The sequence below is a fragment of the Pseudomonas sp. NFACC16-2 genome (assembly GCF_900119205.1).
Classification (GTDB): Bacteria; Pseudomonadota; Gammaproteobacteria; order Pseudomonadales; family Pseudomonadaceae; genus Aquipseudomonas; species Aquipseudomonas fluorescens_Q.
In genome coordinates this window covers 117815-174126 of the sequence record NZ_FPIX01000008.1, presented here as the reverse complement: position 1 = coordinate 174126, position 56312 = coordinate 117815, and the positions used below count along the sequence as shown (strand labels likewise).

Annotated in this window: 56 protein-coding genes, 2 tRNA genes and 3 pseudogenes (2 of these 61 running past the window's edge); 36 read left to right on the top strand and 25 right to left on the bottom strand. The window is 59.0% G+C overall.

The window, feature by feature from the left end; translation table 11 throughout:
• From hisF to BT116_RS09955, 6 genes are all read right to left on the bottom strand, one after another.
• Nucleotides 1-265, bottom strand: partial view of an imidazole glycerol phosphate synthase subunit HisF gene (hisF, locus tag BT116_RS09980; protein ID WP_003196830.1) — the beginning only. Its footprint begins 506 nt before the window's first position; the window shows 265 of its 771 coding nt (coding positions 1-265); its start codon is at nt 263-265; its stop codon lies beyond the left edge, outside the window.
• 9 nt (nt 266-274) lie between these two features.
• Nucleotides 275-1012, bottom strand: coding sequence for a 1-(5-phosphoribosyl)-5-[(5-phosphoribosylamino)methylideneamino]imidazole-4-carboxamide isomerase (hisA, locus tag BT116_RS09975; RefSeq protein ID WP_063323366.1), 738 nt, complete (start codon nt 1010-1012; stop codon nt 275-277).
• 42 nt (nt 1013-1054) lie between these two features.
• Nucleotides 1055-1309 (bottom strand): DUF2164 domain-containing protein, encoded by a 255-nt coding sequence (locus tag BT116_RS09970; RefSeq protein ID WP_003186749.1) that lies wholly within the window; start codon nt 1307-1309, stop codon nt 1055-1057.
• The gene (gene hisH / locus BT116_RS09965) at nt 1309-1947 is read right to left on the bottom strand and encodes an imidazole glycerol phosphate synthase subunit HisH (RefSeq protein WP_072342861.1); all 639 of its coding nucleotides are present in this window, start codon (nt 1945-1947) and stop codon (nt 1309-1311) included. Before hisH ends, BT116_RS09970 begins: the two co-directional genes overlap by 1 nt.
• The gene (hisB, locus tag BT116_RS09960; protein WP_003186751.1) at nt 1947-2540 is read right to left on the bottom strand and encodes an imidazoleglycerol-phosphate dehydratase HisB; all 594 of its coding nucleotides are present in this window, start codon (nt 2538-2540) and stop codon (nt 1947-1949) included. The genes hisH and hisB overlap by 1 nt, the downstream gene beginning before the upstream one ends.
• A 297-nt stretch (nt 2541-2837) precedes the next feature.
• Nucleotides 2838-4499 carry an OFA family MFS transporter gene (locus BT116_RS09955; protein WP_072342858.1) on the bottom strand — a complete coding sequence of 554 codons (1662 nt, stop codon included), beginning with the start codon at nt 4497-4499 and terminating at the stop codon, nt 2838-2840.
• A gap of 261 nt (nt 4500-4760) precedes the next feature.
• Here BT116_RS09955 and BT116_RS09950 point away from each other — a divergent pair, with 261 nt between their 5' ends.
• From BT116_RS09950 to BT116_RS09910, 9 genes and pseudogenes are all read left to right on the top strand, one after another.
• On the top strand, nt 4761-5159 hold the full coding sequence (locus BT116_RS09950; RefSeq protein ID WP_072342856.1) for an acetyl-CoA sensor PanZ family protein: 399 nt from the start codon (nt 4761-4763) through the stop codon (nt 5157-5159).
• Between the two features lie 118 nt (nt 5160-5277).
• Nucleotides 5278-7509, top strand: coding sequence for an AsmA family protein (locus tag BT116_RS09945; RefSeq protein ID WP_072342853.1), 2232 nt, complete (start codon nt 5278-5280; stop codon nt 7507-7509).
• Nucleotides 7506-8573, top strand: coding sequence for an A/G-specific adenine glycosylase (gene mutY, locus BT116_RS09940; RefSeq protein WP_072342851.1), 1068 nt, complete (start codon nt 7506-7508; stop codon nt 8571-8573). Before BT116_RS09945 ends, mutY begins: the two co-directional genes overlap by 4 nt.
• Entirely contained in the window at nt 8570-8842 is a 273-nt protein-coding gene (locus BT116_RS09935; protein WP_003196814.1) for an oxidative damage protection protein, read from the top strand. Before mutY ends, BT116_RS09935 begins: the two co-directional genes overlap by 4 nt.
• Before the next feature lie 102 nt (nt 8843-8944).
• Nucleotides 8945-9020, top strand: a tRNA-Phe gene (locus BT116_RS09930).
• Nucleotides 9021-9137: 117 nt separating this feature from the next.
• Complete coding sequence (locus BT116_RS09925; RefSeq protein WP_063323371.1) at nt 9138-9467, top strand: DHCW motif cupin fold protein; 330 nt, start codon at nt 9138-9140, stop codon at nt 9465-9467.
• Between the two features lie 61 nt (nt 9468-9528).
• The gene (locus tag BT116_RS09920; RefSeq protein WP_072342849.1) at nt 9529-9936 is read left to right on the top strand and encodes a hypothetical protein; all 408 of its coding nucleotides are present in this window, start codon (nt 9529-9531) and stop codon (nt 9934-9936) included.
• Between the two features lie 223 nt (nt 9937-10159).
• A pseudogene (locus tag BT116_RS09915) lies at nt 10160-11210 on the top strand (YhcG family protein).
• A gap of 177 nt (nt 11211-11387) precedes the next feature.
• Nucleotides 11388-11831, top strand: coding sequence for a hypothetical protein (locus tag BT116_RS09910; RefSeq protein ID WP_072342846.1), 444 nt, complete (start codon nt 11388-11390; stop codon nt 11829-11831).
• A gap of 9 nt (nt 11832-11840) precedes the next feature.
• On the opposite strand, the gene BT116_RS09905 is transcribed toward BT116_RS09910, so the two are convergent.
• Complete coding sequence (locus BT116_RS09905; protein WP_072342843.1) at nt 11841-12290, bottom strand: peptidase associated/transthyretin-like domain-containing protein; 450 nt, start codon at nt 12288-12290, stop codon at nt 11841-11843.
• 179 nt (nt 12291-12469) lie between these two features.
• On the opposite strand from BT116_RS09905, the gene vapB reads away from it, so the two are divergent.
• The 11 genes and pseudogenes from vapB to BT116_RS09850 all read left to right on the top strand — a co-directional run bounded on the left by vapB (nt 12470) and on the right by BT116_RS09850 (nt 20924).
• A complete protein-coding gene (gene vapB, locus BT116_RS09900) occupies nt 12470-12718 on the top strand; it encodes a type II toxin-antitoxin system VapB family antitoxin (RefSeq protein ID WP_072342878.1) in 249 nt (82 codons plus the stop codon).
• Nucleotides 12687-12929 (top strand): annotated as a pseudogene (locus BT116_RS09895) (PIN domain-containing protein); the annotation flags it as partial. The gene vapB and the pseudogene BT116_RS09895, both read left to right, overlap by 32 nt.
• 164 nt (nt 12930-13093) lie before the next feature.
• On the top strand, nt 13094-13594 hold the full coding sequence (locus tag BT116_RS09890; RefSeq protein ID WP_072342840.1) for a hypothetical protein: 501 nt from the start codon (nt 13094-13096) through the stop codon (nt 13592-13594).
• A gap of 301 nt (nt 13595-13895) precedes the next feature.
• Nucleotides 13896-14669, top strand: coding sequence for an ABC transporter ATP-binding protein (locus tag BT116_RS09885; RefSeq protein WP_014336086.1), 774 nt, complete (start codon nt 13896-13898; stop codon nt 14667-14669).
• A gap of 13 nt (nt 14670-14682) precedes the next feature.
• Nucleotides 14683-15438: an ABC transporter substrate-binding protein gene (locus tag BT116_RS09880; protein ID WP_072342838.1), complete on the top strand. Its 756-nt coding sequence runs from the start codon at nt 14683-14685 to the stop codon at nt 15436-15438.
• Nucleotides 15439-15516: 78 nt separating this feature from the next.
• The gene (locus tag BT116_RS09875) at nt 15517-16212 is read left to right on the top strand and encodes an ABC transporter permease (RefSeq protein ID WP_063323379.1); all 696 of its coding nucleotides are present in this window, start codon (nt 15517-15519) and stop codon (nt 16210-16212) included.
• A complete protein-coding gene (locus BT116_RS09870) occupies nt 16209-16898 on the top strand; it encodes an ABC transporter permease (protein WP_063323380.1) in 690 nt (229 codons plus the stop codon). Before BT116_RS09875 ends, BT116_RS09870 begins: the two co-directional genes overlap by 4 nt.
• Nucleotides 16879-18132, top strand: a complete 1254-nt coding sequence (locus tag BT116_RS09865; protein ID WP_072342835.1) for a methyltransferase — start codon at nt 16879-16881, stop codon at nt 18130-18132. Before BT116_RS09870 ends, BT116_RS09865 begins: the two co-directional genes overlap by 20 nt.
• A gap of 310 nt (nt 18133-18442) precedes the next feature.
• Nucleotides 18443-19267 carry an FkbM family methyltransferase gene (locus BT116_RS09860; protein WP_072342833.1) on the top strand — a complete coding sequence of 275 codons (825 nt, stop codon included), beginning with the start codon at nt 18443-18445 and terminating at the stop codon, nt 19265-19267.
• 75 nt (nt 19268-19342) lie between these two features.
• Nucleotides 19343-19418 (top strand) — tRNA-Thr (locus tag BT116_RS09855).
• A 183-nt stretch (nt 19419-19601) separates the two neighbouring features.
• The gene (locus tag BT116_RS09850) at nt 19602-20924 is read left to right on the top strand and encodes a tyrosine-type recombinase/integrase (protein WP_072342830.1); all 1323 of its coding nucleotides are present in this window, start codon (nt 19602-19604) and stop codon (nt 20922-20924) included.
• A gap of 9 nt (nt 20925-20933) precedes the next feature.
• Here BT116_RS09850 and BT116_RS09845 read toward each other — a convergent pair whose 3' ends face one another.
• Complete coding sequence (locus BT116_RS09845; protein ID WP_072342827.1) at nt 20934-22922, bottom strand: RNA-binding domain-containing protein; 1989 nt, start codon at nt 22920-22922, stop codon at nt 20934-20936.
• Nucleotides 22923-24062: 1140 nt separating this feature from the next.
• Here BT116_RS09845 and BT116_RS09830 point away from each other — a divergent pair.
• Nucleotides 24063-25043 carry an integrase domain-containing protein gene (locus BT116_RS09830; RefSeq protein ID WP_072342818.1) on the top strand — a complete coding sequence of 327 codons (981 nt, stop codon included), beginning with the start codon at nt 24063-24065 and terminating at the stop codon, nt 25041-25043.
• Nucleotides 25040-25321 carry a hypothetical protein gene (locus tag BT116_RS09825; protein WP_072342815.1) on the top strand — a complete coding sequence of 94 codons (282 nt, stop codon included), beginning with the start codon at nt 25040-25042 and terminating at the stop codon, nt 25319-25321. Before BT116_RS09830 ends, BT116_RS09825 begins: the two co-directional genes overlap by 4 nt.
• A gap of 25 nt (nt 25322-25346) precedes the next feature.
• Here BT116_RS09825 and BT116_RS09820 read toward each other — a convergent pair whose 3' ends face one another.
• Both BT116_RS09820 and BT116_RS09815 read right to left on the bottom strand, forming a co-directional pair.
• A complete protein-coding gene (locus BT116_RS09820; RefSeq protein WP_072342812.1) occupies nt 25347-26936 on the bottom strand; it encodes a DUF6119 family protein in 1590 nt (529 codons plus the stop codon).
• Nucleotides 26937-27474: 538 nt separating this feature from the next.
• Nucleotides 27475-28161 carry a hydrolase gene (locus tag BT116_RS09815; protein WP_042730239.1) on the bottom strand — a complete coding sequence of 229 codons (687 nt, stop codon included), beginning with the start codon at nt 28159-28161 and terminating at the stop codon, nt 27475-27477.
• Nucleotides 28162-28435: 274 nt separating this feature from the next.
• Between BT116_RS09815 and BT116_RS09810 the strand changes: the two genes are divergently transcribed.
• Nucleotides 28436-28897 carry a Rid family hydrolase gene (locus BT116_RS09810; protein ID WP_072342809.1) on the top strand — a complete coding sequence of 154 codons (462 nt, stop codon included), beginning with the start codon at nt 28436-28438 and terminating at the stop codon, nt 28895-28897.
• Between the two features lie 19 nt (nt 28898-28916).
• Here BT116_RS09810 and BT116_RS09805 read toward each other — a convergent pair whose 3' ends face one another.
• Nucleotides 28917-29876 carry a LysR family transcriptional regulator gene (locus BT116_RS09805; protein WP_371856166.1) on the bottom strand — a complete coding sequence of 320 codons (960 nt, stop codon included), beginning with the start codon at nt 29874-29876 and terminating at the stop codon, nt 28917-28919.
• Nucleotides 29877-30322: 446 nt separating this feature from the next.
• Here BT116_RS09805 and BT116_RS09800 point away from each other — a divergent pair.
• Nucleotides 30323-30601, top strand: a pseudogene (locus tag BT116_RS09800) (DUF3077 domain-containing protein).
• A gap of 264 nt (nt 30602-30865) precedes the next feature.
• Nucleotides 30866-32473 (top strand): methyl-accepting chemotaxis protein, encoded by a 1608-nt coding sequence (locus BT116_RS09795; protein ID WP_072342805.1) that lies wholly within the window; start codon nt 30866-30868, stop codon nt 32471-32473.
• A gap of 160 nt (nt 32474-32633) precedes the next feature.
• Here BT116_RS09795 and BT116_RS09790 read toward each other — a convergent pair whose 3' ends face one another.
• Complete coding sequence (locus BT116_RS09790; protein WP_072342802.1) at nt 32634-33311, bottom strand: RES family NAD+ phosphorylase; 678 nt, start codon at nt 33309-33311, stop codon at nt 32634-32636.
• Entirely contained in the window at nt 33311-33721 is a 411-nt protein-coding gene (locus BT116_RS09785) for an MbcA/ParS/Xre antitoxin family protein (RefSeq protein ID WP_072342799.1), read from the bottom strand. Before BT116_RS09785 ends, BT116_RS09790 begins: the two co-directional genes overlap by 1 nt.
• A gap of 346 nt (nt 33722-34067) precedes the next feature.
• Between BT116_RS09785 and BT116_RS09780 the strand changes: the two genes are divergently transcribed.
• Entirely contained in the window at nt 34068-34994 is a 927-nt protein-coding gene (locus tag BT116_RS09780) for a LysR family transcriptional regulator (RefSeq protein WP_072342796.1), read from the top strand.
• On the opposite strand, the gene BT116_RS09775 is transcribed toward BT116_RS09780, so the two are convergent.
• The 9 genes from BT116_RS09775 to BT116_RS09735 all read right to left on the bottom strand — a co-directional run bounded on the left by BT116_RS09775 (nt 34911) and on the right by BT116_RS09735 (nt 44630).
• On the bottom strand, nt 34911-35228 hold the full coding sequence (locus tag BT116_RS09775; RefSeq protein ID WP_063323390.1) for an AzlD domain-containing protein: 318 nt from the start codon (nt 35226-35228) through the stop codon (nt 34911-34913). The genes BT116_RS09780 and BT116_RS09775 overlap by 84 nt on opposite strands.
• On the bottom strand, nt 35207-35920 hold the full coding sequence (locus BT116_RS09770) for an AzlC family ABC transporter permease (protein WP_003196767.1): 714 nt from the start codon (nt 35918-35920) through the stop codon (nt 35207-35209). Before BT116_RS09770 ends, BT116_RS09775 begins: the two co-directional genes overlap by 22 nt.
• Complete coding sequence (locus BT116_RS09765) at nt 35917-36354, bottom strand: GNAT family N-acetyltransferase (protein WP_170845933.1); 438 nt, start codon at nt 36352-36354, stop codon at nt 35917-35919. The genes BT116_RS09770 and BT116_RS09765 overlap by 4 nt, the downstream gene beginning before the upstream one ends.
• 13 nt (nt 36355-36367) lie before the next feature.
• Nucleotides 36368-37114: a 2OG-Fe dioxygenase family protein gene (locus BT116_RS09760; RefSeq protein ID WP_003196764.1), complete on the bottom strand. Its 747-nt coding sequence runs from the start codon at nt 37112-37114 to the stop codon at nt 36368-36370.
• Between the two features lie 354 nt (nt 37115-37468).
• The gene (locus tag BT116_RS09755) at nt 37469-38755 is read right to left on the bottom strand and encodes an OprD family porin (protein WP_072342793.1); all 1287 of its coding nucleotides are present in this window, start codon (nt 38753-38755) and stop codon (nt 37469-37471) included.
• Between the two features lie 251 nt (nt 38756-39006).
• On the bottom strand, nt 39007-39678 hold the full coding sequence (locus BT116_RS09750) for a DsbA family protein (protein ID WP_072342791.1): 672 nt from the start codon (nt 39676-39678) through the stop codon (nt 39007-39009).
• Nucleotides 39679-39914: 236 nt separating this feature from the next.
• The gene (locus BT116_RS09745) at nt 39915-40115 is read right to left on the bottom strand and encodes a hypothetical protein (protein ID WP_072342788.1); all 201 of its coding nucleotides are present in this window, start codon (nt 40113-40115) and stop codon (nt 39915-39917) included.
• 242 nt (nt 40116-40357) lie between these two features.
• Nucleotides 40358-41464, bottom strand: a complete 1107-nt coding sequence (gene aguA / locus BT116_RS09740; protein ID WP_072342784.1) for an agmatine deiminase — start codon at nt 41462-41464, stop codon at nt 40358-40360.
• A 253-nt stretch (nt 41465-41717) separates the two neighbouring features.
• Complete coding sequence (locus BT116_RS09735; protein WP_072342781.1) at nt 41718-44630, bottom strand: aminotransferase; 2913 nt, start codon at nt 44628-44630, stop codon at nt 41718-41720.
• A 205-nt stretch (nt 44631-44835) separates the two neighbouring features.
• Between BT116_RS09735 and rfbB the strand changes: the two genes are divergently transcribed.
• The 7 genes from rfbB to BT116_RS09700 all read left to right on the top strand — a co-directional run bounded on the left by rfbB (nt 44836) and on the right by BT116_RS09700 (nt 51971).
• Nucleotides 44836-45918: a dTDP-glucose 4,6-dehydratase gene (gene rfbB / locus BT116_RS09730; protein WP_072342779.1), complete on the top strand. Its 1083-nt coding sequence runs from the start codon at nt 44836-44838 to the stop codon at nt 45916-45918.
• On the top strand, nt 45915-46790 hold the full coding sequence (gene rfbA, locus BT116_RS09725) for a glucose-1-phosphate thymidylyltransferase RfbA (protein ID WP_072342776.1): 876 nt from the start codon (nt 45915-45917) through the stop codon (nt 46788-46790). Before rfbB ends, rfbA begins: the two co-directional genes overlap by 4 nt.
• Complete coding sequence (gene rfbC / locus BT116_RS09720; protein WP_072342773.1) at nt 46787-47332, top strand: dTDP-4-dehydrorhamnose 3,5-epimerase; 546 nt, start codon at nt 46787-46789, stop codon at nt 47330-47332. The genes rfbA and rfbC overlap by 4 nt, the downstream gene beginning before the upstream one ends.
• The gene (rfbD, locus tag BT116_RS09715) at nt 47329-48210 is read left to right on the top strand and encodes a dTDP-4-dehydrorhamnose reductase (protein ID WP_072342770.1); all 882 of its coding nucleotides are present in this window, start codon (nt 47329-47331) and stop codon (nt 48208-48210) included. The genes rfbC and rfbD overlap by 4 nt, the downstream gene beginning before the upstream one ends.
• A 71-nt stretch (nt 48211-48281) precedes the next feature.
• A complete protein-coding gene (locus BT116_RS09710; RefSeq protein WP_072342767.1) occupies nt 48282-50090 on the top strand; it encodes a sensor histidine kinase in 1809 nt (602 codons plus the stop codon).
• A complete protein-coding gene (locus BT116_RS09705; RefSeq protein WP_072342764.1) occupies nt 50087-51478 on the top strand; it encodes a sigma-54-dependent transcriptional regulator in 1392 nt (463 codons plus the stop codon). Before BT116_RS09710 ends, BT116_RS09705 begins: the two co-directional genes overlap by 4 nt.
• 37 nt (nt 51479-51515) lie before the next feature.
• Nucleotides 51516-51971 carry a YiiD C-terminal domain-containing protein gene (locus BT116_RS09700; RefSeq protein WP_072342761.1) on the top strand — a complete coding sequence of 152 codons (456 nt, stop codon included), beginning with the start codon at nt 51516-51518 and terminating at the stop codon, nt 51969-51971.
• A 131-nt stretch (nt 51972-52102) separates the two neighbouring features.
• Here the strand turns inward: BT116_RS09700 and cysQ are convergent, their stop codons facing one another.
• Both cysQ and nudE read right to left on the bottom strand, forming a co-directional pair.
• A complete protein-coding gene (cysQ, locus tag BT116_RS09695; protein ID WP_072342758.1) occupies nt 52103-52930 on the bottom strand; it encodes a 3'(2'),5'-bisphosphate nucleotidase CysQ in 828 nt (275 codons plus the stop codon).
• Nucleotides 52927-53493, bottom strand: a complete 567-nt coding sequence (nudE, locus tag BT116_RS09690; protein ID WP_003196729.1) for an ADP compounds hydrolase NudE — start codon at nt 53491-53493, stop codon at nt 52927-52929. The genes cysQ and nudE overlap by 4 nt, the downstream gene beginning before the upstream one ends.
• Before the next feature lie 88 nt (nt 53494-53581).
• Here nudE and yrfG point away from each other — a divergent pair, with 88 nt between their 5' ends.
• Nucleotides 53582-54244, top strand: a complete 663-nt coding sequence (yrfG, locus tag BT116_RS09685) for a GMP/IMP nucleotidase (RefSeq protein WP_014336052.1) — start codon at nt 53582-53584, stop codon at nt 54242-54244.
• A gap of 105 nt (nt 54245-54349) precedes the next feature.
• On the opposite strand, the gene lysM is transcribed toward yrfG, so the two are convergent.
• Entirely contained in the window at nt 54350-54790 is a 441-nt protein-coding gene (gene lysM / locus BT116_RS09680) for a peptidoglycan-binding protein LysM (RefSeq protein WP_072342755.1), read from the bottom strand.
• 133 nt (nt 54791-54923) lie between these two features.
• On the opposite strand from lysM, the gene BT116_RS09675 reads away from it, so the two are divergent.
• A complete protein-coding gene (locus BT116_RS09675; protein ID WP_063323406.1) occupies nt 54924-55811 on the top strand; it encodes a LysR family transcriptional regulator in 888 nt (295 codons plus the stop codon).
• A 93-nt stretch (nt 55812-55904) separates the two neighbouring features.
• A protein-coding gene (fdhD, locus tag BT116_RS09670) for a formate dehydrogenase accessory sulfurtransferase FdhD (protein WP_072342752.1) crosses the window boundary here: on the top strand, nt 55905-56312 show its 5' portion. Its footprint extends 432 nt past the window's final position; only the first 408 of its 840 coding nucleotides appear in the window; the start codon lies at nt 55905-55907; its stop codon lies beyond the right edge, outside the window.

Here is a 56312-nt window from a genome sequence, read left to right as displayed (position 1 = left end):
CCTGCACGGTACGCACGCCACCGCCCACGGTCAGCGGGATGAACACCTGGCTGGCCATGCGCTCGACGGTATGGAGCGTGGTATCGCGGCCATCGACGCTGGCCGTGATGTCGAGGAAGGTGATCTCGTCCGCACCCTGTTCGTCGTAGCGACGGGCGATTTCCACCGGGTCGCCGGCATCACGGATGTTCTCGAACTTGACGCCCTTGACCACCCGGCCGTTGTCCACGTCCAGGCAAGGGATGATGCGTTTGGCCAGCGCCATGATGAGTCCTCAGCCTTTGTAGGAGTCGCAGAAGGCCTGGGCCTCGGCGACGTCCAGGGTGCCTTCGTAGATCGCGCGACCGGTGATCGCACCGATGATGCCCGGCGCCTTGGCGTCGAGCAGTGCCTTGATGTCACCCAGGTTGTGGATGCCACCGGAGGCGATCACCGGAATCCTGGTGGCGGCAGCCAGCGCGGCGGTGAACGGGACATTGCAGCCCTGCATCATGCCGTCCTTGGCGATGTCGGTGTAGACAATGGCAGATACGCCATCGGCCTCGAAACGCTTGGCCAGGTCGATCACCTGCACAGTGCTGACTTCAGCCCAGCCGTCGGTCGCGACGAAACCGTCTTTTGCGTCCAGGCCAACGATGACCTTGCCCGGGAAGGCGCGGCAGGCTTCGGCGACGAACTCAGGCTCCTTCACCGCCTTGGTGCCGATGATCACGTAGCTCACGCCGGCCTTGACGTAGTGCTCGATGGTTTCCAGCGAGCGAATGCCGCCGCCGATCTGGATCGGCAGGTTCGGATAACGCTTGGCGATGGCCGTGACCACTTCACCGTTGACCGGCTGCCCTTCGAAGGCGCCATTGAGGTCGACCAGATGCAGGCGACGGCAGCCGCCCTCCACCCACTTGGCGGCCATGCTCACCGGGTCATCGGAAAACACCGTGGAGTCTTCCATGCGGCCCTGACGCAGACGTACGCAAGCGCCGTCCTTGAGATCGATAGCGGGGATAATCAGCATCTGGCAAACCTTCAAATACGAATATTCAGCTTGGCTCGAAAATCAATTTTTCTCGAGCGCCCACAAGTCGCTTTCAATGCTTTCGAACCTTTCTTTAAGGTGCGTCTGCACATCGAAAATCGCCCTGTTGTAATAGTGCGGAGCAATTTCGCGGGTAAACAGGTCAAGAATCTCCGCCGCTTCGAACGAGCCCAGGTCCAGCTCGAAACGCTCCTCCATGAACCGCTGGATCTTGCGGTTCGCCTCACTCTCCTGCTCGGGCGTGAGGGTGAGGATCGGCGGTTTCTTGCGGGCCATTACCAGCGCCCGTCCCACGCTGCGAAGTTCTGCAACAGTTGCAGGCCATGGGTATGGCTCTTCTCGGGGTGGAACTGCACGGCGAAGCGCGAGCCATCGGCCAGGGCCGCGGCGAAATCGACGCCATAGTGACCGCTGCCCACCACCTGCCGCGCATTGCCGGCGGCGATGTAGTAGCTGTGCACGAAGTAGAAGCGCGCCAGATCCGGGATGTTGTGCCACAGCGGGTGATCCACCGTCTGTTTCACTTCGTTCCAGCCCATGTGCGGGACTTTCAGGTGCTCGCCGTCTTCATGCAGGTCCTTGCCGAAAAACTTCACCTGGCCTGGAAACATGGAGATGCAATCGACGCCGTCGTTCTCTTCGCTGCGCTCGAGCAAGGCTTGCATGCCCACGCAGATGCCAAGGAACGGACGGTCCTGGCTGACTTCGTGCACCAGCTTGTCGAAGCCCAGGCGACGAATCTCGGCCATGCAATCGCGAATCGCACCGACGCCGGGAAACACCACCCGGTCAGCTTCGCGAATCACGTCGGCATCGCTGGTGATCAGCACCTTGCCGGCACCCACGTGCTCGAGGGCCTTGGCCACCGAGTGCAGGTTGCCCATGCCGTAGTCGATAACCGCGACCGTCTGCATTACAGGACGCCCTTGGTGGAAGGCATCTGGCCGGCCATGCGGTCATCGAGCTCCACAGCCATGCGCAGGGCGCGGCCGAAAGCCTTGAACACGGTTTCGATCTGGTGGTGGGTGTTGTGCCCGCGCAGGTTGTCGATATGCAAGGTCACGTTGGCGTGGTTGACGAAGCCCTGGAAGAATTCCTGGAACAGGTCGACGTCGAAGCCGCCGACGGTGGCACGGGTGTACGGCACATGCATCTGCAGGCCCGGACGGCCGGAGAAGTCGATGACCACACGCGACAGCGCCTCATCGAGCGGCACGTAGGCATGGCCGTAGCGACGGATGCCTTTTTTGTCGCCGATGGCTTTGGTAAAGGCCTGGCCCAAGGTGATACCGACGTCTTCCACCGTGTGGTGGTCGTCGATATGCAGGTCGCCCTTGCTGACGATGTCCAGGTCGATCAGCCCGTGACGGGCGATCTGGTCCAGCATGTGCTCGAGAAAAGGCACGCCGATATCAAACCGGGCCTTTCCGGTGCCATCCAGGTTGATCGAGGCTTTGATCTGGGTTTCCAGAGTGTCGCGCTCGACAGACGCCTTACGTTCGGCCATCACCAGCTCCGCAAAATCATTGGGCGAAAAAGGCAGCCATTATAGGGGCGCGAGCGGCAAACAGAAACACGGGAGGTGATATCCCTGACGGGTTGTCTCCCGCGCTGTCGGCGATAGACATGTCCATACAAGCTTTCAACGTCACCCAAAAGCAAATGTGGGAGCGAGCTTGCTCGCGATAGCGGTGGATCAGCCGACCATGATGTCGACTGACATACCTTCATCGCGAGCAAGCTCGCTCCCACACAAATACGCTCCCACAAGGCTTGCCCTTACCGGATGGTCAGGGCAACGCTCTTAATGGAACAACACTGCCGTTTTCTGCAGGGTCACCCACACACCCCACGCCAACGGAATGCCCACCACCAGCCAGGCGGCGATTGCCAGGGGCTTGGTGCCCGGCGCGGCTTTCCACTCCAGCGAAGTGGTGCTGTCGGCGCCTTTGTCATGGCCCAGCGCCTGTTCGGCGGCCAGTTCTGCGTCGGTCATGAAGTACTTGTCGGCGACCGGGCGGACCAGCAGGTTGCACAGGAAGCCCAGCACCAGCAGGCCGGCGAGGATATACAAGGTGATGTCATAGGCCGCGGCACGTTCAACGCCGATGCTCAGCTGATATTCACGCAGGTAGTTCACCAGGACCGGACCCAGCACGCCCGCCGCCGCCCAGGCAGTCAGCAGACGACCGTGGATCGCGCCGACCATTTGCGTACCGAACAGGTCCGCCAGGTAGGCCGGCACAGTGGCGAAACCGCCGCCGTACATCGACAGGATGATGCAGAACGCTGCCACGAACAGCGCAACGCTGCCCAGGTGACCCAGGTTCGGGATCAGCGCGTACAGGGCAAAGCCCAAGGCGAAGAACACGAAATAGGTGTTTTTGCGACCCAGGTAATCCGAGAAGGATGCCCAGAAGAACCGACCGCCGATGTTGAACAGGCTCAGCAGACCGGTGAAACCAGCCGCGATGGCTGCGATCTGGCCCAGTTGCGCGGCATCCAGCTGACCGAAAGGCAGGTCATTGCCGAGCAATTTGCCGCCGAACACTTCCTGCAACAGTGGCGAAGCCATGCCGAGGATGCCGATACCGGCGGATACATTCAGGCACAGCACCAGCCATACCAGACGGAACTGCGGGGTTTTCCAGGCCACGTTCACGTGAACGTGGCGATGGGTGATCATCGCGTTCGCGGCTTTCTTCGGTGCCGGGGTCCAGCCTTCAGGCTTCCAACCGGTTGGCGGGACGCGGTACGACAAGGCACCACCGATCATGAACACGAAGTAGATCGCAGCCATGACCAGGAAGCTCTGCCATACGCCCACGCCTGCCGGCGAAGCGAAATGGTTCATCAGCGCAGCGGCCAGTGGAGCACCGACCATCGCACCACCGCCGAAGCCCATGATCGCCATGCCAGTGGCCATGCCGCGCTTGTCCGGGAACCACTTGATCAGGGTCGACACCGGGGAGATATAGCCCAGGCCCAGGCCGATACCGCCGATCACGCCGGAACCGATCCACATCAGCCAGATCTGGTGGGTATAGATACCCAACGCGGAAATCACCAGGCCGCCGCACCAGCACAATGCCGATACAACACCGGCCTTGCGCGGCCCGGCGTGTTCCAGCCAGCCGCCCCAGATAGCTGCCGAGCAACCCAGGAAGATGAAGAACAGGGTGTAGATCCAACCGAGCATCGAGATCGGCCAGTCACATTGGGACGAAAAGACTTGCGAGATGAAGCTCATATCCGGTGCACAGGCCACGGGCTTGGTGATCCCCAAGGCTTTGGACAGTGGCAGCCAGAACACCGAGAAGCCGTAGGCCATGCCGATGCAGAGGTGAATAGCCAGTGCGGCCGGTGGAACCAACCACCGGTTGAAACCGGGCTTGGCGATGATGCGCTCTTTGGAGAGGAACGCTGGCTGGTCGGCGATGCCGCCAGCCGTGATGCTCGTGCTCATTGTGTATCCCCCAGTTATTGGAATGGTCCGTCAGCCACGCGTCACCCTCAGCCTTCATTGCACGCAGGCATGGCTGTATTTTCTGGTGAAGCTCCATAGTGTGCGACATCAAGTCGCAGAAGGACGGACGAACGGGCAAAGGTTACCATTTGCTCGCGGCAGAAAAACCAAAGTGACATCACCTTTTTCGTGCCATCTGTCTTATCGCACGCCCGCTGGCTTTCTATAGGGGGCTAACGATTTATTTTTTCAGGAATTTCCATACCCATCGTTGTCGAGCTCATTACCGACGCCAGCTGTCAGGATCAACAGGACCTGCAGAAAATCTACCGGGATGCCCCGGCCTGGCTGTTCGACCCGTTTAGCGATGCCACACAACTGATCGAGCAATGCCTCGAGGAAGGCTCGCTGATCGCGGCACGCTCCAATGACCGACTGCTCGGCGCAGCACGCCTGCAACGGCACCAGAACGCCTGGCGCTTGTCCCACCTGTGCGTGCGAAACATTACCCGTCGCCGTGGCGTGGCTGAACGGCTGGTGAGCGAAGCTCGGCGAATGGCCGCACCAAGCGGTGCCGAGCTGCACTTGTTGGCCCCGACCGGGCATCTGCCGGCCCAGGCGTTGGCGGCCAAATTGAAATTGCCGCTGGACGAACGCTAGTTAAAGCCGAACACAAATCCCTGTGGCGAGGGAGTGAGACACGATCACCCAACGCGCCACTAATTCGGGGCGTTATACTCCCGGCTAAATTTTGAACTCAACCTACAAGGATTCGCCCATGAAAGCGTTCGGCAAAATCCTGGGTCTGGTACTTCTCGGGCTGTTGCTGATCATTGTGGCCCTGGGCTTTGCCCTGACCCACCTGTTCGATCCCAACGACTACAAAGAAGAGATCCGCCAGATAGCCCGCGACAAGGCCCACATCGAGCTGACCCTCAATGGCGACATCGGCTGGAGCCTGTTTCCGTGGCTGGGCCTTGAGTTGCACGATGCCAGCGTCGCGACCTTGGCCAGTCCGACCCAGCCTTTCGCTGACCTGCAGATGCTCGGCCTTTCGGTCCGGGTAATACCGCTGCTGCGCCGGGAAGTACAGATGAGCGATGTGCGGGTCGAAGGCCTGAACCTGCGGCTCAATCGTGACAAGAACGGGCACGGCAACTGGGAAGACATCGGCAAGGTGCCGGCCTCTGCGTCGACGGCGAACGCGCCGGCCCCCGTGCCATCCCAACAACCGACCCCGCCCGTCAGTACCCCGGCAGAAAAACCTGCCCAGCCGACCCGACTGGATATCGATAGCCTGACCGTGAACAACGCCCGGGTCGAATACACCGACGAGCAGACCGGCAAGCTGTTCACGGCCGAAAGCATCCAACTGAGCACCGGTCCGGTTCACGATTCCACCAACATTCCAGTCACCCTGACCGCATTCCTGTCCAGCAACCAGCCGGCCGTACGCGTACGCACCGAAGTGACGGGGGAACTGCGCTTCGAACGTGCCTTGAAGCGCTACAAGTTCGAAGACCTGAAACTGTCCGGCGAAGCCACCGGCGATCCCTTGCAGGGCAAGACCCTGAACTTCGCCGTCCAAGGCCAACTGTTCCTGGACAAAGCCGCAAACGTCGCCGAGTGGACCGGCATCAAGCTGTCGCTCAATCAACTGCGCGCCCTGGGTGAACTGAAGGTCAACGACCTCGACAAGACCCCGCAATTGAATGGCGGCGTGTCCATCGCCCAGTTCGACTTGGCGAAGTTCGTCGAAAGCATCGGCCAGAAACTCCCAGCCATGGCCGAAGGCAGCCTGAGCAAGGTCGAACTGTCCAGCCGCATTGCCGGTACGCCAACCAGTGTCGAGCTCAACGACATCAACCTGAAAGTGGACGACAGCAACTTCAGCGGTCGCATCGCCGTGGAGGACTTCGCCAAGCAGTCCCTGCGCGCGCAGCTCAAGGCCGACACGTTCAACGTCGACCGCTACCTGGCGCCAAAGTCCGCCGAAGCCGACAGTTCCAAGGCGGCCCGTGAGGCTGAAGTCAGCAACACCGAAGCCAGCGCCATGGCCGGTGCCGGCAGTACACCACTGCCAAGCGCCCCGACCCAGGGCGCCTGGAGTAACGATCGACTGTTTCCAGTGGAACGCCTGAGCAAGCTGGACCTCGATGCTGACCTGGCCTTCGGGCAACTGACCCTCGATAAACTGCCAATCCAGAACGCTGCGCTCAAGGCCACCGGCCGAGGCGGCCTGCTGACCCTGGAGAACCTGCGAGGCGACCTGTATAGCGGCAACTTCGAAACCAAGGGCACCCTGGACGTGCGCCAGCCTACGCCGCAACTGAGCCTGCAAACGCGCATCAATCGGGTCCCTGCCGAAAAGATCATCGAAAGCCAGGGCAAGAATCCGCCGGTCAAAGGCCTAGTCACCGTCAACAGCGCGATCACCGCCAGCGGCAATAGCCAGAAAGCCCTGATCGACAGCCTCAACGGCACCGCCGGGTTCGTCATCAACGATGGCGTGCTGCTCAATGCCAACCTCGAACAGCAATTGTGCAAAGGCATCGCTACCCTCAATCGCAAGAGCCTCAGCGGCGAACCCCGGGGCAAGGACACGCCGTTCCAGCAACTCAACGGCAATCTCACCTTCAACAATGGCGTTGCCAACAACCCGGACCTGAAAGTCCGCATCCCCGGCATGACCGTCAACGGCAACGGCGACATCGACCTGCGTGTACTGGGCATGGATTATCGCGTCGGCGTCATCGTCGAAGGCGACAAGAGCGATATGCCCGACCCGGCCTGCCAGGTCAACGAACGCTACGTCGACGTCGAATGGCCATTGCGCTGCCGCGGCCCACTGGAACTCGGCGCCAAGGCCTGCCGCCTGGACAACGACGGGCTGGGCAAGGTCGCGGCGAAACTGGCCGGCGACCGTCTCGGCGACAAGATCGATGAGAAGCTGGGCGATAAGGTCAGCCCCGAACTCAAAGATGCGCTCAAGGGGCTGTTCAAGCGATGAGAGCCGAACAGTTTTCCACCGCCGTACTGGACTGGTTCGACCGCCACGGGCGCCACGATTTGCCCTGGCAACAGGCCATCTCGCCCTATCGGGTGTGGGTTTCGGAAATCATGTTGCAGCAGACCCAGGTCAGTACGGTGCTCAACTACTTCGACCGGTTCATGGCCTCGCTGCCCACCGTTCAAGCCCTGGCCGCCGCGCCGGAGGACGAAGTGCTGCACCTGTGGACCGGGCTGGGCTATTACACCCGTGCACGCAACTTGCAGAAAACCGCGAAAATCGTCGTCGAGCAGTACGGCGGCGAATTTCCCCGTGACGTGGAAAAACTCACCGAGTTGCCGGGGATCGGCCTGTCCACCGCCGGCGCCATCGCCAGCATCAGCATGGGCCTGCGGGCACCGATCCTCGATGGCAACGTCAAGCGGGTACTGGCGCGCTTCACCGCCCAGGAAGGCTACCCAGGCGAACCCAAGGTGGCGAAACAGCTGTGGGCCACCGCCGAGCGCTTCACGCCGCAAGACCGGGTCAACGCCTACACCCAGGCGATGATGGACCTGGGCGCCACGCTCTGTACTCGCAGCAAGCCCAGTTGCCTGCTCTGTCCGCTGAAGCAAGGCTGCGAGGCCCACATGCTGGGCCTGGAAACCCGCTACCCGATTCCCAAGCCTCGCAAGGAAGTGCCCAAGAAGCGCACCTTGATGCCGATGCTGGCGAACAACGAAGGCGCAATCCTGCTTTACCGTCGCCCCTCCACGGGGCTGTGGGGCGGACTGTGGAGCCTGCCGGAACTCGACGACCTCGACGACCTGCAGCATCTGGCCCTGCAACACTCGCTGGAGTTGGGCAGCCAACAGGAAATGCCAAGCCTGGTGCACACCTTCAGCCACTTCCAGTTGGCGATCGAACCCTGGCTGGTCCGGGTCCGGGAAACCGGCCATCACGTGGCCGAGGCCGACTGGCTCTGGTATAACCTCGCCACCCCGCCGCGCCTGGGCCTTGCCGCCCCGGTCAAAACCTTGCTCGAACGCGCGGCCGCCGTAATGAACGCAGGAGAGTTGCAATGACCCGCACCATCATGTGCCGCAAGTACAAAGAAGAACTGGAAGGCCTGGAACGTGCACCGTTCCCGGGTGCCAAGGGCCAGGATATCTACGACCATGTCTCGGCCAAGGCCTGGGCCGACTGGCAGAAACACCAGACCCTGCTGATCAATGAAAAACGCCTGAACATGATGAACGCTGAAGATCGCAAATACCTTCAGGGCGAGATGGACAAGTACTTTTCCGGCGAAGATTACGCCAAGGCCGAAGGCTACGTACCGCCGTCCGAATAAGCTGTCCCGCGTGGGGGCGGATCGTAAGCGACGGTAATAATTAAATATTTTTTGAAAACGTGCTTGACGCCCCCCTGAAAAACCCGTTTAATGCGCCCCGTTGCCCAGATAGCTCAGTCGGTAGAGCAGGGGATTGAAAATCCCCGTGTCGGCGGTTCGATTCCGTCTCTGGGCACCAAATACCGAAAACCCCGATCAAGAAATTGATCGGGTTTTTTTATTGTCCGGGATTTCCTTTCTCCGCCTGATCGACTCGGCTACATTCGTCCACTCCCCCTCCAGCAAGCGAGTCGACATGGACATCACCGGCATCCCCTTTGGCACCACCGATTGGTCAACCATCGAACCCACCGAGCACAAAGGCGTCACCGGAACCGCTTATTGGCGCACCCAACAGTTCGGGAGCATCCGCGTGCGGATGGTGGAATATACGCCGGGGTACCTGGCCGACCATTGGTGCACCAAGGGCCACATCCTGTTTTGCCTCAAGGGCGAGCTCAATACTGAACTTGAAGATGGCCGGCAATTCTTGCTCAGGCCCGGCATGAGCTACCAGGTGGCCGACCAGGCCGAGCCTCATCGCTCCTCCACTTCATCGGGGGCTACGCTCTTCATAGTGGATTGAGATTCGAAGCGTCGGCGTTGAGGCTGTAGGATAGATGGCCTTATCCATCAGGAATCCGACCATGTCATCGGCGAACAAACAGCACAAGCGCAGCCAGCGCGCCAAGGCGAAAGCCAAGCAGAACCGCACTCAGCGTGCTGCTGCGCCGAACGATTTCCTCGACCCGAACGACGAGCGCATCGATCTTGAAACCGTGGACCTGACGGAGCTGTTCCAACTCATGAGTGCCGCCGAAAAGGTCAGCCAGAAGGCGATGTGCGAAGCGTTCCTGGCCCATCCACTGCTGGCGCTGGTTTTGGAACAGGAAGGCGAGGAAGAAGCGACCGACTTCATCATTACCGCATTGATCGAATACCGCCGTCTGACCACCGGCGTGGATGAACAGACCGCGCTGGACTGGGTGGAAAGCAAGCCATTCCAGGCCGATTATGTGGCCGCGTCCCAGGCGCTGGCCCAAGGCTCGATCTGACCGTCATCCCGCCAAGCGCTTTTGCGATGAAAGCGCCTGCGGTGGACGACAACCATCAGAGAAAGCTCCTACAAGCCAGGGTCAATCGACATAGGGCGGCGTCAAATCCGTCCTGCATGAATCAGCTTTTTTTCCTCCAGGCCAATCAGCCCGGTCCTGCATCATCAAAACTTCCTCTGGAGCATGCTTTGGGTCCGCCCCCTCTCAATGGCTGGACACATCGATGACTTCAATTTCACCTCAAGACGACCCGCAGCTCGCGCCACTGATCAGTGAACTCGGCCAATTGATCCAGCAGGCACGCCAGAAGGTCTTGCACGCCGTCGATACCCTGCAGGTGCAAACGTGCTGGCAGATCGGGCGACATATCATTGAGTTCGAGCAAGGAGGCGCCGAACGAGCGGCTTATGGAAAACGTCTGCTACCGTCGCTGGCGAAAGTGCTGACGGCGCGGTTTGGAAAGGGGTTTGATGCGTCTAATCTGCGCTATATGCGACTTTTTTTATCAAGCATTTCCAATGTGTGACGCACTGCGTCACGAATTGAGTTGGACCCACTATCGCCTGCTACTCCGTGTTGAAAATGACAACGCACGTCATTGGTACATGAACGAAGCCGCAACGCAAAACTGGTCCACCCGCGCCCTGGAACGCCAGATCGGCACTTTCTATTACGAACGCCTGCTGGCCAGCCGCGACAGGCCGGCGGTGGAGCAGGAGGCCCTCGTCAATCTCAAGGAACTGAACCTCGGCCCCAGGGATATCGTCAGGGATCCGGTGGTCCTGGAGTTCCTCGGGCTGCCCAATGCCGGCACTCTCCTGGAAACAGAACTGGAGCAGGCCCTGATTGACCAATTACAGGGATTCCTGCTTGAGTTGGGCAAGGGCTTCGCCTTCATCGCCCGCCAGCATCGCATCAGTACCGAAAGCAAAGACTTCTACCTCGACCTGGTCTTCTACAACTATCTGCTCAAGTGTTTTGTAATCGTCGACCTGAAACGTGGTGAGCTGAGCCATCAGGACATCGGGCAAATGGACATGTATGTGCGCCTCTACGACGACCTCAAGCGCGGCCCCGATGACAAACCCACCGTCGGCATCATTCTGTGCGCCCAGAAAGACGAATCGGTGGTGCGTTATTCCGTGCTGCAAGGTAACGAACAGCTATTCGCCAGCCAGTACCAGCTGGTACTGCCCACCGAGCAAGAGCTGAGCAGAGAACTGGATCGTGAACGCGCCCGACTTAAGGAAATGGCAACCGGGCCTGACGTCTGAGGGGAAGACAGTCGCTATCAGGATGGCGTTGCAAATTGGCAGGGGCATCATCCAGGCCCATGGCGGTAAACTGCACGCCGAAAGCCAGCCAGGCCAGGGCAGCGAATTCCGCTTTAGCGTGCCGAAAATCGACTGAGCCGGGCACTGTCCCCCTAACGAATTGGAAACCGAAGCCCAATGGCCTCACTGAACAAACAGCAAAAACGCGCCAAGCGCGCCAAAGACAAAGCCAAGCAGATCCGCATGAGCGGGCGCAAATCGATCCCGATGTATGGCGACCCGGCCCACGCCACCGCCCAGCCACCGGTCTACGTGCTGGAACTGTTCGCCAAGCTGCGCGAAGCCGAGGCGATAAGCCGCAGTGAGATGCTCGATACGCTGCTCGCGTCCCTGAGCGTGATGATCAGCGAACGCCCCCTGCTCGACCTGAAAAACGCCGAAAACGAAAGCATGGCCGCCACCAACCTGGCGGCCGACATGCTGGTGGACTACCGCATGTGGGTCGATGACATGGACCGCGAGACGGCGCAGCGCTGGCTCAGCACCCCGGAGTTCATCCAGGACTTCAGCGAGGCGCTGGACCGTTATCGCCAGTCGATGGAAGAACCGGCCAGCGAATAAACCAGCCGGTTATTCGTCACCGTTCCAATGGAACACCAGGTTGCGCGCGGCGCCGCTGCCGATGTCGGCGGTGTCGCGCCGCGCCTCACCGTTGCGTGTCGCCACCACGGTGTACTTGCCCGGCGGCAACTGTACGTAAACCAACGGTCCCGCCTCATCCAGCGTCAGCAGCACTTGCCCCGCCGCGTTCTGGACGACGACATGCACATCCGGGATGTACTTGTTTTCCGGGCCAACCGCGAACGTCATGTGCAAGTTGTAACCCTGGGCCTGCCCGATGGCCCGGGCTTCATCCTCGCCAATGCCACCGGACAAGTAGGTGATGCCGTTCTGTTGCTGCGGCTGGGCCTGCACGCCGGCACTGTCTATCGGGGCCAGGCTGGTGGCGTTGAGCATAATCGGGAACAACAGCATGCCGAGCAGAAGGAAGGGCAACAAAAAGTAATGGTTATGCTTCATGGCGAGGACTCCAGGTACTGGAAACAGCTCATGAGTTCTCTTTTGATTGTGGTTACACGCCAAGGTTTAGATCTATTGGCGATGAACGGAATCAGAAAACCATTCATCGCAACGCATATCCGGCTGACATATCCCCGCATGGTTCTATGCTTAGTTTGAATTTCCAAGAGGGACTGCACATCGAACAAGCCACCTTTTTCATGAGTAATTGCAGCCAGGCCGTCCGGCTACCCAAAGCAGTTGCGATGCCAAACGATGTAAAGCGTGTAGACGTGATTGCCATAGGCAGAGCACGCGTCATCACACCCGTTGGCGAAGCGTGGGATAGCGGGTTCGATGGAGACTCCGTGACAGCAGATTTTATGGCAGAGCGTGAACAGCCTGCCGATCAGGAGCGCGAGCCTGTCTGGGTTCTGTGCCCGGCTTGAAGTTTTTGATTATGAAGGCGCAGCGCATACCGGAATGATCCGAGCCGAGCTGGCAAAAATTGGCAAGCCGATCGGCCCCTACGACCAAATGATCGCAGGCCATGCCCGTTCTCGAGGGCTGATCGTAGTGACCAACAATCGAAGGGAATTTGATAGAGTCCCGGGCCTGCGCATCGAGGACCGGATCACAGCGACGACGCCAGGGTTATAACTTCGGGGGGCTTGAAGTTAAAATACCGCTCCATCAAGGCTCCTGTGGAAGTAGCTCGCGATGGGGCCATCAATCCTCATCTTTGTTGGCTTCTGCCATCGCGAGCAAGCTCGCTCCCACAGATTTCATGACTCTTTTTTCAACAAAATAACGGAACCACGCCCATGGCCTCCGCGAACAAGCAACAAAAACGCGCCAAGCGTGCAAAAACAAAAGCCAAGCAACTACGCGTCAGTCGTACAAAGCCTGCTGCCGTGGCGTTTGATCTTCCTGAGTACGACGATCCGTACTTCCTGGATGCCCTGCAAGACGAACTCGCAGAACGCCCAAGAGACTTCTTGTCGCTGTTTTATGAGATGCATGACGCCGAAGAAGAGTCGGGGCGCATTGACATGATGAGCAGGATGCTCGGATTAATCTTTGTGATGACGAGTGAACAGCCCGAGCTTCTGAATCGTGAAAATGCCGAAAACGAAACCGCGGCCGTCCAAAACCTGGTCGAAAATACCCTGATCGCTTATCGAATGTGGGCTGACGATATCGATCGGGAAGCAGCGGAGCTTTGGCTTCACAGCCCTGAAGTACAGGCGGATTTCGAAATTGCACGAGCCAGCTTCAAAGAGGCTCTCAAAATACTGTGGGATCTCGAGGACGCTCCCGAGTAACCCAACAGACTTTTGATCGCGGCAACGCTCATCCGATTAACCCTTCCAACCCCCGCCCAAAGCTGGCACCATCGCGCCTTTTTTTACGCGACTCCCCGGACTTTTCACCGGTAAACCAGGTTCAAACGGCCGTTCGGTTGTTGAAGGCGCGACAGTCTGCTGTGCCGATGCGACAACCTGCCGCACATCATTGGTTTACCCCCCGTAGCGCTGTTGGCTGCCATTCGGACGCATGCTAGCTTGGCCGCCTCGCCAAGGAAGGCAGCCAACAGCAAGGGAGCACATACCATGAGGACCGCACATGGCCCAGGCCACGCCCGCGCTTGAAATCCGCAATCTGCACAAACGCTACGGACAGTTGGAGGTGCTCAAAGGCGTCTCGCTGACCGCCCGCGACGGCGATGTGATCTCGATCCTCGGATCCTCCGGGTCCGGTAAATCCACATTCCTGCGCTGCATCAACCTGCTGGAAAACCCCAACCAGGGCCAGATCCTGGTGGCCGGCGAAGAGCTCAAGCTCAAGGCCGCGAAAAACGGTGAACTGGTCGCCGCCGACGGCAAACAGATCAACCGCCTGCGCAGCGAGATCGGTTTTGTCTTCCAGAACTTCAACCTTTGGCCGCACATGAGCGTGCTCGATAACATCATCGAAGCGCCGCGCCGGGTGCTTGGCCAAAGCAAGGCCGAAGCCGTCGAAGTGGCCGAAGCTCTGCTGGCCAAGGTCGGTATCGCCGACAAGCGCCACGCCTACCCGGCCGAACTGTCTGGCGGCCAGCAACAACGCGCGGCCATTGCTCGCACACTGGCGATGCAGCCCAAGGTGATTCTGTTCGACGAACCCACCTCCGCCCTTGACCCGGAAATGGTCCAGGAAGTACTTAGTGTGATCCGCGCCCTGGCCGAAGAAGGACGCACCATGCTGCTGGTCACCCATGAAATGGGCTTCGCCCGTCAGGTTTCCAGCGAAGTCGTGTTCCTTCATCAAGGCTTGGTCGAGGAGCAAGGATCGCCACAGCAGGTCTTCGAGAACCCGCTTTCGGCGCGCTGCAAACAATTCATGTCCAGCAACCGCTAACGGAGCAGTACACATGCAGAGCTACAAGAAATTCCTCCTGGCCGCAGCGGCCGGCCTGGTCTTCTCGGCCAGCGCCATGGCGGCCGAAAAAATGAAGATGGGCATCGAAGCGGCCTATCCGCCGTTCAACAACAAGGATGCCAGCGGCCAGGTCGTGGGGTTCGATAAAGACATCGGCGACGCCCTGTGCGCCAAGATGAAAGTCGAGTGTGAAGTGGTCACTTCCAACTGGGACGGCATCATTCCCGCCCTGATGGCCAAGAAGTTCGACTTCCTGATTTCTTCGCTGTCGGTCAACGACGAGCGCAAGCAAGCCGTGGACTTCACCGATCCTTACTACTCCAACAAACTGCAATTCATCGCACCGAAAAACGTCGACTTCAAAGTCGATAAAGAATCTCTCAAGGGCAAGGTCATCGGGGCACAGCGCTCTACCCTCGCCGGCACCTGGCTGGAAGACGAACTGGGCAGCGATATCACCGCCAAGCTCTACGACACCCAGGAAAACGCCTACCTGGACCTGACCTCCGGCCGCGTCGACGCGATCCTGGCCGACAAATACGTGAACTACGACTGGCTGAAAACCGAAGCTGGCCGTGCTTACGAATTCAAGGGGGACCCGGTGGTGGAAGGTGACAAGATCGCCATTGCGGTGCGCAAGGGTAACGACGAGCTGCGCAACAAGCTGAACGCCGCACTCAAGGAAATCCTTGCCGACGGGACCTATAAAAAGATCAACGACAAGTACTTCCCGTTCAGCATCTATTGATACTGACGTGCCTGGCCGGCGCAGCCGTCTGGCAGCGCCGGCCCTTAGCAAAGCCTGCCGCGATATGAATTCTTACCCATGATGATCGATCTCTACGGATTCGGCCCGGCGCTTGCCGCCGGCGCGCTGATGACCGTCAAATTGGCACTCACGGCCCTCTGCCTGGGGCTGGTGCTCGGCCTGCTCGGCGCCTTGGCCAAGACCTCGCCGTACAAGCCGCTGCAATGGCTAGGCGGCACCTATTCGACGCTGGTTCGCGGCATCCCGGAATTGCTCTGGGTGCTGCTGATCTATTTCGGCACCGTCAACCTGCTGCGTGCCCTGGGTGAGTATTTCGGCAACCCCGATCTCACCCTCGATGCCTTCGCCGCTGGTGTCATTGCCCTGGGCCTGTGTTTTGGCGCCTACGCCACGGAAGTGTTTCGCGGCGCGATCCTGGCGATCCCCAAAGGCCACCGTGAGGCCGGTGTCGCCCTGGGCCTGTCGAAGTGGCGGATCTTCACTCGGTTGATCATGCCGCAGATGTGGCGCATTGCCCTGCCCGGCCTGGGCAACCTGTTCATGATCCTGATGAAAGACACCGCGCTGGTCTCGGTGATCGGCCTGGAAGAAATCATGCGCCATGCGGAAATCGGCGTGACCGTGTCCAAGCAACCGTTCACTTTCTATATGGTCGCGGCGTTCATGTACCTGGGCCTGACGGTGCTCGCCATGATCGGCATGCACCTGCTGGAACGACGCGCCGCCCGTGGATTTACCAGGAGTACCCAATGAACTGGGACGTCATCATCAAGTGGCTGCCCAAGCTGGCCCAAGGCGCGACACTGACCCTGGAGCTGGTGGCCATCGCCGTGCTCGCCGGGCTGCTGCTGGCGATTCCACTGGGCATCGCGCGCTCTTCGCGCCTGTGGCAAGTGCGGGCATTGCCCTATGCCTACATCTTCTTTTTCCGTGGCACGCCGCTGTTGGTCCAGCTGTTTTTGGTCTACTACGGCCTGGCGCAGTTCGAAGCCGTGCGCAGCAGTGCAATGTGGCCGTACCTGCGGGACCCGTTCTGGTGCGCCACGGCCACCATGACCCTGCACACCGCTGCCTACATCGCCGAGATCCTGCGCGGTGCGATCCAGGCCATTCCCCGTGGCGAGATCGAAGCTGCACGGGCCCTGGGCATGTCGCGGCCCAAGGCGTTGTTCTACATCATGCTTCCCCGTGCCGCGCGCATCGGCCTGCCGGCCTACAGCAACGAAGTGATCCTGATGCTCAAGGCCAGCGCCCTGGCGAGTACCGTGACCTTGCTTGAACTCACCGGCATGGCCCGCACCATCATTGCCCGGACCTACCTGCCGGTGGAGATTTTCTTTGCGGCCGGCATGTTCTACCTGCTGATGTCCTACCTACTGGTGCAAGGCTTCAAGCAGCTGGAGCGCTGGTTGCGCGTCGATGCCTGCCAAGGGCGCTGACTGCGACGTGCTGACGGGCGAGGCTCTGCTCGCCCGCTTCACGGCGCTGGATACTTTTCTCACGGCGCACCAGGCACTGTGGAAACCGCGTCCGTTCACCCATCTGCAACTGCCTTGGGAAACGTCCCACCCGGAATTGTCCCGATGGCTACGCCAGCGCCCGCTGGAAGCTGCGGAAAACGACCATCATCAGCCGTGGTTGATGAAAGACGCGCCGGCGCCATTCCCGGAATTGGCCGCTATCTCCCGGGCATTGAGCGCTGTCGCAGAATTGCCGGCCAGCACGCTCGAAGCGCCAAGCCATCGCCTCAACGTCGACGTGCCCGGGCGCAAATGGCAGCAGATCGAAGCCTTCGCCAGCCGCCTGCACTTCACCACCCAACCGACCCATTGGCTCGATTGGTGCGCCGGCAAAGGCCACCTCGGTCGACGCCTGCTGCAGGCTGAACAGCAACTGACTTGCCTGGAGTATGACCCCGCACTGGTCGCCAGCGGCCAACAACTGAGCCTGCGCCATCACCTGCCCGCCACACACCTGCAACAAGATGTGCTGGCGGCGGACGCCACCCAGGCGCTCCATCCCGGACACACGCCAGTGGCCCTGCACGCCTGTGGCGACCTGCATGTGCGCTTGATACACCTGGCCAGCGCCGCTGGCTGTGCCCAACTGGCGATCGCGCCCTGCTGTTACAACCGCATCAGCAGCGAGCGTTATCAAGCGCTGTCCGACGCGGCCAAGGGCTCAGCCCTACAGCTGTCGCTCGACGATCTCAGCCTGCCGCTGACCGAAACCGTCACCGCTGGCGCGCGCGTCAGAAGACAACGGGACCAATCCATGGCCCGGCGCCTGGGCTTCGACCTGCTGCAACGGCACATCAGAGGGTGCGACGACTACCTGTCCACCCCCTCACTGCCCAGCGCCTGGCTGGAAAAATCCTTCGCCCAATACTGCACCGATCTGGCAACCCTGAAAGACTTATCCACAGTTGGTACGCCTGATTGGGTCGCCCTGGAAGCAGCGGGCCATCAACGCCTGGCCGAGGTGCGCAACCTGGAGTTGCTGCGAGGCCTTTTCCGACGACCGCTAGAGCTTTGGCTGGTACTGGACCGGGCGCTTTTCCTCACTCAAAAAGGCTACGACGTTCGCCTCGGCACCTTCTGCGAAACCCCGCTGACGCCGCGCAACCTGCTGTTGCTGGCAGAGCGTCGCCGAGACGAAACAGCCTGTGGATAACTCTGTTGATGAAATAAACTCGGATCCAAGAAATCCGTGATTTCCTGACCGAATCAGCATTGGTCATTTTTTGTTCATATGGATAAAAAACCATGAAAACAGGCATTTGCGATGAAACGCGAAAGCGGTCACAAAATCGCAAGATGCCTTGCGTCTCTTCCTGCCCGTTGTGCATAAGCGTCTAAGCAAAACGACATAACCGCCGAATTCAGTGCTGCTCCGCGCCAACAATTGCGTCCACCGCGCCCGTGCTATACAACAGCCAAACGTATCGTGATTGACACAACGCCGACACACTCAAGGACTGGCCGTGACGTTCATTTCCTACGCTCAAAACTTCGAAGACATACGGCTGTGGCGCGCCCTCAAATCGGTGGAAAACGGCTTTTACCTCGACGTCGGCGCCAACCATCCGACAGATGATTCAGTCACCCGAGCGTTTTACGACCGCGGCTGGCGCGGCATCAACATCGAACCCGTACCGGCCTACTACGACGCCCTCTGCCAACAACGCCCCCACGACATCAACCTGCAATGCGTGGCCGGCGAAAACGCCGAAAGCCTGACCTTCTACACCATCGCCAACACCGGCCTGTCCACGGTAGAAGCCAACGTCGCCCAACAACACCGCGACGCCGGCATGGACGTGGGCACCCAGACCGTCCAGTCCCGCACCCTGGCCTCCATCTGCGAGCAATACGCCCAGGATCGCCCCATCCACTTCCTGAAGATCGACGTCGAAGGCCACGAAGAAACCGTGCTGCGCGGCATGGACTTCGGCCGTTGGCGCCCCTGGATCATCCTCATCGAAACCCCATGGGCCCGCGACCAGACCTGGGAAACCCTGGTGACCGACGCCGGCTACCAGCCCATCCTGTTCGACGGCATCAACACCTACTACCTCGCCGAAGAACACCTGGCCCTCAAACCCGCCTTCGACATCCCCCCGTGCAACCTCGACGGCTTCCAACTCTGCAAAGGCCACAAATTCAGCCACCCCATCGACGACACCGACCAACAACTCAGCGCCGCCCTGCAACGCGCCGAACAGGCCGAATCCCAACTCCACGCCATGCAAAACAGCCGCACCTGGCGCGCCCTGAACAAACTGCGCAACCTGCTGCACCGCGCCTAAGCCGGACCTGCGCAAAAATAGTCAGAATTCAGGGGTTTACAGAACGCACCCAATCGCTATAATCGTCGCCCACACGCCGGTATAGCTCAGTTGGTAGAGCAACTGACTTGTAATCAGTAGGTCCCGGGTTCGACTCCTGGTGCCGGCACCATACAAGGTTCCAGAGAAGGCTTTCAAAATCTCTGAAACCCCCGAAAAACCCCCGAAAAACCCGCCTTCTGGCGGGTTTTTTCGTTTTGGCGTTCCATCGGTTTCCGTCAGAAACTGGTGGATTCCAACCGTTTTAAGGGTAGAGTTTGGGATACAGGTCACTTCGATAAAAGGGAGTACCCTTATGTCGCGCACCACAGCTCCGCTCTCCGACGCAGCTTGCCGCTTGGCAAAACCTACAGACCGCGCCTACAAGCTTTTCGACGGCGATGGCCTCTACCTCCTAGTCCAACCCAATGGCCGCAAAGGCTGGCGGCTCCGTTACGTCAAACCTGACGGACGGGAAGGACTGACCTCGTTCGGCAACTACCCCGTCATTGGCCTCGCCGATGCGCGCCGCAAGCGCTTGGAAGTCAAGCGAATGCTGGCGGATGGCGTTGATCCTATAGAGACCAAGCACCAAGCTAAGGCGGAAGCCGTAATCAAAGGCAGAACCTTTGAAAGCGTTGCGCTCGACTGGCATACGGAAATGTCGGCCAAGTGGGCACCTGGCCATTCCAAGACAGTGATGAGCCGCCTCAAAACCCACGTATTCCCGCTGATCGGCGCACGCGCCATTGTTGATCTCGACACCCATGACCTTATGCAGCCCTTGGAAGCGATCAAGAAGCGCGGAACGATAGACGTTGCTTTAAGGGTACAAAACTACCTTCAAAGCATCATGCGAGAGGCAAAACGCCTCCGGCTTATCACTGTAAACCCTGCTTACGACCTCGAAGGCTCGATCAAAGCCCCGCGGGTGGTACATCGCCCCGCTCTACCCTTATCGCGACTGCCGGAACTGCAGGAGCGGATCGACACCTATAAAGGCCGGGCACTTACTCGTCTGACGGTGATGCTGTCGCTGCATGTGTTTGTACGCTCCAGCGAGCTGCGTTTCGCACGCTGGAGCGAGTTCGACCTCAAACGCGGCACCTGGGAAATCCCAGACACTCGGCCAGCGCTGGAGGGAGTACCCTTTTCCACAAGGGGTACGAAGATGGCCGGGGACATCCACCTTGTACCCTTATCGCCGCAAGCGGTGACGCTACTCGAACAAATCCATACGCTCACAGGTAAATTCGCATTGGTCTTCGCAGGTGATGCCAAACCCTGGAAGCCCATGTCCGAAAACACGGTGAACAACGCGCTACGGACGATGGGATACGACACCAAAACCGATATCTGCGGACATGGGTTTCGTTCGATGGCCTGCAGCGCACTGATCGAGTCAGGACTGTGGTCCGAGACTGCCATTGAAAGGCAGATGAGCCACAAGGAACGCAACAACGTCCGAGCCGCTTACATCCACAAGGCCGAGTTCATCGAGGAGCGCAGGCTGATCATGAACTGGTGGAGCCGGTATCTAGAGGCCAACCAGCAGGAGCATGTCACTCCACACGAGTTTGCAAACCAGACCGGGACGAACGTCACGCGGCTCAAGGCGAAAAGCCGCTTGAGGGAGTAGGCCGTTAGCCTACTCCTCGTCCTGCCCACCAACGTACGCTTTGTACGCCTGCCTTTCATGAGTCGGTTTGGACGGAAATGCCAACTGAATCTGCCTACTTTTCACCATTCCATTCAGGTACTGCTGACGGAGGGCATCTGGACTGCGCTTTACCAAATTAGCCAACACGTTGAGCGTCAGATAGTGCTCCTTGCATAGGGTGATAATCACCTGTTGCATACGATCCTTTTGCATGCGCTCTCGATTGCGCGGCTCCTCAGCCAGTATTTCGAGCTTTTCTCGAAACCCTGCATCAAGCCTGTCCAAAGCATCGATCAGCGGCGCGTCAATATGATCGCTCAACAAGCAGCCATCATCGTTTCGCTGCATATCCAGCTCGACCTTATGTTCGGAGCTACCTGCGTTATGTTCGGAGCTAGCCCCGTTATGTTCGGAGCTGCCGGCGTAATGTTCGGAGCTCTGTAGCGGACCTGCGAACACTTGCTCCGGCGTAGGCAGTTGCTCACCCGGCAGGTGATAAATCATGCCCCGTGAGCGCCCGTCGGGCACAAGGAATCCCTCGCGTACCAACCGCGCAAGCAGTTGGCTCAAGTCATGAGCATGAGTATCACAAATCTCAAGGAGACGATTATGGCTGACCACCCGCTCAATCGCGGCCGTGGCCAAAATCAACCTGGCAGTATGTTCCAAGCTCTCGAAACGAACCCCAAATCGCTCTCGTAACTGCTCCACCACCCCTTCAGGAAGCAAGTCCAACATGCGAAGCTCAAGAAGGGTTTGCTCGGGCTCGGGCTTTTCATAAAGGGCTGGCGGTCGCCAATGCTGGCTGCGCCACCCACTGTAGATTTTTGGAACCCCAGAACCACCACGCTCGCCAAGACCGATAAGAAGAAACATTTGGTGCATTAGCCTGTTCCGGCAATCGCTGGTACCACCTTGCAACACCTGCTCAAGGGGTAAACGTAAGCCGCCTGGATTGCGAAAGCCAAACAAGTCAGGACGCTTCACGACTAACACAGAAACCCGCCCGGTATAGTCCGCATGGACCAAGGTATTAACCAAAGCCTCGCGCAGAGCTTCATGTACCGGTGTGTCATCCTGGCGCTGATCACCTTTGAGAGCGAACGGTACCTTTAGGTCCTCAACCAACTTGCGATAAACCCGCCGGTAGAAATCAAACAGATTTCCTGACCAGGTTCCATCAGGGACGAGTCTATCCACCCAACGTAGTTCTGTTTTGGCCTGCGGCCGCTCCTGATAGTCCACAAAGTAATGCGGCACACTCTCTTGGATCGAAAGCCAGCGTCCGAACATCAGTAAACCTGCCAGAGTCAGCCCTTCGACTCCGTTCGCTCGGTCCTTTCGCCAGCCGCCTATCTGTCGAAGAAACTCAATCCCTTGGTGCTCCAGCGCTGGATGGCCTGGCTTTATGTCGCTTAGCATCTGGCGGTAGATACGCAGACTGTCCGGATCGATGTCTGCGAAGTCGTAATTTGGCAAAATCCGCTCGTCCCGACAGTCCTCCACTTGCTCTGCGAACATGCGGCGAACATCTTCCTCAGAGCAACGCCGATCACCCTCATGTAATCGACGATAAGTGTTACCTAGCGGCTGACCATTGAGAAATACCGGCTTCTGCTTACGCGAAGCCGCCGGGATTTTCACTTCAAGTACCTGCTTGCCCTCCAACTCTCTGACGACCACCTCCCGGTCAGTCAGCAGATTGACACTGACCTTGGCCGGATTGTTGAGGGTATTGAACAGGTCAGTACGTACTTTCTCGATATTTGATAGGCCTGCAACGCTGAACTGCCCATCCTTCTCGCGCACGCCAAGCAGTACTACCCCACCCTGAGTGTTAGCAAAAGCGGAGTAGGTTAACCAGAAATCCTTAGGCAACTCTCCCTTCCCATCCTGCCCCTGAGCGAGCTTGCATTCGAGCTCGACAGATTCAACCAGCGAGGGCAGGTCTTCAAGGGTGTGGGGATTGAGTGACATCAAAGACTTCCTAAATGATCAGCCTGCTTCACGTAGCTGCAAAAGGTCGAAGAAAAGACATACGTGCGGGGATTGTACTCAGTCTTCCATAGTCGCACGCAACTCGACGAGCGGAGACTGATCATGAACTGGTGGAGCCGATTCCCTGTCACGAATCAGCAGGAGGATGTCACTCACGACTCTGCACGAATGTCACACGGCCAAAAGCCAATCGCGGCGCAGCAAAGTAAGCGTACGTTCTCGAAATCTCGATGATCCGTTTGTCCACGCGGGTCCATCCAAACAGGGCTGCAAAGCCGCCCTGCTTGGATGGACCTCACTTAAAAAATCTAAAGCTCATCCAACTGTCTGTGGAAAACCACGGATTTCCACCGGTGGATAATTTCATCCACAGCCGCAGTACTCCCGAAGATTCGAGCCTTGACCCAAATTATCCACAGGCGTAGAAAAGATCCGGCAAAGCGCTGTCGTTGACAGCAACCCAGGTAGCCAGAACCTTTAAGGCTACGCCATACCGTGGTGGTTCCCCCAAAGTGCGATTAGCGTCCGGCGGCTCGCACGGTCACAGCGATGTGATGGATGCCCACTTCTACCAGAGTGCCACTGCGGCAACTCATACCCTTTTATAGCTGCCCTGCAGCAACCTATTCGCTTGGCCATTTCATTGCGCCAACCTGCGCCCGTCTCTTTCTCCCGGAAAGAGACGGGCGCTCCTACCGCTGCTGCAGCCCAACTCGTACAAGGCTTTGCGGCACTCCCCCTCGTGACAATCGGCGTGACAAACACCGAAGTAACCAACAATAGCGATGCAGATGATGGTGCCGCAGTCCAAGGAACGGACTGCACCTGACTGACAGTCAGGCATGCCCCGGTCATCGCATCACTGCCTTCACCCAACTCAGGATCTCGCGACGCTGGTCTCGTCAGCCAGCGCAGCCTCCACCCGCCCACTTCTTTGGAAGTGTTCAGGAGGCCGGATCATGAGATGCCCAAGCTCCCGGTCGTAAGGAGCCGTAAGTCCCGCGTTAGTGGACAACCCTCACAGGTCGCAGGGGCCTTGATCCCTGATAACACTCAACATTCGTGGCGGGATGACGTGAGGAAGGTTTGAAACGTTTTGGCTTCAAGAGGAGTTCGATCATGGCACTGGTAGGTAAACGTGACGGGCGTAATTTTGGCTATGGCCGGCAATTGAGTTATGCCGGGCCGCAGGCGTTGAAAGACATGTTCGGCGGAGGGCATTACGGGACCGTCAAAGCGCACAGTGATCGTTGGCTGGCATTTGTACGATGGTGTCGGTCTGAGGATGGGCCCGGGTTTAACGATGCGAGGCAAATTGATTGGCGGACCTTGCTGGACTACGCCGGTCATCTGCGTCACCAAGTTGAACAAGGCGCTATCAGCATCGCCACCGCGCAAAACCGGTTGTCCAGCGTAAACCGAACCATGGCCGCACTTCGCGGTGATCAGTATGTGAAAGTGCCGAGTCCGAGCAAGACGCTGGAAATGCGGCGGAACAGTGTTCGTCGCTCGGTGCCGCAAGGCCAAGACCGCGAACACGTGAAGCGGATCGTCGACGTGCTCTGCGAACACCAAATGCCGCGTGCGGCGGCCATCGCCCAGTTGGCGCGAGCCACCGGCATGCGCTTGCGCGAGGCCATCTTGGCCGACCTTTCGCGCCTGCGAAGAGAAGCCGAACACTACGACAAGATCAACATCCAGGATGGCACTAAAGGTGGCCGCGGCGGCGCAACCGCGCCTCGTTGGATCAGGGTGGATGACCATATTCGCGAAGCGCTTAAATTTGCAGAACAGGTATCGCCTGCGGGTGGCCGCAACCTGATTACGCCAAGCGAAAATTACTTAAGTGTTCTGCGGGAAGTCGTCCGTCCGGCGCGAGACGTCCTACATGCACACAACCTCAAAGGTTTTCATGAGCTACGGGCGGCGTACGCGTGTGAACGCTATGAGCGGATCACGAATCACCGCGCGCCGATCAACGGCGGGGAATGTTGCGGGATCAATCGGTGCCTTGACCGCGAGGCCCGACGACAAATCAGCTACGAATTGGGGCACGGTAGGATTGATGTGGTTGCAGCCTACATCGGGGGGCGGACATGAGTAAGCCCTTCGATATGGAACTGTTCTTGGCTGCGGTGCTGACGGGGTCGTATGCAACACGGCAACGCCATTTGCGTCAAGCGAAGCTTATTCAAATGGAAATTGCAGAGCGTTGGCAGCGAAAGACGCCTTGGCAGAGAAAACATGTCGCATGGTTCTTAGATCATCGCCTGACCCAGCGCAGTAAGGCGACGAAGTATTATTACTTTTTGACAGTACGGCTGCTCGTCCGTCGTTTAGGAAGATCATGGGTATTCAATCACTTAGCGGACAACTGAATTGATACCCACACTAACTGCATATTTAGATTACGTGTTTGGATATGTATATCTTTGGCTTCAACCCGAATCCTTTGACAAGCTTGTGCCATGATTCCACAGCCAGAAGGAACTGAATGGAGTTGTAATCTGTAATCTTTCTTATGTCCCCCTCAAACACAAACCACAAGGAAGCTGTTTTGATGGCCTTATCGAATTTTATTGTTTTTCTTTTGATCAACTCTACAGAGTCCTTGGATTGCTCAATATTATAAATGAGCTCAGAGTTTGTCTCAGAAATTTTCACGGAAATAATCTCACCCGACTTGAATATGTCAGCAATCTCGACCCGGTACTGATTTTTCTTTTTCTTTAGCGACTGAATTAGAGTCAACTGTCGATCAAGCAATACAAATCCACGCTCATTACATATTTTCTGGTTAAAATATGCTTCTCGGTAAGTAAGCTTATCATCGACCGGCTCATTGGCGGCAATTTTTCGCTCTTTCTCGGCTTTCCAATTCTGAAAATCCGCTTCTACTAAATCCTCCTCAATAACTACATCAATACTTTCCAAGGAACGCTTTAGATAATCCATAAAAGTCTGATTGAAAACAAACCACTCTCCACTTTTCAGAAAGTAATCTGCACCATCGAAGGATATCGGGAAATCCAGCAGCTCTTTAAGTGGCTTGGTAAAAGCCCCAGAATCCTCATTCTTAAACTGAACGGAGAGCTCATTAATATTTGTAATCCCCGCATGATCTCGAATGAACTCCGAGACATTAACAATATCAAGCGTATTCCCTAAATCTTTGCGATAAATGTCATCTGCAGTTCTTGCTGAAATTCGATAATCGTAGTCATGAAAACTAAAGCATATTGTAACTCCGTGCACTTGGAATTCTTGAATGGCAACTTCTCCCTCCCCACGCTTCAAGCTCTCAAACGCAACAGCATCCAGTTCAGCGCCCAACTCATCTGTCACAGCCTCTAATTTAGGCAAGTGGATAATTTTGTCGTCCTGGTAACTTCTTTCGATTTGCTCGAAGATTTCTGACAACTCGAGTGGTGCCTTATCCATGTCCATTTGGATGGAGTCTGCAAATATAATATTACGTTTCCCCCAGACATCTTTGTCTGCTGCTTTTAGCTTGAGATGATCAACTGATTCGCCCGGCTCGTAGCTATCAATCTGAAATTGTTGGTACGACGAAACATCCTGTCTTTTAGTACCCGTAAAATAGCGGCTTTTCTTCAGAAGGATTGAGTTTTCGTCCGCCATGCGGATAGCCAAGTCAATGCCAAAATCAAGCTGAATAAACTTAGACAGATAAAAATGCGACTTCCCCAAACTGACCGCATAGATCGTTTCAGGCTGGGCTGTATGTTGACAAAGCAACATCCCAAAATTGAAGATATTTTTAGGCGCTGGCAAACCATCTTTAAAGAAGGTTCGATACGTATCCCACCACCAAACGTCGTTCCCCGGATTAACTTCAGAATAGTAAAATGTTTTCGAGTAAGCTTGTGCAACATGAGTTTTCTGCTCAGCCAGACCTACTGCCCGGAGCTTTTCTTTGAGTTGTTCCAGCTTATGGGGTTTTACTTTGTAAATATTATAAGTATTAGCCATGCCCGCCTCCGTTGGAGTACCTTCCCTAGCGAGCACCAAAGGTGCCATTTCTGAATTTCCAACGCAATATGTGCGGGAGGTATAAGTTGGCCAATTCTCTTGTTTTCTCCGTATAGCTGCGTTTACTTGCGATACAGCTCCAGCCGCATACAAGCAACCACTTGCAAAATGCTCCCGGTTAAGATGCAAATTCGCTTGCCATTTTGGAGGGGGCGCCTTGGGGTAGTTTTAGAGGTAGAAAGCAGAGCGATTATCTGAAATTTTTTTAATAATCATAAATTTAAGATCCAGTACGACTCCTGGTGCCACCATACAAAACAAAGCCCTCGCAGAAATGCGAGGGCTTTGTTGTTTCTGGGGTGTTCACTTCCCCCTAAAAACCTGTGGGAGCGAGCTCGCTCGCGATGAGGCCATCAACCCCACCGACAATCTTTCAGCCAAGACAACAGGCAGCCGTCCCTGGACCGGCTTAACCAAACAGCACTTTTTGCCAGTGATCCTCCCCCACAATGGCCCATTTGATGAGGGCCAGTGAGGCTCAGACAGAGGCGGCCACAGGTGCCAGGGTCGGGCCGTGGTCTACACGCTCGGGAGCCTTGTGCACCATGGTGTAGGCATAGTCGACGCCCATGCCGTAAGCACCGGAGTGCTCCTTCACCAGATTCATGACGGCGTCGTAGGTGTCGCGGTTGTTCCAGTCACGCTGCCACTCCAGCAGCACCTGCTGCCAGGTGACCGGCACCACGCCGGCCTGAATCATGCGCTGCATGGCGTAATCGTGAGCCTCCTTCGTTGTGCCACCGGAAGCATCGGCGACCATGTAGATCTCGTAGCCGGCATCGTGCATGGCGGAAAGTGCAAATGTGGTATTGCACACTTCAGTCCAAAGGCCAGAGACGATGATTTTATTACGGCCATTGGCTTTCAGCGCGTCACGGACTTTCTGGTCGTCCCACGAGTTCATCGAGGTGCGCTCCAGCAGAGGCGCGTCAGGAAACACAGCGAGTAATTCGGGATATGTGTGGCCGGAGAAGCTATTGGTTTCGACGGTGGTGATAGTGGTTGGCACGTTGAAAATTTTTGCGGCCTTCGCCAGAGCGACCGTGTTGTTCTTCAGCGTCTGGCGGTCGATGCTTTGCACCCCAAAGGCCATCTGGGGCTGCTGATCAATGAAAATCAGTTGGCTGTTTTGAGGGGTCAAGACTTCGGTTTTTGGATTGTTCATGGTGGTTCCCTTTAGTGAAATGATGGTCTTCTAATCTCTTTGCGGGCCGGGCCAATCTTCTGTCCGCTGAAAATCACGGAAGGTTGTTGGCGGTAGGTGCGGCGCCGATTTCGAGTTCAAGGTAACCGATCATTCACGATTTTAGGGGCGCATTAATGCGTCTCCAGAGACGCATTAATACGCCCTTATAAAATCATTTGCGGTGCTAGTCTCTGGCTTCCCACAACTCGGACTGCCGCTGTGCGAGCAGTCTGTTCTACGCCAGGAGAATGCAATGTCAGCTTCGCAACCGTTCGGAAAGAAAACCGCTTACTGGGGAGTCGCATGGGAAGAAAGCTACGGCTACCCGCAGGCCAGACAAGTCGGAAACGACATCTATATATCCGGCCAATTCAACCATGATGAAGACGGCAACCTGGTAGCTCCTGCCCCACTCGATAGCGAAGGCAAGCCCAGTGATTTCTCTTCGATGGGAGAGCAAATGCGCGCTTCCTACGACAACATCTCCAAGTTGCTTGCACTGTATGGCGCAACACTTGAAGACGTGGTCGAAGAGACGCTTTATGTGCTGGACATGGACGCGGCGTTTGCCGTGGTAGGCAATGTTCGCAAGGCTGCGTTTGGCACCGAGCGGCCCCAGTGCGCGAGCAACATCATCGGCGTATCGAGGCTCGCACAGCGTTCGCAGTTGATCGAAATTGTCTGCAAGGCGGTCATTGGCTCCGGCACCCGCTAAGACGTGCTCCCGGTTTCGTCTACGAAACCGGGAGAGCTCGCTGGCCTTCGACCAAGGGCTTGAGTTCGGCAACCGCCGCTGCGCAAAACGTCATGAACGCCTTGACTCGCCATGATTTTCGAATGTCCTGGTGAGTCAGCAGCCAAAGCCCATCCTGAAGTTCAGGCACAACCGGGCCGACACGCACCAATCCCGGCGTGATGTCACCCAGCATGCAGGGAAGGAACCCAAAACCAAGACCCGCTACAATCGCAGCGCTTGCAGCGGCAACGGAGTCGGTACGATACGAAATGCAATCGGGGTGAACTCTGCTATCAACGTAGCTCGTTGCTTTGAGGCCGCATAAAGCTGCCGAGTAAGATACCCACGCCTGGCCTTCTGCGAAAGGTGTCGAGGTCGGTGCGTTTTTATCACTGCCGTATGGCGCCCAGGCAATTGTCGCGAGTTTGCGCCCAACCAAACTTTCAGCTGGTTTATTGGTCGCCCTCACCGCAATATCCGACTCATCGCGGGCAAGACTCAATGTCTGATTGCCTACAAGTACTTCAATCGCTATCCCTTCATTCAGAGCTTTGAATTGCGCAATGATAGGTGTGAGGAAGTACAGCAGCAGCGAATCGCTGGTGGTGATGCGGAGTTTTCCGAGTGGCCCCTGACCCGCCCGTGACACACGCCGTGCGACACTAACGATATCCAGTTCGACTCGCTCGGCGAGCTCTCGCAGCTCTACGCCTTCCGCTGTGAGCATGTATCCCGAGCGGCGGTGATCGAAGAGTGCAACTCCAAGTGTTTTCTCAAGCTGGGCCACTCGACGCGATACCGTGGATATGTTGATCCCCAGTTTTTTGGCAGCATCAGTGCGATTTGCGCATTCACTGAGCGCTTTGATAATGCGCAAGTCGTCCCATGAGAGCTGGGCCACAGCATCACTGAAATCCGATCTGCCCCCCTTTTGCACTGCCTGGCGTGATGAACCGATGTTAGGTGGCGTATTCACGCGAGATATTCCAAATAGCATGTTCGCTCATCATACGAAAAGGCTAACGGGGAACAAAGTAATTGGGGTATCCCCAAGTTTGTGCCAATCGCCCGCTACTCTCCAACCGTCGCTGCCAATTCAGCGACCGGGCCTGAGAACCCGAGTAAGATGCAGGCGCTACAGCGCCCGAACCACGTTTTGCGGCGTTTTTTTATGTCCGCATTCCGTGCAATGGCGGCTGTGCGTGGGAGACCTTCGGGTCTGCCGGGTTCCTGTATCTCCGGTTTCTCAGCCTGCGCACAGCTGCCACCCATTCGCCTGAGAACGAACGTGGCAGCTCCCATCTGATATGGGAGTTTATCGATGCATGCCATGGATCTGCTGCAGTCTCGCTTTATCGCTTTGCTAGTCATCGTCCGCCGCCAATTGGCGAATGGAGGTGCGCAATGACCCATCCCAAAGACCTAAAAACCCCAGGCCTAACCCCCTTCTGCTACCACTCCGACCGCCCACTCTTGCGCGTCAACAGCGACATACCCATCGGCTAAGCCCTGTCCCACGCTTCCGGTCTGCTCCACGTCGCCAAGGTCCTGGCCGAGGACGCGGCGATGATTCGCGGTACGGATCGGTATGCCTGGGCTTCGTGTTATTTGCAGGATATGAGCAAGGCCGTCATCGATGACGTGGTGAAGGTGCTGGAGGCGCCGGGGAGTAATCCGGCTTAAGAGCTGCAAACCCAATGCTGCTCACGAGCGGGGCAGCCTTGGATTTTATCTGCCGGAGCAGATCAAAGAAGGGCTGCTTCACGCCCATCGGGGATAAATCCCCTCTCCACAGGTTCACTCTGTCCCAGGCCCAAACAGTTGGCGCTGTATTCATCTAATCATTTCCCCCGCCGATAGCCTCAGATAAGAGCATGGGCTACCCCAAGGCTCTGCTGGCGCTCGACTACACTTCCCAGAATTCCCCCGCTCCAGGAGCAGTAAGCGATGAAGATCCGCACCAAAATCATAGGCTCGGGGTTGGTCAGTCTTTCTTTTGCGCTATTGCTCGGCGGTATAGGGCTGTGGGGTTATCACTCCATGACCGAGGCCCTGGTGCAGAACGAGACCAGTATTTCGGCCATGCGCAAGCACATGGAGGCGGACATGATGCACGACGCCATTCGTGCCGATGTGTTGGCGGCATTGCTGGTGGCACCGGGGGACACTCAGGCGGCCAAGGAGGTGACGGAGGCATTCGATGAGCATACGCAGCGGATGCGCAAGGTTATCGCCGAAAACGCCGAGGCCAAGTTGCCGGGGGATGTCGCCAAGGCAATTGGCGAGCTTAAACCACAGGTCGAAACCTATATCGACAAAGCCAAGCAAATAATCGGCAAGGCACTGAGCGGTGCCCAGGATGGCCAGGCGTTGCGGGCAGAATTCGACAAGGCGTTTTCAGCGCTGGAGGAACGCAACGAAGCGGTGAGCGAACTGATCGAGAACCAGGCGCAGTCGTCCCGCGAGCATCAGGACAGCAGCATTCAAACGTCGCAAAGTTGGTTGCTCATCACCTTGCTGGCCACCTGCGTGGCGCTGGCGCTGTTGTCGTGGAGCCTGCTCAAGGCAGTGCTTACGCCGCTGAACAAGATCATCCTCAATACCCAGGCGATTTCCCAAGGGGATCTGCAGCGGTCGATGGGGGCTCAAAGCAAAGATGAGCTGGGTCAGCTACAAGGCGTGATCGAGCAGATGCAGACCAATCTGCGGCAGATGATCGCCACGATCCGCGGCCAGAGCGATGAGTTGCATGGTACGTCCCGGAATCTGGGCGATACGGCGCGGCAGATTGTGTCCAGTGCCGACCAGCAGGCCCAGAGCGCGACCAGCATGGCGGCGAGCATGGAGCAGATGATGGCGAACATCAGCCAGATCCATCAGCACGCCGACAGCGCCCGGACGATTTCGGCGCAGTCCGAACAATTGGCGAGCAGCGGCGGCCAGGTGATTCTCGGGGTGGTAGAAGGCATGAACCGGATCGCCGAGGTGGTCAACCAGTCCTCCAGCAAGATCACCGCGCTGGACGCCTCGTCCGAGGACATTCATTCCATTATCCAGGTGATCAAGAGCATTGCCGAACAGACCAACCTGCTGGCGCTCAACGCCGCCATCGAAGCCGCCCGCGCCGGCGAGGCGGGCCGTGGTTTTGCGGTGGTGGCCGACGAAGTGCGCAACCTGGCGGCGCGCACCACCCAGTCTACCCAGGAAATCACCGCGATGATCGAGCGCATCCAGTCCAGCGCACGGGATGCGGTGGCGAACATGCAAGCGTGTGTCAGCCGCGTGGACGAAGGCGTCAACCTGGCCCAGCAGGCCGGGGTGTCCATCAGCGAGATCCGCACCGGCGCCCGGCATGCAGCCGAAGTGGTGGAGGAAATTTCCCAGACCATTGCCGAGCAATCCAAAGCCAGTGATGAAATGGCTCAGCGGGTGGAGTCGATTGCCGAGCAGTCCCGCGAGAACACCCGTTCGATTCACAACCTGACGCAAACGGCGGATCAATTGAACGATGCGGCGGGATCGATGCAGGCTTCGGTGCAGCAGTTCAAGATTTGATCAATCAGGCCGTAGCAACTTCCCGTTTGATCGTTCCCACGCTCCGCGTGGTAATGCCGCCAGGGACGCTCTGCGTTCCGCATGGTGACGCAGAGCGTCACGGGATGCATTCCCACGCGGGAGCGTGGTAACGATCAATCCGAGCTAGCAAAAGTCCCGCTCACACCTGACTCACCTCGAACACAAACGAAATCTCCCGCTTCTGGGCGCTCCAGACGTACCGAATATGCTTGCCCTGCACCGGAATCGAAACCGCCGGAGGGCGAAACGCGGCCACGCATTCGTGGCCGGACAGGCGGACGCTGTTGTACAGCAGCCCCCACGACAAGGTTTCACGCAGTTGCCGGGCGAACACTTGGGACGGACCATAGGCGGTAGGGTCCGGGTCGTGGAGGTGGGGGTAGTCGTGGCGGATATCGTGCAGAGGTTTGACGACCTTGTTGACGTAGGTGCGCATGGTCAGCTCCAGGTCTGGCTCGTTGGTCGCGCCAAGGAATCGCGCCTGGTGGTAGCAGGTCTCGGCGATGGCCGCTTCCTGGCTGCTGGCGGCGTAGTAGACGCCGAAGGTGCCGTCGCTGAAGCGGCTGCTTTTGCCGATGTGGGTAAACGCCGCCATCACCGGCGAGGAGCCGGGCCCGGAAATGCGGTCCTCGGGGCGGACCCGGGACAGCACGCCGGCTTGCTCCATCAGCCGATCGTTGGTCAACGCTTCCAGGGCATAGGCCGTGGGCAGGTCTTCAGGGTCGAGTACGTCTTCAAACAGCGAAATCGGCGGGAAGCTGCTGTTGACGATCCGATAGGCCCGTTTCCATTGCGGGTCCGCCAGTGGTGGCATCATCAACCGCGCACTCCGTCGAGGTATCGCCGCACATCGGCGATGTCTATCACGCGGCCGGTCAGCATGTAGGACAGTGCCGACTGACCGTTGAACGGTGCCGCGGTGTTCGGGCTGCTGACCCATTGATAAGCACGGTCCCGGCTGTTGCTGAAGATAATGCTCAGTGCCTTGTGGATACCCATGAGGTAGGAAATGCGCTCGAGCGTATCGCGAGGCAGCTTCACGTTTTCCGGCAATTGTTTGTATTTGTAGAAGGTCGTGTTTCCCACCTTGCCTAGCAATGTGCGCTGCTGCTCGACGCTGCAGCCCCAGAGCGCCATGAGGTTGAAGAAAAACTTCAATGCGACTCGACCCGCATCCGGGGAATCCAATTGTTGCTGCGCATTGAGAGTGATGGAGGAAGTCGCCATGGGGTTGGGCTCCTTTATCGCGGGGTGGTGTTTAGAGGATAGTACAGATGTGGATTATTTTTAAGTTTTTATTCGCAAATGTACTCTGTCGATGTTCTATTCGAACAATTCGACATGGCTTTGCAGGTCAACAAACGTAACCAGCTTCCCACTAATGGGTCTTGGCCAGCATCTGTTGAGCAAAATCCCCAAATCCCGCATAAGCTCCAACCATCGCCTGCCGACGCTTTTCGGCACAAAATCGCGACAACCGTGGCAAGGTGCATGATGATAGCCAGCATGCACTGCCTGGCCCGGACCAGGTGCACAACAATAGCGAGCCCACTTAAGCAGAGGGCATTACCTCATGGATAGCAGAACCCTACGCAACCTCATGCGTATCGTGCAGACCGGCTCGTTGTCGGCAGCGGCCGAGCATTCGTGCCTCACGGTGCAGGCGTTGGCGGCGCAGTTGAACAAGGTCGAGGAACAGTTCGGTTTCCGGTTGTTCCGGCGCTCGAACAAGGGCCTGACGTTGACGAGCCAAGGCTCGGAACTGACCCCCTTCATGGATCAGGTGCTGGTTGCCACCCGGCAGTTGGAGGAGAAAGTCGCGGCGCTCAAGACCCCGCGACAGCGCACTCTCAAAATGGCGCTCAATACCACCCTGCCGGCGGAGTTCAACCGGCGAATGATCGACCGGTTGATCGCTGTGTTCCCCCAGTATCAACTGGAATTCAGCTACGCCGAGTCGATGGAGAACCTGAGCAAACTCAGGAATGAAGATTTTGACCTGGCGATCCTGATCGGCCAGCAACAGGGCGGTTTTACCAGCATCACCATGCCGGATGTGCAGGTGCGGGTGGTCGGCGCCCATTGTGGCGATGCAGACGATTCCCTTGGCCTGCTCGGTGACAAGTTTCAGGTGCGTCCGGCAGAAGAATGCCCGTATTCCCACAGTTTCCTGCGCTTTCTCGACGCCGGCCTGGGTGAATACGGGTCGAGCCAGCGCATGGTGTATTCCTGCAGTGAGACGCTGACGTTGTCATTGATCACACAGCTCGATGGCTTGGGGCTGGTGTCCCGGGAAGCCGCGCTGCGCAACGGCCTGGCGATTTTCCCGGATTTCGAGGATTTCCTTGAGGTTCGCCTGGCGGTGAACAATCCGGAGTTGTCCGGCCAGGCACTGCACGATGTGGTGGACCTGACGCTACAGGAACGAACCGAGCGCGATGTACGCCGCCGTGCCCACCGCCACACTGAGAAACAGGTTGCGGCTGAAATACGCACATAACAGCGTCGGAATCGCGGCATAAAACTCAGGGCGGTCGAGTTGTATCTGCTGATCCTTGATCAACAAGGGAGTCAGACTGATGGCAGCGACGATCGCCACTGGCAGGTATTCCAGGGCGCGGGCAATAAAGGGCGGCCAGTGTTCGGTATTGATCTGCAACGGCAGGGCGCGCGGCAGGAAGGTCACGGCCATCATCAGGACCACGACCAGGATCAGGAACGTTTGGTCAGGCATACGCCTACCCCGCAGCCAACGAACGTGGCAATGAAGACATTGAATGGCGAGCTGCCCAGCAGGCTCAGCCCGCCCATGCAGACGACAGCCGCCAGGGCTGCGATCAGTTTGTTGCGGGTGTTGCACAACGAAACCAGCACATAGAGCATCATCGCGGTCAACGCATAGTCGAGCTGGTATTTGATGAGGTGCGCCGCGTATTGCGCACATACGGCGCCCAGCAAGCCACCCAGTACCCAGGATGTGTGGCAGAACAGGTTGAAGCCAACCAGGTAGCGCACACTCACCGGCGCCCCGCTGCCGAGCTTGACGCTGTGGAACGCGAACGACTCGTCCGTCAGCCCCGCCGCGTAGCACCAGCGCTCGAAACGGCTGAGCCCCAGCGCACGCAGGGCCTTGGCCATGTAGACCGACATCAGCATGTGGCGGGCATTGATCAGGAACGTGGTGAGCACGATGGTGGTCAGCGACGCGCCGCTGGAAATCAGCGCCAGCGCCGCGAATTGCGAAGCGCCCGCGTAGACGAACAGGCACATCGCCACCGGCAACCACAAGGGCAACCCGGCGTTGACCGCCATCAGACCGAACACAAACGAAACCGTGAAATAACCCGCTACCACCGGACTGGCTTCAGCAAAGGTACGCGAGGCTTGTGGTTCGACCGCCAGCGGCTGGCTGGAAGTCTTGTTCATAAATCCCTCTCGAAGGTGATTTCGCCCCGGGGCTCACAGAAGCCCTGGGCCGCCCAGAAGCGCTTGCCGGCCAGATTAGCATCGTCGACAAAAAGGAACATGCGCAGCACGCCGACCCGTTTCATGTCAGCCGACGCGGCTTCAACCAGGCGCTGGCCCAGGCCTTTGGCGCGATGCTGCATGCTGACCGCCAGGTGATTGATCGTGCCACGGGTACCGAGCATACCGCCGATCACGGCGCCCACCACGTCACCGCTCGCATCGATAGCCAGGTACGCGGTGGTGGTTTCCTGCAACAACACACCGCGCAAGAATCGGGCGTCCTGCCATTCGCAGAACGACACTTCGTCGAAACCGCGAAAAAATCGCTCCAGTCGCTCGGCATCCCGGACCATGGCCCGGCGCAACAGGACCTGCTGCGTCGGGTCGTCCATGGGTTCGAGCCGTTCAGCGAACAATGTCGAAAGCGGTCCCGGGCCGCGAGAAGGAGATGGCCAGGATCTGCCGGTACGCCATGTCATGGCTATGGGTGTTGCGCGCCGGGGTCACGTAATGGCGCATGTCGCGATCCAGGAAGAACGTCGTGTCGAGGATGTCCTCGTAGGTCGTCGCCGCCAGCTGCTCTTCCTGGGCGCTGTACAAACGGCTTTCCGCACCCGCCACATTCTGGCGACCCCAGAAGTGCACGCCGCTGAACGGATAGCCATCACAGTGAATCCCTTCGGGGGTGATTTCCAGTTGTTTGCCCGGCTTGATCTCGATGCGGATCTGATGGATCTGGCACTGCCAGATTTCATCGTGCAGCTCCTGCGGCAGGACGTTCTTGTAGACCTCGAAGTCCGTGTCGATCAGGCTGCGCATCACCGGCGAATTGATCACTTCGTTGGAGAAGTCCTGAAAGTGCCGCTCCAGTCCACCGACATAGCTGTTGTTGGCCTTGGACTGAATGTAGGCCCGGTGTTCGAGCTGCGTGAGCTCGCGGGTCGTAGGGTTGTATTCGAAATCGCTGTAGCGGCGAAAACGCATGCCTGACTCGGCCTGGCCGTAGTAGCTGTCGGGCTCCATGTTTTCCCAGCTTTTGGTCAGCCGGACAAAATCGCCGAAATGACCGTAGAGGTTGAAGTCTCCACCGCGAACATTGACGTATTTGTCACGTCTTAGCGCTTCGCCCACTTCCCTGTTCAGAACGATCATTTTTCATAGGTCTCCGCTGCATTGAGCGGCCTAATCTAGTAGGTGCAGGATTTACGTCCATGAGAAAGTATTTGAGGCATTTCAAGCGGCGCTTGAAACGGTGGCAAAAATTGCTTGAGTACGACTTTTGTTCGGGAAAACAGGCGGTTCCAGCGGTGTTTTTTGCGCTGAAAGCCAAAAAGACCCGAGTTTGAGGTCGCAACGCTATCCACTTCAGGCAGGTTTGAATCAATTGTGGCGAGGGAGCTTGCTCCCGCTTGAGTGCGCAGTGCTCACACCAGAAGGGCTGCTGCGCAGCCCAGCGGGAGCAAGCTCCCTCGCCACGGTTTTATAGACTTACAACCTGATCAGGCATCAGAAGACGTTGATCGGGTAATCCACGAACACCCGCAGCTCATTGCCGCTGACGTTGTACTCGCTGGACTTCTGCGACACCCGCAGCACGGAACTGCGTAACCTTACGCTCAAGTCCTTGGCCGGACCGCTCTGGACCACGTACTTGAACTGGTTGAAGATCTCGCGCTCGGTGCCGCCTTCGCTGGTCGAGGTGGTGATGTTATCGCCACGCACATAAGCAACGTTATAAGTCAGGCCCGGTACGCCGAAGGTGGTGAAGTCCAGGCCATAGCCCAACTGCCAGCTGCGTTCGTCTTCAGCGTTGAAGTCGGACCAGTAGGAGTTGGCCAGGTAGATCGTATTGCCGCCATCACCCACCCGATTCTGCTCGCGCTGATAGCCACCGTAGGCATAACCCAGGTTGCTGTCGCCGGTGCTGCGCTGGTGGGCGAGCGTGAAGCTGTGCGGACCCGTGGCGAAGGTGGCAGCCAGGCTCCAGATCTTGTTGTCATCGCCAGTGACGTTGTTTTCACGAACGTAGCTGTTGTCCAGCTTGGTGCGATAACCGTTGAAATCCAGGGTCAGGGACTGATCCTTGGCCAGCGGGAACACATAGTTGGCGTTCACGTATTGCTTCTTCAATACGTCTTCGACATCCGAAGCGTAGAGCGAAGCCTTGAACTGCTCGGTGAACTGATAGCTACCGCCCAAGACGTTGATCGACTTCAGGCCACCGCTGTCGCGGCCTTCAGCACTCTTGCGCGATTCGGCGGTGAAACGGCCGGCATTGAGTTCCAGGCCCTTGATCTCCTTGGAGGTGATCAATGTGCCGGTGTAGCTTTCCGGCAACAGGCGCGAGTTGTCATAGCTGAGCACCGGCAGGGCCGGCATCTGGTCGCCGTAGGCCAGCACGGTGTTGGAGACGCGGAACTTGACCGCTGCCCCGAACTTGGACAGGTCATCGGCCGCGTTGCCGCTGTCGCCTTGCTTGAAGAAGTCGATGCCACCCGCACCGCTGCGGCCTTTGCCGCCGTCCAGACGCAGCGCGTACAGGCCGAACGCATCCACACCGACACCCACGGTGCCCTGGGTGAAGCCGGACGAGAAGGTACCTATGGCTGCCTGGCCCCATTCGGCCTTGTCTTGGTTGCCATCTTTGTAGTCGCGGTTGATATAAGCGTTGCGCAACAGCACTTTCAAGCTGCTGTCTTCAACGAACCCCTTGGACTCAGCCTGGTCATTGGCCATGGCGTGTGTCGTGCTCAAGATCCCCAGTGCGATCAAACTAATGCGCTTGTTCAACATGTTTATTTTCCTTGTACGGGTTGATACGCACTGTGGCGGGCAACCGAAATGGCGCTTTTTGCGCTCTTTTTCGGACTCTTGCTCCTGGAAATAATGAAAAGGCCCGCCCACGAGTGATCGTGTCGGGCCTTTTTATTATTTAAGAGTCATGGCTGTTAGCCACAGGCGTAGGACGAATCCTAGTCGCGCCCTCAACGGTGTGTCAATTTCGTGAAACGTCTGTAATCAGGCAAAAAATGTCTAAGAACTGCTCACCGCGAACAACCGTCCAGACCGCAGGCCGCTGGTGGCGTGGAGGCCTGAACCGGCGTGGCTTGCGCCAGCCATTGGACGAATGCCTCGGGCTTGCCGAGCCAGGGGCCGATGTCGATCAGCGTGAACTGGCCGTCCTGCTCCAGGGCCAAGGTCGGGAAACCCTGGCCGCCGACCTGGGCCAGCAAGGTACGACTGGCCTTGATATGCCCCTGCACGTCAACCGCGCGCAACGCCGCCAGGAACGCCTGGGCCGGCAGGCCAATGGATTGAGCGAACTCCAGCAGGACGGTTTCGTCAGCGATGCGCCGACCCTCGACGTAGTGCGCGGTTTGCAGGCGCCCGAGCAATTCCAGGCCGTGGCCGCCGAGCTGTTCGGCAGCGAGGATGGCGGCGGTCGGCGGCGCCGAATCGAACACGGCGCGGTGGTCACGCAGTAAACCTTCAAAGTAGGCCTCGCCAAACGGCTGCCCGGAATATTCGGCGATGCGCCGGTCGTGGGGCATCACGTAATCGCGCAATTGCGGCGAAACCTGCTGGCGATTGGCACCGGTCATCATACCGCCGCCATGAGCAATCACCGGCAATACACTTCGGGCAGCCTGCACCAGCGGCTTGGCGCCGTAACACCAGCCACACAGCGGGTCGTAGATATAATGAAGAGTGGCCATGAGGACTCCGCTAACCATGGGAATTGGATGGCAGCAGGGTAGTCTTGAGAGCGCTGCGGAAAAACGCTGAAACGGTTTTCAGTGTGTTTCGTGAATCGGTCGAATATCCCCACTGAATTTGCCCCCCTATATGGGAGTTGGCTAGCTCCTCTAGGATTCGTGCGAATTTGAAAGCCTGCGGATACAAAAAAAAGCGCTGCCATCCCGGCCAGCGCTTTTTATCAATCCGTCGAATTCTATCCTTGCATCACATCCCACAACGCTTCCAGCTCCGCCTCGCTGAACAGGCCAACGGGGTAACGCTCAACGATTACCTGGCGCGGATCAGGTTCTCTGATCTGACGTGTTCCGTTGGATTTCAACCATTGAGCCAAGGCTTGAAGCGACTCACCATTAACGGCCAAGGGATGGCATGTGCGCTCGCTTATCGTATTCATTCCAGCGCCCTCTCCTGGTTGATGAGCGGCCAATTTATCCAAGGTTTATGACAAAACAACTCAGTTCTCTCCCCAGAACTGCCGAAGTACAGATACAAGAGCTATGCCAATGTATCCGCCACGCCAATAAACAGGCACAAAAAAACCCGCGCGCCAATCGGGCCGCGGGCTTGCCGGCATGGATCCAAAACCGCCCCCCTAGAGCCGGCGCGGTCGATGTCACCCAGCTGTTACATCGCCACTCATTTTGCGCGCGGTGCAGGTTGCTGTTGAGTAAGGCAATGGATATTGCCGCCACCCAGTAACAGTTCGCGCCCTGGCACCATGACCACTTCGTGCTGCGGGAACAGGTTCTGCAGGATGTCCCTGGCCGGTGCGTCCAGCGGATCGTCAAAACTTGGGGCGATGATGCCGCCGTTGACGATCAGGAAATTCACATAGGAACCGGCTAGCCGTACGGTCGGGTTGCGCTCTTGGGACCCTTGCACCGCGTCGACACCGGCACATTCCTCCTCGGTGGCGTACAACGGCCCCGGAATCGGCATTTTGTGCACTGTGAACGGGCGTCCCTTGGCATCAGTGCTGTTTTGCAGCACGTTCATCGCTGCGTGACAGCGGGTGTAGTTCGGGTCTTGCGGGTCGTCGGTCCAGGCAAGCAGGACTTCACCTGGCCGCACGTAGCAGCAGAAGTTATCCACATGGCCGTCGGTTTCGTCATTGAACAGACCGTCCGGCAGCCAGATGATCTTGTCCACCGCCAACTGCGCGCTGAGCACTGCCTCGATCTCTTCACGGCTCAAGTGCGGGTTGCGATTGCGGTTGAGCAGGCACTCTTCGGTGGTGATCAGGGTGCCTTCACCATCTACATGGATCGAGCCGCCCTCGAGCACAAAACCTTCGGTGTGATAACGCGGGCTGCGCTCGATCTCAAGAATCTTGCTGGCCACTTGCGCATCACGGTTCCACGGTGCATACAGGCCGCCGTCGAAACCGCCCCAGGCGTTGAAATCCCAATCGACACCGCGCACTTCGCCGTTGTCATTGATGACGAATGTCGGCCCTGTGTCGCGAACCCAAGCGTCGTCGCTGGACATTTCCACCAGGCGGATATTCGGCACATCGAGACGCGCCCGGGCATTTTCGTATTGGGCCGCAGACACCGCCACGGTCACCGGTTCAAAACGGGCGATGGCCTTGGCGACCGCTATGTGGGCGGCCTGTGCGGGCTTGCCGCCCAGGCGCCAGTTGTCCGGGCGCTCGGGCCAGATCATCCAGACCTGGGTCTGGGTCGCCCACTCGGCAGGCATGTGGAAACCATCCGCGCGGGGAGTGCTGTGCAACGTTGTCATGGGTCATCTCCTGGGCGATGGGCAGTGGCAACCTTATAAACGATAAATATCGACTAATAAAGCCAGAAAAACTAACACCCATCAAAAAATAGCGCCAAACATCGACAAAAATCGATTTTATAAATTAATGCGAACCCAATGGGAGCGAGCTTGCTCGCGATAGCGGTGGGTCAGCCAAATCAATATTGGCTAGGACACCGTCATCGTGAGCACGCTCGCTCCTACAGGGGAACAGCTTGGCGTTCCCGATTAGTTACAACCCCTCGTCCAGGACCTTCACCAACATATCTACGAAGAAATCCACGCTCTGACGCGTAGTGACCATCGGCGGTTTGATCTTGAGGATGTTCAGGTAATCGCCGGTCGGTTGCATGAAAATCCCCAACGCTCGCAGGCGGTTGCACAGCGCCGCGGTTTCTTCAGTGGCCGGCTGCAACGTGTCGCGGTCGCGGATCAGTTCCACGCCCAGGTAAAACCCCGAACCATGCACTGCACCGACCAATGGATAGCGGTCGATCAAGGCCTCCAGCCGCGCCTTGAAGTGCCCACCCACCACCCGGGCGTTTTCCCAGAGATGTTCTTCTTCCATGACATCCAGTACCGCCATGCCGATCTGGCAACTGACCGGGCTGCCTCCGGCCGACGAAAAGAAATACCCCTCGGCTTCCAGCGCCTCGGCGATCTCCCGGCGGGTAATGACCGCACCCAATGGCTGGCCGTTGCCCATGCCCTTGGCCATGGTGATGATATCGGGCACCACTCCTTGCTCTTCGAAGCCCCAGAAAAACTCGCCCATGCGCCCGTAACCGACCTGGACTTCGTCGGCGATGCAGACCCCACCGCGCTCGCGCACCATCGCGTAGACCTGCTTCAGGTAACCAGGCGGCAGCGCGATCCCACCGGCGTTGCCGTATACCGGTTCGCAGATGAACCCGGCGAGCTGGCGGTTGTTTTCGGCGATTTTCGCCAGGTTGTGTTCAACGCTGCGCACGTAGTCCGGCGCAGTGTCGGGGCCACGGAATTCGCCGCGATAGATGTTCGGTGCGGTCACCGGATGCACCCAGTCCGGGCGGCTGCTCAAGGCCTGGGGATTATCGGCGATAGACGTCGAGACCGCATCGGCGGCCACCGACCAGCCGTGATAGGCCTCCAATACGCTGAGCATGTCCCGCCCGCCGCTGTAGGCCCAGGCTAGGCGGATCGCCAAGTCGTTGGCCTCGGTGCCGCTGTTGACCAGGAACACCCGGTCCATGTTGGACGGCGCCAACGCCAGCAGGCGTTCGGAAAATTCGGCGATCGCCGCATAGTGGAAACGCGAGTTGGTATTGAGCAGCGACCACTGCCGGGCAGCCACTGCCGCCATGCGTGGATGACCATGGCCCAGCACCGCGACATTGTTGAGCATGTCCAGGTACGAGCGGCCCTGCATGTCGATCAGGTGATTGCGCCAGCCGCGCTCTATGCGCGGCGGATCGACGTAATAGTGCTTCTGCGAACGGGCAAAGCTCGCATCGCGACGGGCCAGCAGCGCCTGGGGATCGATCTCCGGTTCGGCATCGCAAGCCAGTCCCAGCAGCACCGCCGGCGAAGGGCATAGCGCCTGCCAGGCCGCTGTCCTGGAGGGCGTGCAGAACAGCGGAGGATTCACCTGGGCGCCACGGCACAACTGGACCCGCAACGGCCCCGTCACTTCACCCAGCACCTGCCCCTTGACCAGTGCCGCGCCGGAATGCAGCGGCGACGTCACGCCCCACAGCCGCACGCTCAACTGCGCGCTGTCCAGCTGCAACAGGCCGTCGGCAGCCTTGTGCACGACCCCAGCGAACGGGGATTCGAGCGGCGTCCCCCGAGGAACGCTCAACTCCACGTGCAGTGGATAAGTATCGGGTTCGACGGCGCTGTCCGGCCGAGTGCGGGATAACCGGTATTGCCCATAGCGGCTGGCGGCCAGGCCATGAACGCCCGCGGCCTCGCTCAGCAGGCGCTGGTCGATCCCCGGCTGCTCCCAATTGCCGGCCTCGAAATGCGGGCTCAGTACACCCAGGTCAATCAGCGCGAACTCACGCCCCACCAGGGTCGGCAATAGCGGCGCAAAGCCTTCGCTGGCGATGGGCGGCAGGCTGTGGCCGACGGCGGTGAGAATCGCCGCTTCCATCAACTCGAAGGGCACCGAGTGGGCGACCCGGAAAATCTCCCACTCATGGGCCAGGTTGTCGCGGCTGTATTGGTTGTCCGGGTCGATGGAAACCTGCTGTTCACCGCTGAGCACCAGCACCGCGGCGCGCGCCACGATCAATGGCCACAGCGCCAACAGTTCTTCGCGTTGCAAGGGGTTGACCGCCTGGTAGGCCTTGATCGCCGGCAAGATGAAGAATGGATCACCGTCGGCGTGGTGCAGCAGGGCCGCACACGTTACCGACAGGTCCGTGATGCGCCAGGTGCGGATCAGGTCACCGAAATCGATGACACCCTGCAATTGCCATTGGCGCTGGGCATCGCGCTGCCAGACCACGTTGTCATCGGTGATGTCCATGTGGATCGCCTGCACCGGCAGGCTGGCCTTGAGCGGCTGCAAGCGCCGCTCGGCCTGTTGCGCGACCTGGGCGATCAGTTGCCGCCGCTGATCGTCGTCGATGACAGGCAACAGATGATCGACCAGGGCCGGAGCGTGGCGCGCGTCCCATTGCAGGGTGCGCTCCAGGCCTGGGTGGTCGAATGTCGCCAAGGCCAGGTCCATTTCCGCGCACAGGCGGCCCAGGCCGGTCACCAACTCAGGCGGCAGGTGTTTGAGCTGCGTGAGGGACTGGCCGTCGATGTACTCAAGCAGGCGCATATGGATCGCTTGACCGTCGACGTCCAAAGTCAGCAGGTCCTGGCCGTTGCTGGCGGTAATCACCCGCGGCACCTTCACCGCGCTGTGCCCGGCCAACTGCTTGAGGGCAGCGTGTTGGGCCTGAAGTTCCTGGACAGCGTAGTCGCCGTGGCAAATTTTCAACACAAAGCGCCCACGTTCGCTGTCGACGCGGTAATTGAGGTCCTGGTTGCTGCCAAGGGGTCGCAGGTCGCCGCTGAGTCCGTAATTCGAGCGCAGCAGCACCAGCGCTTGCTCGGCGCTGATCTGTGGGCTTGGCAAACTGGCACGGTGAACCAACGTAGCGAGTGGCATACAACGACCCCTGAGGTGGTTTTGTTCGGATGCCTATCACGCCACTGAGCCGGAGGATAAGCAACCCCTCCTGTTCAACAATATGCACAGCTCTCTTGAGAAGCTGTATGGGAAGGTGTGTCCGAGGGGGCGCTTACACCGCTCTCGTCATGCCGGCATGCTATTCTCCTACGCTTTGTTGTCACACGGAAAAAGGCTTATCCGGATGCGCATTCTCATCACTGGCGGTGCCGGCTTCATCGGCTCGGCTCTCATACGGCACTTGATTCTTGATACCGGACACCAAGTCCTGAACCTCGATAAGCTGACCTATGCCGGCAATCTCGAATCACTGAGCAGCATCGATCACGACAGCCGCTACGAATTCGTCCAGGCCGATATCGTCGACCAACCCACCGTCAGTGCGGTGCTGGCGCGATTCAAACCTGACGCCATCATGCATCTGGCGGCCGAGTCCCATGTAGACCGCTCCATCGATGGCCCGGCGGACTTCATCCAGACCAACATCGTAGGCACCTACAGCCTGCTGGAAGCCACTCGAGCCTACTGGCAGGCCCTGCCCGAGCCGCAGAAGCGCGCGTTTCGCTTCCACCACATTTCCACCGACGAAGTGTATGGCGATTTGCACGGTGTGGATGACCTGTTCACCGAGACCACCGCCTATGCCCCAAGCTCACCGTACTCGGCGAGCAAGGCAGCGTCCGACCACCTGGTCCGTGCCTGGCAACGCACCTACGGCTTGCCCGTGCTGTTGACCAACTGCTCCAATAACTACGGGCCGTTTCACTTCCCCGAGAAGCTCATCCCACTGGTGATTCTCAACGCGCTGGCCGGCAAGCCGTTGCCGGTCTATGGCGACGGCCAGCAAGTGCGCGACTGGCTGTTTGTCGAAGATCATGCCCGTGCACTGCTCAAGGTCGTCACCGAAGGCATGGTCGGCGAGACTTACAACATTGGCGGTCACAACGAGCAGAAAAACATCGACGTGGTGCGCAGCATCTGCGCCTTGCTCGAAGAACTGGCGCCACGCAAGCCCGAAGGGATCGAGCACTATGCCGACCTGATCAGCTTCGTCCAGGATCGCCCCGGCCACGACCTGCGCTACGCCATCGACGCCAGCAAGATCGAACGGGAACTGGGCTGGACACCACGGGAAACCTTCGAGACCGGGCTGCGCAAGACTGTGCAGTGGTACCTCGAAAACCTGCTGTGGTGCCAACGTGTCCAGGACGGCAGCTATCAAGGCGAGCGCCTGGGCTCGCTCGACAACAAGGATGCAATGGCATGATGAAAGGCATTGTCCTGGCCGGCGGTTCCGGCACACGCTTGCACCCGATTACCCTCGGGGTTTCCAAGCAACTTTTACCGATTTATGACAAGCCGATGATTTATTACCCGATCTCGGTGCTGATGCTCGCCGGCATCAAGGACATCCTGGTGATTTCCACGCCGCAGGATCTGCCGCAGTACCGCAACCTGTTGGGCGATGGCCATCAGTTTGGCGTGCGGTTCAGCTATGCCGAGCAGCCGTCGCCCGATGGCCTGGCCCAAGCGTTCCTGATTGGCGAACAGTTCATTGGCAGCGACCCGGTGTGCCTGATCCTGGGCGACAACATTTTCCACGGCCAGCATTTTGGTGAACAACTGCAGACCGCCGTCAACCGGCAGAGTGGCGCGACAGTGTTCGGCTACTGGGTCAAGGACCCTGAGCGTTTTGGCGTGATCGACTTCGATACAGAGGGACGGGCGATGTCCATCGAAGAAAAACCCACCGCGCCCAAATCCAGCTACGCGGTGACCGGCCTGTATTTCTACGATAACGACGTGATCAAGATCGCCAAGGCCATCAAGCCGTCCAAACGCGGCGAATTGGAAATCACCGACGTCAACAATGCCTACCTGCAACGCGGCGAACTGCACGTCGAGCGCTTCGGTCGTGGTTTCGCCTGGCTGGACACCGGCACCCACGACAGCCTGCTGGAAGCCTCGCAATACGTGCAGACCATCGAACATCGCCAAGGCCTGAAAGTGGCGTGCCTGGAAGAAATTGCCTACCAGCAAGGTTGGGTCAGCCGCGAGCACGTTCTGGAGCGCGCCCAGTATTTTGGCAAGACCGGCTACGGCCAGTACTTGTTCAAGATCGCCGGAGAAACACGATGAATGTCATCGCCACCCGTTTGCCAGAAGTCTTGATCATCGAACCGAAAGTCTTTGGCGACGACCGGGGGTTTTTCTACGAAAGCTTCAATGCCCGGGCGTTTGCCGAAGCGACTGGCTGCACCCTGCAGTTCGTCCAGGACAACCATTCACGCTCCACCAGGGGCGTGCTGCGGGGCCTGCACTATCAGATCGAACAAACCCAGGGCAAACTCGTGCGCGTCACGGCGGGGGAAGTGCTGGATGTCGCGGTGGACATCCGCCGCAGCTCGCCGACCTTCGGCCAATGGGCCAGCGTACGCCTGTCGGCGCAGAACCACCGGCAGATGTGGGTCCCGCCAGGTTTTGCCCACGGTTTCGTCGTACTGAGCGAATCAGCGGACTTCCTCTACAAGACCACTGATTACTACGCCCCCTCGGCCGAACGCTGCATTCGCTGGGACGATCCGCAGTTGGCCATCGATTGGGAGTTCGAAGGCACGCCGATCCTCTCGGCCAAGGACCTGAATGGCAAAGCCCTGCACGAGGCCGACCTGTTCCCATGAGTGCCCCCTTGCGTATCCTGATCATCGGCCAGAATGGCCAGGTTTCCCGGGCGCTCCAATCGCGCCTGAACGGCCTGGGCGAGTTGACCGTACGCGGCAGCGACCAGCTCGACCTGGCACAACCGGATTCCCTGCGTGCCCCCATCGAAGCCCTCAAGCCCGGCCTGATCATCAATGCCGCCGCCCACACGGCCGTCGATCAGGCCGAAAGTGAACCGGAGCGGGCGTTCGCCATCAATGCCACGGCACCGGGCATCCTGGCCCAGGCAGCGGCTGCGCTGGGCGTCCCGCTGATTCATTACTCCACCGACTACGTCTTCGATGGCCTCAAATCCGCCCCCTACACCGAGGACGACACGCCCAACCCGCTGAGTGTCTACGGACGCAGCAAGCTGGCCGGCGAGAATGCCATCCGCCAGGCTGGCGGTCAGCACCTGATTCTGCGCACCAGTTGGGTGTACTCCACCGAGGGCCGCAACTTCCTGTTGACCATGCAGCGCCTGTTGCAGGAAAAACCGCAGCTGCGGGTGGTCGCCGACCAGATCGGCGCACCGACCTGGGCCGGCACCATTGCCGACAGCACCGCGCAATTGATCGAGCGCTGGCAGGCCGGCCAACCCGGCGCCTGGGGCACCTATCACCTGACAGCCCGGGGCGAGACGTCCTGGTTCGGTTTCGCCCAGGCCATCGGCGAAAACCTGCTTGAGCGGCACAAACCGTGTGCGCAGCTTGAGCCCATTGAATCCAGTGCCTATCCGACTCCGGCCCCGCGGCCACTTAACTCGCGCCTGGATTGCACGCGCCTGCTCAAGGAGTGGGCAGTGAGCCAACCGGACTGGCGAGACGCGTTGCAGCAGTGCCTCGCCGGACAAGCCTAGTACTGCCTTACAAATAGTATTTGCAAGGCAACTAGGCATAATACGCCTGTCACCACAGGCGTCCGAGGCTCATGAATTCCACCCTTCCCCGCAGACCCCGTTGGCGCAGCCTGGCCTTGCTCGCGCTGTGCCTGGCGCCGTTGCTGTGGCCGTTGGAGCACTTGGCCGAACGTTACTACCGCAGCGAACTGGCCGGGCAAAACCGCCAGACCCTGGACCTCTACGTCGCCAACCTGTTGGGCACACTGCACCGTTATGAGGTGCTGCCACAGATTCTCGGCGACCTGCCGGCCTTGCGCGCCGCCTTGTCGGCACCCGACGATGGCGTGACCCAAGGCAATGCCAACCGGCTGCTGAAAAACATCAGCGCCCAGACCGGCGCCGAAGTCATGTACCTGATGGACCCTTCCGGCAAGACCCTGGCCGCGTCGAACTGGGACAAACACGACAGTTTCGTCGGACGCAATTTCGCCTTCCGGCCGTACTTCATCGAAGCTATGGCCGGACACCTGGGCCGCTTCTTCGGCCTCGGCACGACATCGGCCAAACGTGGGTACTTCTTTGCCGCCGCCGTGCGCGACCGCGAAAAAGTCATCGGCGTGCTGGTGGTCAAGGTCGACCTCGACCACACCGAAAGCCTGTGGGGCAAGACTCCCGAACAATTACTGGTGACCGACCACAACGGCGTGGTCATCCTCACGTCGCGACAAGAGTGGCGATTTCGCGCGACCCGGCCCTTGAATGATGCCGAGCGCGAGGCCATCAGTGCAGTACAACCGTATCCGACCCGCGAGCCCAAGCCGCTGAACCTGAACGCCAACGCCTGGCTGACCCAGACCCAGTCCATCGAGGAAACCGGCTGGAGCGTAAGCATTCTCGCCCCGCGCACGCTGATTGATCGTCCGGTGCGCACCGTGGTCGCCATCGGGGGCGCGGCCTTGCTGGTCTTGATGCTGTTGCTCGGGTTGATGATGCAACGCAGGCGCCATTACCTGGATCGAATCGCCTTCGAAGCCAAGGCCCGTCACGAATTGGAAGGCCGGGTGGCCGAGCGCACCAGCGACCTGGAAGGACTGAACCGACGGTTGAAGCAGGAAGTGCTGGAGCGCGAACAGGCTCAGCAAGAGCTGGTCCGTGCCCAGGATGACCTGGTGCAGGCCGGCAAGCTGTCTGCCCTGGGCACCATGTCGGCGAGCATCAGCCACGAACTCAACCAACCGCTGGCAGCGATTCGCAGCTACGCGGAGAACGCCGAGATTTTGCTCGATCACCAACGCACCGAAGATGCCCGGGGCAACCTCAAGCTGATCAGCGAACTGACCGGGCGCATGGCCTCGATCATCGCCCACCTGCGCGCCTTCGCCCGCCGCGACCGACATGCGCCGGAAAGCGTCGCCCTGCAACCGGCGCTGGACGACGCCCTGGCGCTGCTCGCCAAACGTCGGCGCAGCATGGAAGTGGAACTGATCCGCGACTTGCCGGCCGCCACGCTGTGGGTCGAGGCCGGCGAAACCCGCTTGCGCCAGGTACTCGGCAACCTGCTGGCCAACGCCCTTGATGCGCTCACCGAGAAAGGCCCACCGCGCAAACTCTGGCTCAGTGCCCAGGCCACCGAAACCGGCGTCAACTTGTACATCCGCGATAACGGCCCGGGGTTTTGCATGGAAGCTCTGGGCCGCGCCGGCGAGCCTTTCTATACCACCAAGACCCGCACCCAAGGCCTTGGCCTGGGGCTGGCGATCTGCGACACCCTGATGCGCGCCTTCGGCGGCGAACTGTCGTTCGCCAACCACAAGGAAGGTGGCGCCCTGATCACCCTGAAACTGCGCGCCGGAGCCCCCGGGGTGAGCCTGCAACCGTCCGAGGACCGAAGTGTATGACCATCGACAACCGGATTGAGGTGGTGCTGATCGACGACGATCCCCATTTGCGTCAGGCCCTGAGCCAGACCCTCGACCTGGCGGGCCTGAAAATTCTGCCCCTGGCCGAAGCCAAGGGCGTGGCCGGGCAACTGCCCCGTGACTGGCCGGGCGTGGTGGTCAGCGATATTCGCATGCCGGGCATGGATGGCCTCGAACTGCTGGGTGAACTCCACGCCCAGGACTCAGAGCTGCCGGTGCTGCTGATCACCGGCCATGGCGACGTGCCACTGGCGGTGCAGGCAATGCGCGCCGGAGCCTATGACTTCCTGGAAAAACCTTTCGCCAGCGATCATTTGCTCGACAGTGTACGCCGGGCCCTGGCCTTGCGCCGGTTGGTGCTGGACAACCGCAGCCTGCGCCTGGCCCTCAGCGACCGGCATGAACTCAGCGCCCGCCTGGTCGGCCAATCGACTCCGATGCTGCGCCTGCGCGAGCAGATCGGCGCACTGGCGGCCACCCGCGCCGACGTGCTGATCCTCGGTGAAACCGGTGCCGGCAAGGAAGTGGTCGCTCGGGCGCTGCACGACCTTTCGAGCCGGCGTAACGGGCCGTTCGTGGCCATCAACGCCGGGGCCCTGGCCGAGTCGGTGGTGGAAAGCGAACTGTTCGGCCACGAACCCGGCGCTTTTACCGGCGCGCAGAAGCGCCGCATCGGCAAGTTCGAATTCGCCAACGGCGGTACGCTGTTCCTGGATGAAATCGAAAGCATGAGCCTGGATGTCCAGGTCAAATTGCTGCGTCTGCTGCAAGAACGCATGGTGGAGCGCCTGGGGGGCAATCAACAGATTCCGCTGGATATTCGCGTCATCGCCGCCACCAAGGAAGACCTGCGCCAGGCCGCCGACCAAGGTCGTTTTCGCGCCGACCTGTATTACCGCCTGAACGTCGCGCCGCTGCGCATACCGCCCTTGCGTGAACGGGGTGAAGACGTGTTGATGCTGTTTCAGCATTTCGCCGACGAAGCCAGTGCTCGCCACGGGCTGCCGCCCCATGAATTACAACCGGCACAACGGGCGCTGCTGCTGCGCCACAGTTGGCCGGGCAATGTGCGGGAATTGCAGAACGCCGCCGAACGTTTTGCCCTGGGCCTGGAACTGGCCCTGGACAACAGCACGCCCGACGGCAGCCCCGGCGCACCGGTGGAAGTGGTCAGCGGCGGCTTGAGCGAGCAGGTGGAAAACTTCGAGAAAACCCTGATCGCCGCCGAACTGGCCCGGCCTCACAGCTCGGTGCGCAGCCTGGCCGAAGCCTTGGGCATTCCACGCAAGACCTTGCACGACAAGCTACGCAAACATGGGCTGCACTTCGGCGACAGCAGCCATGGTTCGGCCGATGAGTCCGATTGAGTTATCGTCATTTCCCGTTCAAGCAAAAGGCCCCGCAATGAACCGCGACAGTCGTTACCTGGAATCGATCCTGCACCACGATATCCCCTTGACCCGGGACATGGGCCTCAAGGTGCTCGATTGGCAGGCCCGGCAACTGCGCCTGTCGTTGCCGCTTGCAGCCAACGTCAACCACAAGAGCACCATGTTCGGTGGCAGCCTGTATTGCGGCGCGGTGCTCGGCGGCTGGGGCTGGCTGCACCTGGCCCTGCGCGAGGAAGGCATCGAAGACGGGCATATCGTGATTCAGGAAGGGCAGATCAGTTATCCGCTGCCGGTGACCCGCGATGCGACCGTCGTCTGCGATGCGCCCGAGGAAAAGGTCTGGAAACGCTTCCTGGCCACCTATCGGCGCTATGGCCGGGCGCGACTGGCGTTGCAGACGCAAGTGTTGAACACCGGAAGTGAGGACGTGGCAGTGCAGTTCGAGGGGCAGTACGTGTTGCACCGCTGACTTTGGAAAACACCACAAAACCTTGTGGCGAGGGGATTTATCCCCGCTGGGGCGCGAAGCGACCCTGTTTTTTGGGCTGCTGCGCAGCCCAGCGGGGATAAATCCCCTCGCCACAGAGGATCGGAGGTGGCTTAAGAACGGGCCAACTCCAATAACTTGCCCCGCCACGCCGCTTTCGCCGGCAACGCCAGGAACGATGTATTCAACAGCGACTCTCGCGGTGGATAACAGAACGGTTCACCGCTCAAGTCCAACACCTCGCCACCCGCACCTTCCAATACACCCTGGGCGGCAGCGGTGTCCCACTGGGAGGTCGGCGCCAGCCGTGGATAGCAATCCGCCGCGCCTTCGGCCACCAGGCAAAACTTCAACGAACTGCCAATACTGGTCAGTTGCAGCTCACCTAGGCTTGCGCTCAAACCATCCAGCAGGCGTTCCTGCTCCGCGCTGGTGTGCCGACGACTGGCGACCACGGTAAAAGCTTCACCCGCGGCCAGGACGTCACGAACCGCGATAGGCAAAGGCACGCCGCCCTTATCACCACGCCAGGCGCCCAGCCCTGCACCGCCGACGTAAAAGCGCCCATTGGTGGGCATCGACACCACACCGAACACCACACGGCCCTGCTCCACCAACGCGATGTTGACGGTGAACTCCTCGCTGCCGGAAATGAACTCCTTGGTGCCATCCAGCGGGTCTACCAGCCACCAGCGATGCCAGCCGGCGCGCACGCTTTGGGCAATATCGGCGTCTTCTTCGGAGAGGATCGGAATATCCGGGGCCAGCGTCATCAGCCCGGCCACGATCACATCATGAGCGGCCATGTCTGCAGCGGTCACCGGCGACTCGTCGGCCTTGTGGTTGACCTGCACGTTGGCGCGCCAGAACGGCAGGATCGCATCACCGGCCTGGAGCGCCAGCTCGACTACAGGGGCCATCAACGGATGAGGGAAAGTCATGACAGGAACGCTCCACGCTGGGTCAGCAGGTCACGGGCCAGGTACAGCGCTGCCAAGGCCCGGCCCTCCGTGAACTGCGGGTTCTGTGCCAGGGCCGACAGCTCACGCAGGTTGACCTTGTCCACGCGCATCGGCTCGGGCTCGTCACCCTCCAGCCGTTCTTCATACAGATCGGTCGCCAGCACCACCTGGATTTTCTGGCTCATGTAACCGGGGGACAGCGACAGTTCGGTCAGGTGTTCCAATTGACGCGCTCCGAAACCGGCCTCTTCCTTGAGTTCCCGTTCGGCCGCCGCCAGCACATCTTCACCTGGCTCGATCAAGCCCTTGGGCAGGGACAGTTCGTAGGCGTCGGTGCCCCCGCAGTACTCTTCCACTAACACCGCGTGGTCGGCATCGAGCATCGCCACGATCATCACCGCGCCATAGCCCGCCCCCTTGCTCGCCAGACGTTCATAGGTGCGCTCCACACCGTTGGAAAACCGCAATTTCAGTTCTTCCACGCAAAACAGGCGGCTGGTAGCGACGATCTGGCGATCGAGTATGGTGGGTTTCTGGCGCATAAACGGCTCCCTGGGCGATAGCGGGCTACTATACCCGGCCTATTCTGATTGTTTGTGTCGGATATCCGATTACCGCTGGAGAAGTTTTATGGCTTTGCTGCCCTGGCATGAGATCGATACGGTTCTGCTGGACATGGACGGCACCCTGCTGGACCTGCATTACGACAACCATTTCTGGCTCGAACACCTGCCACAGCGCTACGCCGAACTGCATGGCGTGAGCCGGGCGATGGCCGAGATGGAGCTGCAGCCGCTGTTCGAGCGCAACGCCGGCCAGTTGCAATGGTATTGCCTGGATTTCTGGAGCACCGAGCTGAAATTGCCGGTACGCGAACTGAAGTTGGAAACCGCGCACCTGATCGCCTTGCGCCCGGACGCCGATACTTTCCTGGCGGCGATCCAGCGGGCCGGCAAGCGCGTGGTGATGATCACCAACGCCCACCGCGATTCATTGTCCCTGAAGCTGGAACGCATCGAGCTGGCCCCTTACTTCGACCGCCTGATCAGCTCCCACGACTACGGCTTTCCCAAGGAAAACCCGCAATTCTGGGACGCACTGCAAGCCGACTTGAATTTCGACCCGGCCCGCAGCCTGTTCATCGACGACACCCTGCCTGTGTTGCGCAGCGCCCGGGACTTCGGCGTGGCGCACTTGCTGGCCGTGAGCGAGCCGGATAGCCGCAAGGGGCCAAAGGACACGGGGGAGTTTGACGCCTTGGGGGATTATAGGGACTTGATTGCCGGGCTTTGAGGCTGTTGTGGCGAGGGGATTTATCCCCGCTGGGCGCGAAGCGACCCTGTTTTTTGGGGTTGCTACGCAGCCCAGCGGGGATAAATCCCCTCGCCATAGGTAAGGCTATTCGGGAATACGTAGCACCTGCCCCGGATAGATCTTGTCCGGGTGCGACAGCATCGGCTTGTTGGCCTCGAAGATCTTGTTGTACTTGTTCGCGTCGCCGTACGCGGCCTTGGAGATGGCGCTGAGTGTGTCGCCCTTCTTCACGGTCACGAAACGCGCCGCCTGTGCTACCGGGCCAGTCACCGTAATCTGGTCGTCGACACTGCCGACACCGGCGATATTGCCCACCGCCAACAGGATTTTTTCCTTTTCTTCCTGGCTCGCTACTTCACCGGTGACGGTGACTTTGTCGCCGTCGATGGTCGCCTGAACATTCGGATTACCCAGGCCGACCTTTTCAATATGCGCTTTCAGTTGTTCGCTGGCATTGGCATTGCCGGGGGTCAGCAGGTCGATCAGCTTTTCTCCTGCTTCCTTCACAAAGCTAAAAATACTCATGGCACACGCTCCTTGATTTAAGTGTCCAGACGCAAAGACTAGACCAGGCGAGACGAACCCGGTTCCCAACCGACCAATGACCCCGCCACGCGCAAGCGCTAGAATCCGAACCTTCCTGCGCCCTGGAGCGAAGATGGACATCAAGCAGCTGAAATTTCTCATCGCGCTCGACGAAACCCGCCACTTCGGCCAAGCCGCCGCACGTTGCCACATCACCCAGCCGACCCTGTCGATGCGCCTGCGCAGTCTTGAAGAAGAACTTGACCTGCCGCTGGTCAATCGCGGCCAGCGCTTTGAAGGTTTCACCGCGCCGGGGGAACGGGTCCTGGCCTGGGCGCGTACGGTGCTGGCGGCCTATGACGGGCTGCAGGCCGAAGCGGCGGCCTGTCGTGGCAACCTGGTGGGTACGCTGCGCCTGGGCGTGGTGCCGTTGTCGGACTTCGACCCGCTGGCGATGATGCAGCGCTTGCACGCCGAGCACCCCAACCTGCGATTCGAACTGTCGTCCCTGAGCTCCGAACGTATCCTCGAACAGCTGGCGAACAACCGTATCGACCTGGGTATTTCCTACCTGGAACGCCTGGACAACGAGCGCTTCGAAGCCCTGCCCTTCAGCCACACCCGCATGGGCCTGCTCTACGACCAGCGCTATTTCTTTTTCGGCGAACAACCGCTGAGTTGGGAAGCGCTGATCGAGCTGCCCCTGGGCATGCTCACCAGCGGCATGCATTTTCGCCAATCCATCGACCACAACTTCCACAGCCGGGGCCTCACACCTCAACCGCTGTTGCAAACCGACGCAGTGCATCAATTGTTACAAGCTGTGCATGGTGGACTGTGTTGCGCGGTGATGCCCTTGGACAGCGGCCTGAATGTGCTGACCGAAGATTTGCGCATCCAGCCCATCGAAAGCGCGCAGACCTTAGTCCCACTGGGCCTGATCATGCGGCGCGGCGCCCCACGTTCGGCCTTGGCAGAGGCCTGTTTTGCCCTTTACCAGAAATCATCGACAACATCTTGATCGACGTCATCTATTGAGAGATCAGTAATAGCGATTAGACGTGGCAGATTGCCGCATTTAGTCTTAACACTATTCCTACTTTCAGTGATGCCTATGAACGACAAGCCTCCGGTCAGTCCAGCGCCAGCGATGGAAACATCCGCGCCGGCCGCCAGCCAGAGCTATCGCTACTGCAATCTGGACCACTCCCAATCGGACAGCACCGCGCTGGCCGAGGAAGTGGCGCTGGCGATTGCCTATAACGGCATCAGCCAGGCGGTCATGCTCGTCACCCCCACCGACCTTGAAGACTTCATCGTCGGCTTCAGCCTCGGCAGCGGCATCATTGAAGACGCATCGGACATTTATGACCTGCAACTGAGCGGCACGGGTGCTGCGCACCATGCCGAGGTGACCATCGCCAACCGCGCCTTCTGGAACCTCAAGCAGCAACGCCGGCAATTGACGGGCACTAGCGGCTGCGGCTTGTGCGGCGTAGAGGCAGTGGAACAGGCATTGCCA

Coding starts and splice junctions, on each gene's coding strand:
- mutY (WP_072342851.1), top strand. CDS start 7,506: ATGAGAGCCGAACAGTTTTCCACCGCCGTACTGGACTGGTTCGACCGC.
- lysM (WP_072342755.1), bottom strand. CDS start 54,790: ATGAGTATTTTTAGCTTTGTGAAGGAAGCAGGAGAAAAGCTGATCGAC.
- BT116_RS09780 (WP_072342796.1), top strand. CDS start 34,068: ATGGATAGCAGAACCCTACGCAACCTCATGCGTATCGTGCAGACCGGC.
- BT116_RS09910 (WP_072342846.1), top strand. CDS start 11,388: ATGGCCTCACTGAACAAACAGCAAAAACGCGCCAAGCGCGCCAAAGAC.
- BT116_RS09955 (WP_072342858.1), bottom strand. CDS start 4,499: ATGAGCACGAGCATCACGGCTGGCGGCATCGCCGACCAGCCAGCGTTC.
- hisA (WP_063323366.1), bottom strand. CDS start 1,012: ATGCTGATTATCCCCGCTATCGATCTCAAGGACGGCGCTTGCGTACGT.
- BT116_RS09750 (WP_072342791.1), bottom strand. CDS start 39,678: ATGGCCACTCTTCATTATATCTACGACCCGCTGTGTGGCTGGTGTTAC.
- cysQ (WP_072342758.1), bottom strand. CDS start 52,930: ATGACTTTCCCTCATCCGTTGATGGCCCCTGTAGTCGAGCTGGCGCTC.
- rfbD (WP_072342770.1), top strand. CDS start 47,329: ATGAGTGCCCCCTTGCGTATCCTGATCATCGGCCAGAATGGCCAGGTT.
- BT116_RS09970 (WP_003186749.1), bottom strand. CDS start 1,309: ATGGCCCGCAAGAAACCGCCGATCCTCACCCTCACGCCCGAGCAGGAG.
- BT116_RS09675 (WP_063323406.1), top strand. CDS start 54,924: ATGGACATCAAGCAGCTGAAATTTCTCATCGCGCTCGACGAAACCCGC.
- BT116_RS09825 (WP_072342815.1), top strand. CDS start 25,040: ATGAGTAAGCCCTTCGATATGGAACTGTTCTTGGCTGCGGTGCTGACG.
- BT116_RS09875 (WP_063323379.1), top strand. CDS start 15,517: ATGATGATCGATCTCTACGGATTCGGCCCGGCGCTTGCCGCCGGCGCG.
- BT116_RS09795 (WP_072342805.1), top strand. CDS start 30,866: ATGAAGATCCGCACCAAAATCATAGGCTCGGGGTTGGTCAGTCTTTCT.
- BT116_RS09885 (WP_014336086.1), top strand. CDS start 13,896: ATGGCCCAGGCCACGCCCGCGCTTGAAATCCGCAATCTGCACAAACGC.
- BT116_RS09905 (WP_072342843.1), bottom strand. CDS start 12,290: ATGAAGCATAACCATTACTTTTTGTTGCCCTTCCTTCTGCTCGGCATG.
- BT116_RS09925 (WP_063323371.1), top strand. CDS start 9,138: ATGGACATCACCGGCATCCCCTTTGGCACCACCGATTGGTCAACCATC.
- rfbB (WP_072342779.1), top strand. CDS start 44,836: ATGCGCATTCTCATCACTGGCGGTGCCGGCTTCATCGGCTCGGCTCTC.
- BT116_RS09815 (WP_042730239.1), bottom strand. CDS start 28,161: ATGAACAATCCAAAAACCGAAGTCTTGACCCCTCAAAACAGCCAACTG.
- BT116_RS09765 (WP_170845933.1), bottom strand. CDS start 36,354: ATGGACGACCCGACGCAGCAGGTCCTGTTGCGCCGGGCCATGGTCCGG.
- nudE (WP_003196729.1), bottom strand. CDS start 53,493: ATGCGCCAGAAACCCACCATACTCGATCGCCAGATCGTCGCTACCAGC.
- BT116_RS09935 (WP_003196814.1), top strand. CDS start 8,570: ATGACCCGCACCATCATGTGCCGCAAGTACAAAGAAGAACTGGAAGGC.
- BT116_RS09820 (WP_072342812.1), bottom strand. CDS start 26,936: ATGGCTAATACTTATAATATTTACAAAGTAAAACCCCATAAGCTGGAA.
- BT116_RS09735 (WP_072342781.1), bottom strand. CDS start 44,630: ATGCCACTCGCTACGTTGGTTCACCGTGCCAGTTTGCCAAGCCCACAG.
- BT116_RS09755 (WP_072342793.1), bottom strand. CDS start 38,755: ATGTTGAACAAGCGCATTAGTTTGATCGCACTGGGGATCTTGAGCACG.
- aguA (WP_072342784.1), bottom strand. CDS start 41,464: ATGACAACGTTGCACAGCACTCCCCGCGCGGATGGTTTCCACATGCCT.
- BT116_RS09710 (WP_072342767.1), top strand. CDS start 48,282: ATGAATTCCACCCTTCCCCGCAGACCCCGTTGGCGCAGCCTGGCCTTG.
- hisB (WP_003186751.1), bottom strand. CDS start 2,540: ATGGCCGAACGTAAGGCGTCTGTCGAGCGCGACACTCTGGAAACCCAG.
- BT116_RS09785 (WP_072342799.1), bottom strand. CDS start 33,721: ATGGCGACTTCCTCCATCACTCTCAATGCGCAGCAACAATTGGATTCC.
- BT116_RS09770 (WP_003196767.1), bottom strand. CDS start 35,920: ATGAACAAGACTTCCAGCCAGCCGCTGGCGGTCGAACCACAAGCCTCG.
- BT116_RS09760 (WP_003196764.1), bottom strand. CDS start 37,114: ATGATCGTTCTGAACAGGGAAGTGGGCGAAGCGCTAAGACGTGACAAA.
- BT116_RS09845 (WP_072342827.1), bottom strand. CDS start 22,922: ATGTCACTCAATCCCCACACCCTTGAAGACCTGCCCTCGCTGGTTGAA.
- BT116_RS09865 (WP_072342835.1), top strand. CDS start 16,879: ATGCCTGCCAAGGGCGCTGACTGCGACGTGCTGACGGGCGAGGCTCTG.
- BT116_RS09810 (WP_072342809.1), top strand. CDS start 28,436: ATGTCAGCTTCGCAACCGTTCGGAAAGAAAACCGCTTACTGGGGAGTC.
- BT116_RS09790 (WP_072342802.1), bottom strand. CDS start 33,311: ATGATGCCACCACTGGCGGACCCGCAATGGAAACGGGCCTATCGGATC.
- hisH (WP_072342861.1), bottom strand. CDS start 1,947: ATGCAGACGGTCGCGGTTATCGACTACGGCATGGGCAACCTGCACTCG.
- BT116_RS09850 (WP_072342830.1), top strand. CDS start 19,602: ATGTCGCGCACCACAGCTCCGCTCTCCGACGCAGCTTGCCGCTTGGCA.
- BT116_RS09830 (WP_072342818.1), top strand. CDS start 24,063: ATGGCACTGGTAGGTAAACGTGACGGGCGTAATTTTGGCTATGGCCGG.
- BT116_RS09700 (WP_072342761.1), top strand. CDS start 51,516: ATGAACCGCGACAGTCGTTACCTGGAATCGATCCTGCACCACGATATC.
- BT116_RS09870 (WP_063323380.1), top strand. CDS start 16,209: ATGAACTGGGACGTCATCATCAAGTGGCTGCCCAAGCTGGCCCAAGGC.
- rfbA (WP_072342776.1), top strand. CDS start 45,915: ATGATGAAAGGCATTGTCCTGGCCGGCGGTTCCGGCACACGCTTGCAC.
- BT116_RS09775 (WP_063323390.1), bottom strand. CDS start 35,228: ATGCCTGACCAAACGTTCCTGATCCTGGTCGTGGTCCTGATGATGGCC.
- BT116_RS09745 (WP_072342788.1), bottom strand. CDS start 40,115: ATGAATACGATAAGCGAGCGCACATGCCATCCCTTGGCCGTTAATGGT.
- BT116_RS09705 (WP_072342764.1), top strand. CDS start 50,087: ATGACCATCGACAACCGGATTGAGGTGGTGCTGATCGACGACGATCCC.
- yrfG (WP_014336052.1), top strand. CDS start 53,582: ATGGCTTTGCTGCCCTGGCATGAGATCGATACGGTTCTGCTGGACATG.
- BT116_RS09880 (WP_072342838.1), top strand. CDS start 14,683: ATGCAGAGCTACAAGAAATTCCTCCTGGCCGCAGCGGCCGGCCTGGTC.
- BT116_RS09920 (WP_072342849.1), top strand. CDS start 9,529: ATGTCATCGGCGAACAAACAGCACAAGCGCAGCCAGCGCGCCAAGGCG.
- rfbC (WP_072342773.1), top strand. CDS start 46,787: ATGAATGTCATCGCCACCCGTTTGCCAGAAGTCTTGATCATCGAACCG.
- BT116_RS09890 (WP_072342840.1), top strand. CDS start 13,094: ATGGCCTCCGCGAACAAGCAACAAAAACGCGCCAAGCGTGCAAAAACA.
- BT116_RS09945 (WP_072342853.1), top strand. CDS start 5,278: ATGAAAGCGTTCGGCAAAATCCTGGGTCTGGTACTTCTCGGGCTGTTG.